Here is a 57,671-nt window from a genome sequence, read left to right on the forward strand (position 1 = left end):
TTCCTCCACTTATACTATAGGGCGGACGGCTATCAATAAACAAGCAAAGTTTTTGTAAAGAAAGGCTGCTATTTTCAATAAAAAGGTCCGCGGGGACGCTTGCGGAAGAAAGCAAGGCCGAGCGGGCTGATGGGGGGCTTTTTGGCCTGGCGGAAGGCAAAAAGAAGTTTGAAAATAAAGCTGACTTTTTCAAAATTTTGTCTGAAAATAGCTGGAAAAATAGAAAAGCAAAAGAAAGGAGAGGAACGCGGGAAAATGCTGCAGACAATTATTGAAGCCATCGTGGCCTACGCCGCAACCAACATCGACGACCTGTTGGTCAGCCTGCTCTTCTTCGCCCAGGCTAAAAGTCGCAAAGAAGACTGGCAGATCGTTTTTGGCAAGTATCTGGGCATTGCCCTGCTGACCGCTATCTCCATCTTGGGGGCTTATGGGCTCTCTTTCTTGCCTGCCAAGGCTTTGGCCTGGCTGGGCTTGCTGCCGGCCTGGCTGGGAATTAAGGAATTGCGGGACAAGGCCGAGGACAAGGAGGCCGCGCCTCTAGGCCAGCGGAACTGGACAGCTGCCGTGGCTTTGGTGACGCTGGCCAATGGCGGGGACAACGTGGGCGTCTACATTCCGCTTTTTGCCGGTCACTCGGTTCAAGAGCTCCTTCTGGTCAGCCTGGTCTTCTTATTGCTGACCGGCCTTTGGGCCTGGCTGGGGCAGAAAATCGCCCGCTGGCCGCGCCTGCAGGCCATAATTCTGGGCCGGCAGAAACTGGTTACGGCCTGGCTGTATTTTTCCCTGAGCGCCTACATCGTCTTGAAGGCCTATTGCTGATCCTGCAAGAATTCGCGCTTTTTTTGCAATCAATCGCTTACATTTACCCAAATTGGCTAAGAAGGCTGGCAAAAAGATATTTTTGCGAATAAAATGATAGTTATCAGCTATATATATGGATAGGGAAATAAACGAAGCTGAAAGTTACAACTAAAAAACTGATCCCAAGCCCTTGGGATCAGTTTTTTGCTTAACGCTGCTTGCTCTTGAATTCTGGCGTCAGCAGGCGGCGGATGTACTTCATTTCAATTGCCGTCACCGGCCGGCCATTGAAGGTGAAGTGGACCTTGTCGTCGTTCAGGTCCACGGTCCGGTGGGCATTGATGTCCCGGGTCAGGTCTTCCACGGCCACGTGGAGGACGCTGGCTACCTTCTGCAGGGAAGTGACCGAGGGGCGGTGGGTCCGCCAGCGGTAGATGCTGTTTTCGCCAATTCCCGCGTCTTTGGCGACTTCTTTGACTGTCCGGCCATGTCGCTTGGCAATTGCCTTGACTTGACTATAAATATCCATGTATTTGCATTCCTCTATAGTTCTTTAACTCATTTTTATAATACCCATATTAGCATAAATCCCGCTTTTGACAAACGGCCGTTTGTGCCTGCCAGCTGACATTTCTTTTAGAAAAAGCTTAAGCTTCTGAACGATCGCCTCAAAAAGCGCTAAAATAGAAAGATACGAATTCACAAGTTTGGAGGCAGTTATGGAGTTTACTTTTGCAAGAAAAAAGGACCGGAGGACCTATCTGCATTATACCGTCTTGTTTCTGGTTCTGGCCGCCTGCATGTTTGGCCCTTACCTGATCAGCGGCCATACCCTGATCTGGAACACGGACGCGCTCAACCAGCACCTGCCGCTTATGATCAAGTACCGGGAGTACCTGCTGCAGTTTCTGCGCCATCCTTTCCAAGGGCCGACTGAATGGTCTTGGACCATGGGGGTGGGGAGCGATCTGTTTTCGGTCTTTTCTTATTATACGATCGGGGACGTCTTTGCCTACCTGGCCCTGCTTTTTCCAACGAGCCATTTGATCTTTGCCTACCAGCTGATTATCGTCTTGCGCATGTACTGCGTGGGCCTGGCCTTTGTCTACTTTGCCAGACACTTTGACTTTTCTGACTGGATCATCCTCAGCGGAGCCGCGGTCTACATGGTCAACGCCTACCTGCTTTACGCGGCGGTTGCCCAGCCGATGTTCACGACGACCTTCATCTTGTTCCCACTTATCGTCGTCAATATTGAACGGGTCCTGCAGGGCGGGAGTGCCTGGCCGCTGACCGGAGTCTTCTTCTGGATGCTGGTCAGCAACTATTACCTGGCCTTTGTGCTGGGACTTGGGGCCATGCTGTACCTGGCCCTGCGCTGGGGTTTGGACTACTGGGGGAAAATTCCCTTCTGGCCAACCATCCGCAAATTTGCCTTCGCGGCTGGCGGGAGCGTGTTGACAGCTGCTGTTTTGCTGATTCCTGAGATTACCGGGGTCATCAATTCAACCCGGGCTGGTTCAGAATTTGCCAACGGGATGGTCGTCTATCCGTTCTACTACTACCTGCTTTTGCCTAAGCAGCTGATCAACGGGGACAATTGGAAGCTGATGTTCTGGTCTGCCCTTGGCTTGGCCAGCGTCATCCTTTTGGCCATCACCTACCTGTACGCCAACTGGAAAAAGCATAAGACGCTGGCGGCCGCGCTCTTTTTGGGCCTGGTCATGCTCTTCATCCCAGCCGTTGGGGCGGCCTTCAACGGGGGGATGTCCGCTTCCAACCGTTGGACCTTGCTTTTGTATCTGCCGCTGGCGATGACGGTCATGATCTTCTTGAATGACTTGACCCTTGAGGGCTTCACTCCTAAAATGATCCGCCTTCTGGCCACGAGCACGGGGATCTACCTGGTCTACCTGGCCGTCGTCTTTTTCATCCAAAACGACGACAAGCTCTTTTTGCCAGTGATCTTCCTGCTCTTGGCCTTGGGGCTGACTTACCTGATTTCCGAAAACAAGGTCAAGCAGGGGCAAAAGTCCTTTGCCATCCTGATCATTCTTAACGTCTGTCTGAACGCGGCCTACGCGGCCTTGCCTTATAACGGGAGCTTCGCCTCAGCCATGCTGAACCGGGGTGAGTATGAGCAGATTGCTGAAAAGCGCTACGGGGGCTTGGAAGAAAAAGCAGCGGCGGGCAATTACCGGATCAACACGGTGTCGAACAACAAGATTGTCAGCCAGAAGAAGGTCTGGAACGACCTGACTTCCAATCTGGCCAATATTTCGTCCTACTACTCGATTCAAAACGCTTACCTGGGCCAGTTCAGCACTGACATGCAGAACATCCAGTATGACAACAACATTCCCTTGCACCAAGTTGACGATCGGACGATCTTGAACAATTTCCTGGGCGTGCGCTACATTTTTGCCCAGACCAACGGCCTTAATGCCCAAAAGATCCCGGCTACCTACAAGGAAGTGGCGGCCAGCAAGGCCAAGCAGGACTACGATGCCGACCCGGACCAAGTGCAGGTGCAGACCAAGATGTATGAGAGCAAGTCGGCCTTTCCGCTGGTCTGGCTGGAAAGCAAGACGATCAGCCCGGCGGCCTACCGGCATTTGCCGGCTTCAGGCAAAGAGCGCGCCCTAGCCAGCGGCGTGGTCGTCAGCCGGCAGGATGCCGGCCAGCTGGCCAAGGCCAAGCTGGGCGGGGTCAAGACCATCCCGGCGGCCTTGGTCTCAAACCGCGGCAACGTCGTCAACCCCAGTCGCCTAAAGTACACGGACAGCAAGGAAAGCTACAGTTTACGCCTGTTTTTGACTAAAAAGCAGAAGGCTCAACTAGGGAAGAGCGAGCTGCACCTTGAATTCAGGTCCATCAAGTACCAGCCCTTTACTTTTGCCCAGCAGCTCAAGTATGAATTGAAGCGGGCAGAACAGAATGCCGATCTGAAGTCGGCTTCCTTCAACCGGGTTCAGAACCGCTATAAGTACCTGCGCTACCACCTTTTGGCGGGCTCGCCGGACATTTCCTACTCTTTGACCGTTACCGGGTCCAAAGCAGCCGAGACCATCTCCCAGCCAAGCGTGGAATCCACCAGCTTCTTCCGCCTGGTCAAAGGAGGAACGATGAATCTTGGCGTCTACTCATCATTGCCGTCAAGTCTGATCCTCAAGCCATCCAAGCTGGGGGTCTACCAGCTTGATTACCGGATCGTCGCCGTGCCAATCAACAAGACCTACAAGCGTCAGGTCAAGCAGATCCGGCAAAACGGCCTCAAGCACCTGAAGCTGGGGCAAGACCAGCTGACGGGGACGATCACGGCCAAAAAGGCGGGCATCCTGACTTCGTCAATTCCTTATTCAAGCGGCTGGAGCGCGGTCGTTGACGGCAAGGCGGTCAAGGTCATCCTGACCAACAATGCCTTTTTGGGCCTGAAGCTGGCCAAGGGCAAGCACAAGGTAGCCTTTTACTACCACACGCCAGGTCTGCTGGCGGGCTTCCTGGTGTCGCTGCTGGGGCTTTTATGGCTCGGCAGCCTGGCAATTCTAGAGAAAAAGCGGAAGAAGCAACGCTAACGATCATTGAACAAGCACAAAAAAGCGTGCGGTCACTGGGACCGCGCGCTTTTTTCTTGGAAAGACAGGCGTTATTGAATCTTTCCTTGTTTCTTGAGCATGTCTTGAATCTTATCTGCCATTTCCCGTGCGACTTCCCTGGTCTTGGCACTGGATTCAGTGTGCAGGGTCAGTCCGTTGTCTGATTGAATCAGACTGCTTGGCAGCTCAGCAAAGTTGTATTCGTCCTTGTCGCTGATGCTTGGCAACAGGTACTCCATGGTCATGGTCCAGCCCAAGCCGCCGGCAGCCAGCTGAACGGCCGCCTCATAGTCGTTGACCTTGATCAGCTTGTTGTTGGGCAGGTTCTGGTCTTCCAGCAGGTGGTCGATGGTTCTCTGGAAGCCTGAGTCGTCGCTCAGAGAAACCATCTTTTCCTCGCTCAGGTCAACCAGCATCTGGTAGTCAAAAGGAACTTCCTTTTTGCCCATTTGGTAAAGCTTGCTGGTCTTGGGAATGATCAAATAGACTTTTGGCTGATAGAAAAAGTAGTTCTTCAGGTTTTCCCCCCGCAAGAGCGGGCCCCAATAAATGTCAACCATGCGGTTGTCAACCAGGCGCTTGGCGGAATTGATGCTGAAGGTCTTGATCAATTCAAAGCGGGTATTGGTGAACTTTTCCTGAAGCTGGGGAATAATGTGGTTGTCGCGGCCAGGAATCCAGACCGGGGAGAAGCCGATCTTAATGTAAGACTGCTCTTCTTCAGTGAAGCGGCGCAGGTCTTGCTCGATCTTCATCTGGTCGCTGTGCAGGCGCTCAAGGCCGTCGCACAAGGTGCGTCCTGCTTCCGTCAACTCGATTGGCAAAGTCCGCCGTTCAATCAGGGTTACCTTATACTTCTTTTCGGCTTTGCTTAGGACCTGACTGACATAGGGTTGACTAAGAAACAATTTTTTCGCGATATCACTGACGGTTTGACAGTCTTCGGCAGTCGTCAGAATTTGATAAAGTACATCTTGTTTCATCTTACACGCTCTCTATAAAACTATCGATTAGCAAAACAAATTTTACAATAAAATTATTATAGCGCTTTTTGGACATTTATCAAAAGAATTATACATAAAAAATACACCTATTGATCAGTCGCTTCGAAAATAGGGCTTTCATTATTTTCTTTAAATACGACATGTACTAGATTGTCCCATTTTGGGGGGTGGATTATTTTTCTTATTTTATATTATATAATTCACGGCTTATAATTACCGACAATTTTATTATTCAAAGGACTGATGAATTTCGTGATCAATTTAATTGCTAAAAGGTTGCGAAAAAGAGGCAATTAGATAAAAATAGTAATAGAAACATTTTGATGATAGAGAGCGTGAGAATTGTGAATTTCCAACATCTTGAATACTTCAACGAACTGGCCAAAACGCAATATATGGCCCAGGCTGCCCAGAACCTGGGGATCTCACAGCCAACTTTGAGCTATGCTGTCAAGAAGCTGGAAGAAGAATTGGGCGTCCCGCTCTTTGAGAAGAGCGGCCGCAACATTCGTCTGACGGTTTACGGCAAGTCTTTTGCCGAGTATACGCAGGTTGGCGTCAAGAAGATCCTGGAAGGGGAAAGACGGGTTATGGAAATGGCGGAAGGGAGCACTGGCAAGGTGGCCATTGGGGTGGCTCATATCGTTTCGCCACGCTTCATGCCGGACGTGATCCGGGAATTCCGCCAGGTCAACCCAAGCAGCAAGGTCGACTTTGAGCTGCAAAGGGGGCTGACCAGCGAGCTGCTGACTAAGGTGCAGGGTGGCGACCTGGACCTGGCCTTGGTAACCAAGACCAGCAAGCGGCGGATCAGCGACTTGGAGCTGCTGCCGTTAATGGAGCGGCATTTAGAACTGGTCGTACCTGCCGGCCATGAATTAGCCAATGCGGGTCCAGTTTCTTTGAGGGTCTTGAGCAAGTACCCATTTATCAGCTTCAGCCGCGGCAATGCCCTGTCCAACTTCCTGCAGCGCATTTTTGATGAGCATCACGTGCAAGTCCACCAAACCAGCGTGAGCGACGATATCGAAACCATGATGGGTCTGGTGGCCATCGGCGAAGGGGTGGCTCTGTTGCCTAAGTCCAAGTATCATGAAGCCCCGGGCGTGGTCAACGTGCCGGTCGAAGAGGACACCAGCTATACCCTCTGCCTGGTTTCAAAGGAAGGGCAGCAGCCGAAGGCCGTGGAAAGCATGGCTGATTTTTTGCAAAAGTTTTGCCGGGATCATGACCTCCTCTCCTGAGGGCAGCCAGGTAAGCATGCAAACAATGAAAAGGGGTCTGGGAAAAAGACCCTAACGAATCAAAAAGGCTTCCAGAAGTGAAAAAATTCTGGAAGCCTTTTTATGTATCTCAAATCCCGACTCCTAGTCTTGGTCCAGCTTGGCCAAGGCAGCTTGCGTCTTTTCGGCGGCTTGCCGGTTCTTGTCAATGTATTTGCGGCAGGTCTGCTTGTTGACGGTGACGGCGCTGTTGTAGTACTTGACGGTCTGGGTCAAGGCCGCGGAGTAGTCCTGGTATGGAACCGTGATTTTCTTGTTCTTGCGCTGCTGGTAAAGCTTGCCCAAGAGCTTGCCGGCTGCTTTCAGCTGTTTTTGGCAGGACTTGATGGACTTGCTCTTGTCCGTCATGGCCTCGCCGACGACCTTGGAAGGGTTGTAGACCAGCTTTTTGCTTCGCTTCTTCTTTTTTTGCTGGGCCTTGACGGCGGCTTGGTAATCAGTCAGCGACTGCTGCCACTTGCCGGCCACGTGCTGCTGAATCCCATCCGTCTGCTTCTTGACCGTCGTCAGCTGCTTTAGCAGCTTGGCGCCCGTTTGGTCATATGCCTTGGCCTGGCGGATAATGGCGGCCTTGCGTTCTTGCGCCAGGCGCAGCTGCTTGGCCCGGCCGCCAAAGCCGATCAGCATCATGAAGAGCGCCGCGACCATCATGACGTCGCAGAAGAAGCGGATCCGCGGCAGGTCCGTGAACAGACCGTAGATCCAGCAAATGCCAAAAACGGCCAAGACGCCCAGGCCAGTCCAGCCTAAGATTAGAAATTGTTGTATAGTCATGTCGCTCCGCTCCTCGCTTTTATTCGTTAATGTTTTCCTTTATCATACCTTATTTTGCAGACCATTGGCAGGGAATCATGCGGTGACTGGTAGAGGGCGCGGGTTCGGTGCTATAATTTGAATGACAAGGTTTACATCCGCGCGGCGGCAAGCATTGGCGGCGCGTGAATAAATTAAGCAAGAGAATCGATTTTAGGATAAAAAGATGGCAGCAATTATTGACAACCAACGAAAACTCATCATCCAGCATGGCTTCTTGGAAGACCTGCAGCAGACGACGGAGAAATTTTCCCGCCTTGCCGCGATCATGCCCGACCTGGACTGGCAATTGGTCGAGCAGGTCTTTTTGCCCAAATTCCAGCAGGTTGACCTGCTGGTGCCGCTGTCCAGCCGGCATCTGCCCGACCTGACCCTGGCCCAGAATCTGGCGCGGGATCTGGCGGCCTTGGATGAGTCCCATGAAGCAAGCAGAAAGCGGCTCTTAGATGGCAGCCTGACCGTTCGCTGGATTCCGGCGGCTGACTTCAGCCTGCTGATGCTGTCCAATGAAGACCATGGCCAATGGCGTCTCTACAGCGGGAGCCGCGACTTGATGCTGGTCAGCTATGGGGAGAAAGAAGAAAGCGACGAGGACTGGGCGGTCTTCCAGCAGGTCTGGCTGACCCAGCAGAAGGCGGCCAAGCCTTATTTAACCCGCGACCTGTTGCAGGAATACGCCAAAGCCGATGACGCTGACCGGGCCAAGGTCCTGTTCAAGGCCTCCGGCTTGGCCGACCTGATTTTGAAAGAGCCGGTCAGCTCATTTAAAGAAGCCGCCAGACAAGCCCAGCTGCGCCATGGGGCGGAAAACCGCCGCTTTCGCTCGGCCGTCAAGCTGCTGAAGATCAAGGAGGCAATTGACCCCAAGCAGCTGGAAAGCGCGGAGCAATTGCTGGCTGATGAGGAACTTGGGACTAAGCTGGCCAAGCTGGCCGTTAAAGGCGACGTGCTTGACGGGGAAGCCATTTCCCTGCCGGATGAGCCGGCCCATTACCCAAAGCCCATGTACCTGCAGGACCAAGCAACGGGGACGATCATTGAAAAGCCGGACGTGGACTCCTACCAGAAGACGCCAGTGGTCGTGCCTAAGCCAAGCCGCCAGGACGTCTCCGCGATTTTCGACATCGTGCGTTTTTACCGCGACCGCAAGCAGGACAACGAATCCCAGGCTGCTTTTTCATTCCTGATGTACGTCCTGGAAAGCGGCAGCATCTGGAAGATCAGACAGGCCATTGACCAACGAAACGGGATCGTGGAAGACGTGCCGATCGTCGTCGGCCTGATTGGGCAAGGGGAGACGGGGAAGTCAACCCTGCTCAAGATTGCTTCAAACCTGACGATTGGCAACACCAAGTCGATCGTACAGGCCAGTTCAGAAGACAAGCTCTTTGGGATGACGGCAGCCGTCAGAAAGAAGCTGCTGGCCGGCAAGAGCCTGACCAAGCAGGACCGGGCCAGCGCCTACAGCTCCAACTCCAAGGTCATCAACAAGAACATTTGGAGCTTTACTGACCGCTACATGGACGTGGATTCGTCAATCACCCCAATCTGCATTGATGACCCAGAGGTTTCCCTGTTCTCCTCAGCTGCTGCCCAGACCTTCTTGAAGAAGCGGTCCAACCGCCATGGCGACAAGCTGGGCGTTGAGCCGGTCGCGATTTTTTCAATGAACTCCAAGGGCAAGGACATCGAGCTCCTGGCCGAAGTTGGCCGGCGCGGCTACGTCATCAGCCAGGGCAACCAGTTCCGCAAGAAGACCGATGCCGACATCCACTTCTTTGAATACCTGGATGGGAACACCGACAACCACGGCCACTGGCTGAACAATGCCCTCTTCCTCTATCTGACCAGACAGATCGATCGCTGGGTGGAGAACATGACCGACAGCGACTACCTGAAGCTCAAGCGCGACTTCTTATACCCGGTCAAGCATGCCTTCTGGCAATTGGTCAAGGAGTATGACCTGGTCAACACTGAGACAAAGTACTACTTCAACATGAAGAACTACAACCTGGCCGATGACTTAGGCAGAAGAAACTGGAGCATCTTGCTGCACGATGAGGCTACCCTGCGGGAGATCACCTTTGCCAGGGATGCCGCGGACTGCACGGTGCCGGCCCGCGTCTTCCCGAATAAGAACGACATCCAGCGCTACTTTGGCTACTTACCATCAGCAGCTGAGATCTGCAAGACTTTCGACAGCCAGGGGCTGACCATCAATTTTGCCAACATGGACATGTGGCAGGGCAACCACCTGTTGACCGAGCGCTATGAGAAGGCGACCGGGATCGCGGCTGAGCGCTTTGAAATGGAAAAGGCCAAGGCCGCGGCCGAAGTGCAGGGCCAGACTATGGGGGCCAACATCGCGCCATATCTGAAGAAGAACGCGGAAATGATGGACAAGATGATGCAGGTCACCCAGGAAAACGCCCAGCTGGTCGCTGAAAAGCAGAAGCGGCAGGAAGAGCAGGAGCGGGAGGCTGACGAGAAGCGCAAGCAGGCCGAGCAGATCCAGCAGCTGCAGGACCAGCTGGCTGAAGCCAAGGCGGCCCAAGCCGCCAAGGAAAAGGAAGACCAGGAAAAGAACAAGGAGAAGCGGGGCTTCTTCCACTTTTTCAAATAGTTGATTACAAGGAGCATAATATGACAGATACCCAGTGCATGATTGCCGTACAGGAAAAGGACAATACCGTCAGCGCGGTCTTGCTTGAACATGGCGGGGAGCTGGCCCAGGCCGGCAAGACCCTGCTGGACAGCTACCAGGACTATGAGCAGGTGCTGGACCTGGTCAACTTGGGCGATTTGAAGACTTTGGGCCAGACTCCGGCCAGCAGCCATTCCTACTGGCGCGACAGCCATGAAGATGACAAGATCATTGAGACTTACGCGGACACGGAAGTTTTCGACCGGGCCACGGAAGACCAGGGCGACTATGTTGAATACTGCTACCTTTACTGCAAGTACGAGGGCAATTTCCAGTGGCTGGTCCGGGACTTCAAGACCGGCGACAAGCGCTTCAAGTCCCTGGCCAATGCCCTGAAGCATTAATTTCGGAGGCAAGGCATGACCAAGGCAGTTGAAGAGATGACGGAAGAAGAATTGACCCGTCTGCTGGATGAGAAGCGGGCTGAGCGCTGGCGGATTATTTTTGCCAGCCTGATCACGGACACTGCTGAGCAGAGCGCCAAAGAAGCCGGACTGGACTACCAGCCCAACATGAAAATCAAGGTCAAGCTGAAGGCCTTTCAGGCTGACTTGATCCGCCAGTATGATGAGGACATCGCGGTGCTTGAAGGGGAGTTCACCGACCGCGGGGAAGAAATTCCCAGACGGGCCTTGGACTGGCGCAAGTCCTACCGCTTTCCGGTCAAGAGCACGCCAATGGCGGACTGCCTTGCCTTGGCGGAACTGAGCGACAAGCTGGCGGTCAGCCAGGCTGCGGCCGCCCACTTGGTGGTCTTCTTAGGGGTCAAAGTCAAGTTCTATGGGGAAGCCTTTCAAGGCCTGTACGATCCATGCGACTTCGCGGCGCTAAAGAAGGTCCAGGCCGGCGACTTGACCAGCCTGGGCATCCGCAAGCGGGCATGGCTCAAGCTGGTCCCCGTTTCACAGAAGCGGCTTGACCACTGGCTGGCCCAGTATCATCCTGAGGGCAGGCAGGATGAGCTTTTGCCATGGGACGAAGCCGTTACCGCCAAGCAGAATCTGACTGGCAATGAATAAGAATAAGGCTGGCAAGCATTAATGAGCTTGCCAGCCTTTTTTACATAGAAAAGGTGGCTGTTAAGAAAATTAAGCAATTTTTTATATAAGCCCCAAATTTTGTCCAAACAGGCTGGCTTTTCTTAAGGCGGATCCCGTAAACTGAGCTTGCGGACCAAGAAAGCAGCATAGAAATGGAGGAAGCAAATGAAGAGCAAGTGGCAAGGCCTCATCCTGGCCATCTTCTTGCTGACCAGCCTGGCAGCCTGCAGCTCAAGCAGCGGAGCAGGCGAAAAGAATCGGCCGGCAAGGGAAGAAGCCAGGCCAGCGGCCAGCAAAGCAGCCAGGCGAAAAAATGCCGCGGAAAGCACAGGAAAAACAGCAGAAACAAAAGACGCAGACAAAACAGGAAAGTGGGCTAGAAGCAAAGAGATACAAGCAGACAAAGCTTCAACAATAGCTTCAGCAAAAAAGGCATCCGGCAAAGCCAGATGCCTGCCGCGTGTCAAGAGCCAGATCGTGCTGGCGGCGGATTACGATGCCGACGCTTACCAGGTTCAAGGGCGCTTGTTAGCGGCGCTGGTGCAGAACCTGGCCCAGGTCAAGCAACAGGCGGTCCGCTTGGAAGTGGCAGCTGATCCTGGCTGCCACCGCTATTTTCAGCCAGAGCTTCCGGGCCGGCAGACCGCTTATCTTTACGTGGAATATGCCGACGGCTTTGAGTACTTGAAGCGGGTGCTTGTCCAGGTCAAGGCCCGGCCAGAGGCCATGGCGGAGCGGTTTGCACCCGATTTTGCCAAGACTTTGCTTTATTCGCCGGCAGAATTGGAGCAAAATTGCACGCCGCCAGCGGCAGAAGCTGACCCAGAATTTGCCTATGGAGCCCTCCTGGCCGCCCATCAGCGCGCCAAGCTGCCTGAAGGGACGGAAATGACCCTGACTGGGATCAGCGCGGGCGATTTCGCGACCCCAGGCCTGCATGAGGGCGTGGCACTAGTCCGCTACCCTGACCGCAGCCTGGACCAGGTGCCGGTGCAAATCAAAATCCCGCTGTGGGGGCAGGCCCGGCAGACCAAGCTGCTCTACCAGAATGCCGCCCAGCCTTTTCCGGCCCGCTGCAACGAGCGGGCTGACTTTCAAGCGCTGCTGGGGCAGGCCGTCCTGGCCAATTATGAAGCGGTCAAGGGCAAGATCCATGATCTCATGGTCATGGACGCGGACGAAAAGACTTATGAAGACTTCCAAGAGGCCGGGAGCAGGCAGGTGTCGGTCAAGGCCATGTTCGCGGATGGCTCGGTTGAAGCCGAAGGGCACCGGCTGAAAATCACCGTGCAAAAATGATCCAAATCCGAATAGTTAGGGCTTGGATCATTATAAAAAATCCTCATGTAAATTAAAAAGACATGATCCAAGTCATGTCTTTTTAATTAGCAAATCTGTTTAAAATGTCTCAGCTTTGGCTAGCCAAGTTCGTGAACTGGAGCCATCTTGCCGGCCTCAAGCCAGCCCTGGAAGTCGATAGCAACGGTCGACATCGTTCTGGCCTGGATCGCGCAGCCGTATTCAGCTGCCTTGCCCGCTCCTTCAAGCGGCAGAACAGTCAGCTCCGGGTCAAGCGGCAGGGCAGTGCTTGGCAGAATGCCGAGCGCCATGCCGGACTGGATGCTCAAAATGGCTGAAGGCATTGAATTGGCGGAAACGATCTGCAGATCACGCACCTTCTGCCACAGGCTCTTTTGCAAGGCAAACAGGCTGGGACTGGCAATGCTGTCTTCCAAGAAGACCACTCGCTGGCCGGCCAAGTCGCTGATTTGCAGCTTGTCTGAGCCCTTAAAGGCGCCCTTCTTGAAAGTGACCGCGTACGTGCCGACAAGCAGGGGCTTAAAGTTGATGTTGGCCTGGTTGGCGATAGCGTCTTTGTGCAGGAAGATCAGGTCCAGCATGCCTTCATTGAGCTTGGTGACCAGTTCATGGTAATTGTGCTGCTCAATCAAGAACTGGACATCGGGATTTTCCGCGCTATAGCTGCTGATGGCCTGGGACAGGCCGGCAACTTCGTACATGGTTCCGCTGATGCCAACGCGGATCTTGCTCTTGGACTCAGCACTCATTTGCTCCAGCTTGCGGATCGTGTCCAAGTAGCCGTGGTGGATGGGCTTGATGTCCTTGTAGAAGGCTTCGCCGACCGGAGTCAGGGAGACCTTCTTGCGGGTGCGGTAGAAGAGGTCAGCTCCGAGAAACTTTTCCATTGAGGAAATGGTCTGGGACACGGCTGACTGAGAAACGCCCATGTTGAGCGCCGTTCTTGAAAAGCTGAGGGTTTCTGCCAAATTGATGAAAATTGCCAGATGTTCTGTGTTCATAACTGCCTCCTAATCCTGTTCAACTGGGTGCATTGCGGGCAGATCATGCTTGACCAGCCAGTCGATGAAATTGGCGGCGGCTTCTGACTTGTGCCCCTCAAGGCTGGCAATGCCCAACTCAGTCGTATATTCCTGGGCTAGCGGCAAGAGCCGCACGTCTTCGTCGCGCGGGTCAACGGCTAAAGGCGAAGCTACGCCGGCGCCAAGCCCGGCCCGGATCATTTCGGAAAAATCCACGATGTTGTTGGCAAGCGTGTAGTCGACTTCAGGAAACTCGCGGGTGAGCTTGGTCTGCAGGGCATTCTGCACCGGCAGGCACCAGCGCGGATCCAGGAAGATCAGGCGCTCATTGGCCAAGTCTTGAAAACATACTGGCTGCTGGCCCTTGAAGTCATAATCCTTGCTGACGGCCACGCAGTAGCGGCTTTTGGCCAGAAACTGGTAGTCAAATCCGACTTCGTTGCTTTCGCTGAAGGTCTCGGGCTTGGTCAAGATGACGTCACAGTAGCCTTGCTTCAAGCGCTCGACCAAGGTGCGGTAGTCGTAGTTCTCAAGGAAGACCTTGACTTGCGGGTAGTCCTCGCGGAAGTCCTTGATCAATTCCGCCAAGGCGTAGACGTCATATGGAGTGCCGCTGAAGCCGATGGTCAACATGGTCTTGACTGACTGGGCAACTTCCCGGGCATGAATGACGGCCTTGCCAAACTGGGTCAAGACCGGGTGCATCCCCGAATAGAAGAGCCGCCCGGCTGGAGTCAAGGAGACCTTCTTGCGGTTGCGGTAGAAGAGCTTGGTGCCCAGATACTTCTCAAGCGAGGAGATCGACTGGGATACGGCGGATTGAGTGATGTTCATGTTTAAGGCGGTCCGGGAGAAATTGAGCGTTTCCGCCAAATCAAGGAAAATTTTAATTTTATCTGTATTCATTGTGCTTATTAGACTTCCTGATTAAAGATGATTACAACTAATCATAGTTCTAAGAATACTCTAGTTACCGTTCATAGTCAAAGCGGCGGTGCTAAATTGCAAAAAGCTCTTGCGCAAAATTAAAATCATGTTAAAATACTCAATAACAAATCAATCAGCGATGGCAATAGTACCTGGGCCCCTGACCTTTTCAGCGAGTTTCGTAGTTGTGAGGAAACAAGGCCAGACTGGGGAACGCGGCCGGGAGCGCGGCTGATGAAATTGAGGCAGCCGCCGCAGCTCTGCGATATAGGGCAAGAGAGTCCGGAACAGACCGCATGGTCTGACCGGGAATTAAGGTGGTACCGCGAATTCAAATCGTCCTTTTGCATTAGGCAAAGGGGCGATTTTTGATTGCCAGGCAATTTTTAGATGAGGTGAGCAAGATGAGGCAAGAATCAAGGAAGAGCAACAGGACAAGCAAGCACTTAAAGAGAACCAGCAGATTCAGATATCAGGAGATTAATTATGACTATTGACAAGAGCAAGATTAAGAAGATCGTATTGGCATACAGCGGCGGCTTGGACACTTCGGTGATCATTCCCTGGCTGAAGGAGAACTATGACAACCCGGAAATCATCGCGGTTTCCGCCAACGTGGGTCAAGGGGATGAACTGGACGGACTGGAGGAGAAGGCCAAGAATTCCGGCGCTTCCAAGCTGGTCGTCCTGGACCTGACTGATGAATATGTCAACGACTACATTATGCCTTGCCTGAAGGCTGATGCGAAATACGAGGGCTACCTGCTGGGCACTTCCAACGCCCGGCCTTTGATTGCCAAGGGGCTGGCTGAAGTCGCCATCAAGGAAGGGGCGGATGCCATTGCCCACGGCGCGACTGGCAAGGGCAATGACCAGGTTCGTTTTGAACTGGGCATCAAGCACTTTTTGCCGGACATGCCAATCATTGCGCCTTGGCGGGAATGGGAGCTAAAGAGCCGGGAAGACGAAATTGAGTACGCCGCCGCCCACCACGTGCCGTTGCGGATCACCAAGGAGACCAACTACTCCAAGGACAAGAACCTTTGGCACTTGAGCCATGAAGGGCTGGACTTGGAAGACCCAAGCCTGGAGCCAAGCTATGAAAAGCCCGGCTTTTTGGAAGAAGGCGTTTCCCCAATTGATGCTCCAGATGAGCCAACCTACATCAGCCTGACTTTTGCCAAGGGCTTGCCCGTTGCCTTGAATGGCCAGCAGCTGACTCCAAAAGAGATCGTCCTGGCCTTAAACAAGCTGGGCGGGGAGAATGGAATCGGCATTCTGGACCTGGTTGAAGACCGGCTGGTCGGCATGAAGTCCCGGGGCGTTTATGAAACTCCTGGCGGGACCATCCTCTACTTTGCCCATGAATACCTGGAAACCCTGACTTTGGACAAGGAAGTCCAGCACGAGAAGGCCAAGCTGGCCATCACCTACGGCGAGCTGGTCTACGATGGCAAATGGTTCACGCCTTTGAAGGATGCCTTGGATGCTTTTGTCGACCAGACCCAGGAAGCCGTCAACGGCACGGTCAAGCTTAAGCTCTACAAGGGCAACATCATCAAGGCCGGCGCAAGTTCAGAGGACAGCCTCTACTCACCAGAACTGGCAACGTTTGATGCTTCTGACTACGACCAGGCGGAAGCCGGCGGCTTCATCGACCTGTTTGGTCTGCCAATCTCCGTTCAAGCCCGTCTTGATGCCAAGAAGGGCAACAAGTAGGCCAGCTGCTTTATATAGTAGAAGCAGAGCGTGACGGAGATTTTTGACGAAGGAGATTGCCATGAAAAAGATGTGGGCTGGCCGGACGGTTGGCAAGACGGACCAAATCGCGGATGACTTCAATTCATCGATTCATTTTGACCAGCGGCTTTACAAGGAAGACATCGCGGGCTCAATCGCCCACGCCAAGATGCTGGCCAAGCAGGAGATCATCCCGGAAGACTCAGCCAAGGACATCATCAAGGGCCTTGAAGGGATTGAAGCTGACCTGGACCAGGGCAAGCTTGACTTTGACCCTACTGCTGAAGACATCCACATGTTCATTGAAGAAGTTCTGACGGAGCGGATCGGGGCGGATGGAAAAATGCTGCATACGGCCCGGTCCAGAAATGACCAAGTGGCCTTGGACATCCGCTTGTACATGCGCAAGGAAAACCAGGCCATCCAGCAGCTCTTGACTGACCTGGTGTCAGCCCTGTGCGACAAGGCGGAAGAATACAAGGCGGCTTTGATGCCCGGCTACACCCACCTGCAGCGGGCCCAGCCAATTACTTTTGGCCACCAGCTGATGGCTTATGCCTACATGTTTATGCGCGACAAGAGCCGCCTGGCTGACATGGAAAAGCGGATGAACTATGACCCAATCGGCTCTTGTGCCTTGGCGGGGACGACCTATGACACGGACCGCTTCTATGAGGCCTCCTTGCTGGGCTTTGCCGGGCCGGTACCCAACAGCCTGGATGGGGTCAGCGACCGCGACCACGTCGTGGAGGACTTAAGCGACCTGGCAATGGTGATGATGCACCTGTCGCGGCTGAGCGAAGAAATCGTCTTATGGTCATCTTGGGAATTCCACTTCGTGACCCTGGATGATGCCTACACGACCGGCTCCTCTATCATGCCGCAGAAGAAGAACCCGGACATGGCGGAATTGGCCCGGGGGAAGACTGGCCGGGTCTATGGACACTTAATGGGCCTTTTGACCACCTTGAAGGGGTTGCCGCTAGCCTATAACAAGGACATGCAGGAAGACAAGGAAGGCTTGTTTGACGCGGTCGACAGCGTCAAAATGTGCCTGGCCACCTTCATCCCCATGATTGAGACCATGCAGGCCAACGAAGACGCCATGCTCAAGGCGGCTCAGCGCGGCTTCATCAATGCCACCGACCTGGCGGACTACCTGACCAAGAAGGGACTGCCTTTCCGGGATGCCTACCATCTTTCCGGCCAGCTGGTGGCTAAGTGCATCAAGGAGGAGACTGTCTTGGAAGACCTGCCTTTGGCTGAGCTGCAGCAGTTCAGTCCCCTGTTTGAAGAAGACGTCTACCAGGCGATCGATCTCCACAACTGCCTAGAAAAGCGGAAGTCATTCGGCGGGCCGAGTCCCGCGTCCGTGCAGGCGCAAGTAGCGGAGGTCCGCCAGCAGCTGCAAGTTAAAGATTAACGAATCTTGCCTGATTTTCTTTAAGCATTAAATATTTTTGACCTTGTTCTTAGACACTGACAGGCATTCTGTCAGTGCCTTTTTATGTTTTTTATTGTTGCTGAAGATTATTCTAAGAATGCGCTTGCATTCACGCCGGAGCTTTGATATCTTATTTTTGAAAAAATTAATAGGTTGTCCTGATTAATGGATAATTGTGCAAAGGAGAGAAAAAATATGTCATCAAAGCCAAGCATGTCCTGTCATCGTTTTTGGGATAAGCCGCCGTGCATCGCGATCAGCCACGACTCAATCTACCGATTTTCAAAGCAAGAATTGGCGCAGAGCGTGACTGACGCCGGCTACCGGATGGGGCCAGGGTTCCTCGCGGCCTATGACCTGCGGGACAAGCCGCTTGATGGCATCTATCGGACCGTGATCTATGACCGCCAGGCCGGCGTGGTCTTGTCGGTCCGCTCGGTCAATTTCCTGCTTGCCCGCGTAGAGCGGCAGTTCACCAATACGGAAATGTATATGCATGACTATACCCTTAGCCTGCTGGGCATCAAGGAGCGGCATATCATTTCCTGCGGCAGCTATGCTTACTTCAGTTTTTATAGTTTTCGCCACCGGCCGCTGGATTTGGTTGGCCTCTGTCCAATGGTGGATTTTGCCTTTGCCGACCAGAAGGCGGCTTTCCGGACGAGCAATATTCCCTGCCGCTTCCTGTTCGACGTTGCTTCAAGGCCAGGCAAGGCCAAGCACGACCTGCAGGCTGGATTGACGCACAACTGGGCCATCAAGTTCTACCTGCAGCAGCTCAATGAGCGGCATGGGGCTGCCAAGCCCAAGTGGCCGGCCGATTCGATCCTGCATCAGCCGGGATATGTTGCCGGTCAGACCTTGAAAGAGCTGGAAGCAACCGACTTTATGCAAGAGGCCAGAAAATGCGAGGAGGACTTGGCCCAGGGCTTTTCCCTGGAGTTTCTGCGCAAGCTGGAGTATCCCCTCTACGGCGGAGCTGACATCGACCGGATGCTGGATGCCTGCCGGGCGGCCTACAAGAACATGCACTAAGCTAGGATATATCTGCGCTGACTGCAACCAAAAAGCCAAGACTTAAATAAGCCTTGGCTTTTCGTCATTTTTAAGGTAAATTTGCTGTATATTAAGCTGCTACTTGCTGAGATCCTGTCCCTTCATCCAGCTGAGCAGGGCATCAACGTCAGGGTTTTCCCGGTCGTCGGCAGTGATTAGGCTCAAAGTTGAGGCGTTGGCGCTGACGTCGAAGTCAAATGGAATCTTCTGCAGGCCGTAGGCCGCCGTTGCTCCGGCCGCGAAAGGCTGAACGGCAATTCCCTGCTGAGTCAGGACCATCATTGACTGGGCCACCACGTTGTTGGCGAAGAAGATGCGGCTGCTTGCGCATTCTTGCTCCAATTTCTCCTGCAGGGCCGACATCACCGGCGGAGCCCAGGAGGAGTCCAGGAAGATCAGGTCGTTGCCATCAAGATCGCTTGGCTTCAAGCTCTGCTTGCCGGCAAAAGCGTGAGACTTTGGAATCACGGCGCACCATTCGATCTGGCAGAGGTCGGTGTGGCTGAAGCCGGAAGCCTTGGGAATGGCTTCCGAGGTAGTCAGGACCATGTCCAGCTCGTGGGCGGCCAGCTTATTCATCAGGTCGGCATGCTTTTCAACATAGTATTCAAAGTTCATCGTTGGGTGCAGGGTCTTGTACTCGCGCAGGATGCGGGGGATGATGACCTGCTCGGCTGGCATGCCCAAAAGGCCGATCCGCAAGATGGTTTGTCCCTCAGCCATGGCAATCCGCTTGGCTTTGGAGAGGGCAATGCGGTAGCCATCCAGCTCGGCCTTCATGCTGTTGTAAAGGCTCTTGCCGGCAGGGGTCAGAATCATCTTCCGGCGGGAACGGCTGAAGAGCTGGTAGCCGAGCTGCTTCTCAATTGAAGAAATGGCCAAGGAAACGGCTGGCTGTGACATGTTCATGTTCTCCGCGGTCTTGGTAAAGCTCTGCGTCTGGGCCGCATTGATGAAAATTTCTAAGTGTTCAATTCTCACGGTAATTCAGTTAGCTCCTAATTCTAATAATGAATGCAAATCGCTCGCAAAAGTGCCCAATTTGCTGCTAGCGATCCAAAAATAATCATATCTCAAGTCTGACATAAAGAAAAAATTATTTTCCAAAAGCCCGATTTTTTTGGAAAACAAGCAAAAGCTGATCAAATAAGTTTTTTATTCCAGCTGAAGAAAAGAATAAAAAGGCTGATGACAAAATGGGAATAATGTTGCCGGTCGGCCACTCCTTTTCAGGTCTGCTGGCAGTCACTTTGGCCTAGGCCAAATGCCTCGATTTTCCAAGCTTTTTAGCCTGCTTGTCCAAAAAGCGCCTTGGCCTGTCCGGAGACAGTACCAGTATTTTATATATTATAGAACCCTCTTCTTAAAAGCAAAGGAAAAAAGGTTAAATTTAATTTCTTTAGGACGAAAAATGATATTGAAAAATTTGCTGGAAGGGATCACAAAGTTCATTCAAATACTAGTGAAATCAGAATCTGTCTTTCAGGAAAGTATGCTAAAATTTAGCAAGATAATATTTAGAAATGGAAATTGTGAAAAATGAAAAATCTCAGCAAATATTTGGCTGATTACAAAAAAGAGAGCATCCTGGCGCCCGCGTTTAAGCTCCTGGAAGCTCTTTTTGATTTGCTAGTGCCGATCGTCGTGGCCCAGATCATCGACTATGGGATCAAGCAGCACAACCAGCCATACATCTTCCAGCAGGCCGGACTCTTGGTCCTGCTGGCGGTTCTGGGGATCGCGTCTTCGGTCACGGCCCAGTGGTTTGCCGCCAAAGCCAGCGTCGGCTTTGCGACCAAGCTGCGCCAGGCGGCTTTTGACAAGGTGGAATCCTTGAGCTTTGCCAACCTGGACCAGACTGCCCCCAGTACCTTGATCACCCGGTTGACTTCCGACATCAATCAGGTGCAGACAGGCTTGAACATGGCCCTGCGGCTCTTGCTCAGAAGTCCCTTCATCGTTTTTGGCTCCATGGTGATGGCCTTTACGATCAACTTTAAGGCTGCCTTGATCTTTCTGGCGGCAATTCCGCTGTTGGCCTTGGTCGTTTTCGGCATCATGCTGGTGTCCATCCCGCTCTACCGGCAGGTCCAGGCCAGACTGGATGAGATCACCCGACTGACCAATGAGAACCTGACCGGGGTCCGGGTCATCCGGGCCTTTGGCAAGGAGGGGGCGGAAGTGGCCAAGTTTGACCAGAAGGTCGCGGCCATGACCAAGCTGAATGAGTTCGTCGGCCGCCTGGCGGCCGCCTTGAATCCGCTGACCTACGCCCTGATCAACATCGCGACCATCATCTTGATCTACGTTGGCGCCATCCAGGTCAACAGCGGCGCCATGCAGCAGGGGCAAGTGGTGGCCTTGTACAACTATTTGGCCCAGATGATCGTCGAATTGATCAAATTGGCCAGCTTGATCATCACCATCAACCGGGCCCTGGCTTGCGCTGACCGGGTTGACCAGGTCCTTAGCATCGAGCCGGTCCAGACTTATCCGGAAAAAAATGCGGCCAGGCCGGCTGATGCCAGCGTTTCCTTCAAAAACGTGACCTTCACTTACCCGGAAGCCAGCGCGCCAGCCCTTTCGGACATCTCTTTTGAAGCGGCTGCCGGCTCAACGGTCGGCATCATTGGCGGGACGGGATCCGGCAAGTCCAGTCTGGCAGCGCTGATTGCCAGATTCTACGACGCGGATGCGGGCGAGGTTGCCATCGGCGGGCAGGCAGTTGCCGACTTGACCCAGGAAGAGCTGCGCCAGCAGGTGGCCGTGGTGCCCCAGAAAGCCCAGCTTTTTGCCGGCAGCATCCGGGACAACCTGCGCCTGGGCAAGGAAGCGGCCAGCGACCAGGAGCTGTGGAACGCAATCAAGCTGGCCCAGGCCAGCGACGTGGTTGAAAACAAGGCGGGGAAGCTGGACTTTAAGATTGAGCAGGAGGGGCGGAACCTGTCAGGCGGGCAAAAGCAGCGTCTGACCATTGCCCGGGCTCTGGTCAAGCAGTCCCCGGTTCTGATCATGGATGACAGTGACAGCGCCCTTGACCTGGCTACGGCAGCCCGACTCCGCCAGAGCGTGGCTGACCTTTTGCCCAAGCCGACGACCTTTATCATCTCCCAGCGCGCCTCGTCCATCATGCAGGCCGATCAGATCCTGGTCTTGGACGATGGCCGCCTGGTGGGGAAGGGGCAGCATCAGACCCTGCTGCAGACCTGCCGAGTCTATCGGGAAATCATCCGCTCCCAGTTCCCGGATTGGGAGTTGCCTGAATTGGAAAGCGAGGTGGACTGACCGATGGGGAAAACTACCCAAAATAATAGGAAAAAAGCCGAAAATAAAGTTGGCGGCCAAGCCGACGGCATGTCTTCATGGCAAGCCATGAAGCGGGTGCTGCGGCTGCTGAGCAGCTACCGGATTCTGCTGTTTTTGAGCATCATTTTGGCTGGAATTTCCGTTTTGCTGCAGCTGTACGTGCCGGTTTTATTCGGTGACGCGATTGACCAGATTATTGCCCAAGGGCGCGTTGACTTTGCTGCCATCACCCGCCTGCTCGCCAGGATCCTGATCCTGGTCCTGTTGTCTTCGGCCGCGACTTGGGTGATGGGGATCATCAACAACAAGCTGGCCTATTGGACCGTTCAGGACATTCGCCAAAAAGCCATCCGCAAGATCCAGCAGCTGCCTTTGGCCTACCTGGACCAGCATTCAAGCGGGGACATCGTCTCCAGAATCATTGCCGACGTGGACCAGATCTCTGATGGCCTGCTTTTGGGCTTCTCCCAGCTGTTCACGGGGATAGTGACCATTGCCGCGACCTTGTTCTTCATGTTCTCCAAGTCCGTGCCGGTCACCTTGCTGGTCCTGCTTTTGACCCCGGTCAGCTTCTTGGTGGCCAAGTTCATTGCCAGCCATTCCTACCAGATGTTCAAAAAAATGACGGACACCCGGGGCCAGCAGACCGCCCTGATTGAAGAAATGGTCGGCGGGGTCAAGGTCGTCAAGGCCTTTGGCTATGAAAAGCGGGCTTCAGGCCGTTTTGCCAAGATCAATGCCGACCTGCAGAAGTACAGCCAGGCCGCGACTTTCTATTCCAGTCTGACCAATCCGGCAACGCGCTTCATCAACTCGTTGATCTACGCGCTGGTGGCCTTGGCAGGAGCCTTCTTGATCATGGCCGGCCAGCTGACGGTTGGGGGCTTGAGCGTCCTGCTTAACTACGCCAACCAGTACATGAAGCCTTTTAACGATATCAGCTCCGTCGTGACCGAGCTGCAGAACGCCATGGCCTGTGCGGCCCGCGTTTTTGCCTTGATCGACCAAGAGCCGGAAGCCATGGCTGCCAGCCTGGAAAAGGGGCAAAAAGAGCTTGGCGAGGACCTGGGCAGCGTCAAAGGGGAGGTGGACCTGCATGGGGTCAACTTCTCTTATGTGCCAGACAAGCCGCTGATTCAAGACTTCAACCTGGAGGCCAAGCCGGGGATGCGGATTGCCCTGGTTGGTCCGACTGGCTGCGGGAAGACGACTACGATCAACCTGCTCATGCGTTTCTATGATGCCGCTTCGGGCTCAATCATGATCGACGGCAAGAGCATCTACGAAGTTTCCCGCCACTCCTTGCGCCGGAACTTTGGGATGGTTTTGCAGGACACTTGGCTGGAAGAGGGGACGGTCAGGGAAAATATCGCTTTTGGCAAGCCGGAAGCCACGGATGAAGAAATTATCGCCGCGGCCAAGGAAGCCCGCTCCTGGGGCTTTATCCGCCGCCTGCCGGAAGGGCTGGACACGTATTTGACCGCTGACAGCCTGAGCGGCGGGCAAAAGCAGCTGCTCTGCATTACCAGGGTAATGCTGCTCAAGCCGCCAATGCTGATTTTGGATGAAGCCACCAGCTCCATCGACACGCGGACGGAAATGCTGATTCAGCAAGCTTTTGACCGGCTGATGGCCGGGCGGACCTCCTTCGTCGTGGCCCACCGCCTGTCGACGATCGTCAATGCCGACTTGATCTTGGTGATGAAGGACGGACGGATCATCGAGCGGGGAAGACACCAGGAGCTGCTGGAAAAGGGGGGCTTTTACAGCCAGCTCTACCACAGCCAGTTCGCGCAAGAAGAAATGCTTTAGTCAAAGAGTCTGGGAAAAACGTGGCAGTTGAGTACTTTTGAGCTTCAGCAGCTCTCTGCTGTGATTTGAGATACATGAAAAGACTTCCAGAAGTTTTACGCTTCTAGAAGCCTTTTTTATTCGTTAGAGTTTTTCCCAGACTCTTTTGCGTGTCCATGAGCTTGAAAAAATAAAGCGGTTTAAACAACAACTATTTCAAGTTATAATCTTACTAAGAGCATGACAAAATCTGGAAACGAATGCTGCTGATTGGCCGGATACCAGGCCAGCATTTCCGGCAATCGTATAAAGAAACAAGATGAGCATTATGACTAAGAAACCAAACCTAAAGCAACTGATCGACCAAACCTTCAGCTATATCCGCGAACCCTTCCTGGTTTTGCAGGTGAATCAAGGACAGCTGCCGCGCCTGGTCTACGCTAATGCCCGCCTGCTGGAGCTATTGGCTTGTGACAATTTGGAAGAACTGAACGAGTATTTGGACAACCAGCCAGAAAAAATGGTGGTCGCCCAAAACCTGGACGCTTTTCGTAAAATTGTCAGTGCCAACAGCGGCAAGGCTGACCACATGACCCTGACCGACCGCCATGGCCAGGAGCACATCGTCAATTTGGAAATCCGCCGCGCGCCCTTAAGCGAAAGCGGCCTTTTGATCTGCTACGTAACCCCGATCGAGCTCAACCGCGACGTCTTGACCGGTCTGCTTGACCTGCGCTCTTTTCAAGAAGTTGGCCAGACGCAGACCGCCCTTTTGCACGGCTTGGGCAAGTCGACCTCGGTCATCTCCTTTGACTTGGTTGGGATGAAGGATTACAACAACCAATACGGCTTCAAAAAGGGCGATGAGCTCCTGCGCTTTGTCGCTAGCCAATTGACCCGGGCTTTTGGCGAGAATGCCTGCACTCGGTCAGGTGAAGACCGCTTCTACGCCTATGCCGTGGACTTTGGCCTCAATGCCAAATTGCAGGAGATCATCGATGAGGTCAGAAGCCGCCGGGAGATCCGGGTTGGGGTCAGCGGCTATGACCCTGACAAGCTGACTTTTGACGAGGCCTGCAACCAGTCCCGAGTTGCCTGTGAGAGCTTGGCTGATCCCTACAAATCAGGCATCGTCTTTTATGATGAGAAATTGGATCACAGGCACCGGCTGCAAGAGCACGTGCTCCACCATATCGACGAAGCCATCGCCAAGGGCTGGATCCAGGTCTACTACCAGCCGGTAGTGCGGACTTTATCGCAAAAAATGTGTAACGTGGAAGCTCTCAGCCGCTGGATTGACCCTAAATACGGAATAATCTCGCCTGGAGACTTCGTGCCGGTTCTTGAAGACGCCGACCTGTCCTACAAACTGGACCTGTTCGTCTTAAAGCAGGTCTGCCAGATGCTGGACGCTCGTCTTTCCCAGGGGCTGCCGGTGGTTCCGGTCTCCATCAATATTTCCCGTTCTGACTTCAATGCCGTTGACCCGGTAGCGGAAACGGCAGCGGTCCTTGACCGCTATCGCCTGCGCCACAGCCTGATTGCCGTGGAAATCACGGAAACCGCGGTCATGCAGAGCCGGGAGGAGATCTCTAAAGCCATCGGCCGCTTCCATGATCTGGGCTTTCAGGTTTGGATGGACGACTTTGGCTCCGGCTACTCATCCTTGAATGCCTTGAAGGACTTTCATTTTGACGAAATCAAGATTGACATGGGCTTCATGCGCAACTTGAATGACCGCTCCAAAAAGATCGTCACCAAAGCCATCTCCATGGCCAAGTCCTTGGGAATTCATACCCTGACTGAAGGGGTGGAGACTGAAGAGCAGTTCCGCTTCTTGAAGGATGCGGGCTGCGAACGGATCCAAGGCTACTACTTCGGCAAGCCGCAGGCACTGGACGACCTGCTGGCGCATTTGGCCTTTAAGGAAATCCCAATTGAACCGCCGGAGGAAGCCCAGATTTTTGCCAAGGTTGGCCTGATCGATCTGATTACCCCTGAGCCATTGGCCATCTACTTCTATGATGGAATAAGCTTTGCTCCAATCTATGGCAATGCCCGCTTTAAGGACTTGCTGGCGTCAGCCGGCTTAAACGACCGCCTGGCTGATTCAAGCATCCTGCACGGCCTGGCGGAAAAAGCCGTCAGAAGCAACGCCAAGCGCGTTTCCATCGTGATTTCAGGCGGACGCTACTTCCAGTTCTCTTTCAAGCCGGTTGCCCAAGCCCGCAAGGGCTGCGTCCTTTTGACCAAGATCGATGGGACCATCAGCCAAAAGGAAAGCCGGCAGCTGGACTTGAACAAGTCCTTGAAAAACGTGCTGCCGATCTTCAGCCGGATCTATGATCTGGACTTTGCCAGCGACCAAGTCCGCGTCGTGGCCAGTGACCTGGTCGGGGAAAGTCAGGGCCAGACCTTGAGCGGCCTGGCCAGTGCCGCGGAATTCTATGGCAGCGAATGCATCCACCGCGATGACCTGCCGCGCTGGCGTGACTTCTTAAGCTACCGGCAGATCGTTGGCAAGCTGAAGGCCCAAAAGCGCAACTGGCTGACGGAAAACTTCCGGACCAAGGTCAGCGGCGAGCTCTACAACTGGGGCGAATATACCTTGGTGCAGATCAGCGATGCAGAATTCATGCTGATGGTCAAGGTGGACAGCCGGGAAGACGAGCGGCTGAAGGTCTCCTTGCTGGAAGAAATGTATATGAGCAGCCGCCGGGGGCTGGATACGTCCATTGACAACGTTGAATATGAGGTCTGGAAGACCTTGCAGCATGAATCCAGTCTCAAATTCTTCTGGAAGGACACGCAGCGCCGCTTTGTCGGCGTCAGCCGGGCCTTCCTCCAGTACTATGGCTTTGCCAGCCAGAATGCCGTTCTGGGCAAGACTGACGACCAGATTGGCTGGCACAAGGACAATGGACCGTTTAGAGACGATGAGCTGCGGGTCCTGCAAGAAGGCCGGCCGGTCATCAATGCCCAGACGACCCAGGTCTTCAACGGGATCACCAGCCATATTATGGCCTGCAAGTTTCCAATTTTTGACCATGGCCAGATCGTTGGCCTGGTTGGCTACTTTGAAGATCTGGACGCGGCGCTTTCCAGCAAGGAGCGGGTCTTCCCTGGCAAGATCTCAGAAGCTGATGCCATGACCAGCTTCCTGGACGGCAACGGCTTAGCCGCGCGTTTAGTCCAGTACGACGACTACTGGAAGCAGAACCAGCGGGAATACTGCGTGGCTTGGATTGAGGTGGCCGACTTTGACCGGATGAAGATCAACAACGGCTCGGTCTTTGCCAACAAGCTGATCATGATCTGTGCCAAGCTTATCAATGAGCACTTGGCCAAGCGCAATCTGGTTGCCCGGATGCGGGGAGCGGCTTTCGTGATTGCCACCAATACCTTGTCTAAAGAGGAGCTGGCGGCAGAAACGGCGGAAATCAAACAAGCCATTGAAGAAGTAAGCGACATCAACGGCGTCCACTGCCAACTGAACGTGCGGACCGGTCTGGCCCAGGCAAGCGAGGCCAGCTACAGTCAAGAGGCGGTCCAATTGGCCGTCGACCGGGCTTGGGCTGACGAGCGGGAAAAAGAAGAGGACCAGAACCCGGTCAGCGAGTTCAATGAGTATTTGGACCTGCCCTTGCCATTCGTGGTCACCAAGCCGGTCTTTAACGCTTATGGCGACAAGGTGGAAGACGCGATCCTGGTCTTTGCCAACGAGCAGTTCTGCGAGCGCCTGGGCGTCAGCCGCCATGCCCTCTTGGGCAAGCGCTATGCCCAGCTCTACGGCGAGCGGGAAGAGTGGCTCAAGCTCTTGGCGCCAGCCCTTTGGGGCAAGCTCGTCACTGGCGGCTGCTACAACCGGGCGCTGCGGGCTTGGACCAACTATTATTCAAAAGCCGCGGTCTTGCCGGGATGCACGGTGACGATTTTTGAGCCAGTGACTCAAAGCGGCAATGAATCAGCCTTGAAGACGGCGGTCACGGATGAGGAATGCTTCCGTGTGACCCACTTGCTTTTCAACGGCCACCAGTTCTACCATAATATCAAGGATGCCTTGGGCGAGATCGGTGAGGTGGCCGGGGCCAGTCATGTAGAAGTCATCAGAACCGACCGGCACAGCTTCTCCGTCGATTATGAGTGGAGCAAGCAGGGCGGCGGACTTTTGGGCGATGATGCTGAAGAGCTGGAGTATGGTTTCATCCAGCCTTTGGAAGACCAAGCCCAAAAACAGGGCTATGTCCTCTTACGCGATGTCCGTAAGCTGGCTGAAGGGAACGGCAGCTTCCAGAAGCAGGCCGAATTCCTGCATAAAAAGGGCGTCAAGCGGCTCTTGGGCGTGCCGATTTATGATGATGATCACAACCTGAGCGGCTACCTGCTGGCCACCGACTGGCAGAAGAGCGGGCACTTGGACCTGATTCGCCTTATGCAGCTCTTGACGAGGCCGTTTCAGCAGAAGCTGAAAGAAATCGACCGGCGGATTGGGCAGAACGAGTTTGGCAACCGGGATGACGACAATTAGCTAAAAATACACTAGTTATTTAATAAAGAAAAGATATAAATCGCAACAGGCTAATCGCATGATTAGCCTGTTTTTATTTGGCACAAAAAGTCATGCCAAAGATGTGAAAAAATCACTATTTCTTATTGAAGCGATGTAGGGCTGTCATATACTGACAATTGAAAAGATAAATTAAGTATCTTAGTCAGGAGAAAAAATAAATGAAAATCACTGCAGCAGTCGTAGAACACAAGGGTGGCAAGTTCCACATGAGAGACGACATTGATCTGTGCAAGCTTGGCGCGACCGACGTCCGGGTCCACGAAAAAGTCGGCGCGGCTGTAAGCAACTTCAAGCCAGGCGACTAGCCAAGAAGCAATCATGAAGAAATTTTCCCTGTTAAAAAATCCCGGCTCCACTTTGCTTGGAGCCGGGATTTTTGTCATGGCGGCAAAGTGCCGCTGATTAAAGCTATTTGCGCGAGAAGAGGCTGGTCTTTTTAGCCTTGTAGCTGAAGCCTTCGCCGATCGCCTCCGTGGCGTCAAAAATGGTCATGAAGGCGTTAGGGTCTTCGTTTTTGACGATCTGCTTGAGCAGCGGGATCTCCTTGGTATTGATGACCAGGTAGATCAGGTGCTGCTCTTCGTTGGAGTAGCCGCCTTCAGAGTTGATGAAGGTAAAGCCGCGGTCGAGCTCCAGGTCGATCATCTTGGTGATCTCCTTGTACTTTGGCGAGATGATGAAGGCCCCCTTGGCCTGGGTCCCGCCGGCTACGACCTTGCTCAAGACGGTGCTGAGCAGGACGCAGGAAACCATGGTGTAGGCCACGTGGTACAGGTCCAGGTAGGACAAAGAGCAGGCCAGAGCTAAGAAGTCAATGAGCAGCAGCCCGTTGCCTGGCTCAACCCCGCGCGCGGTCTGCATGACCCGGGCGACGATGTCGCTGCCCCCGGTCGTCCCGTTGTAGCGAAAGACCAGGCCCAGGCCCAGACCTGAAAGCGACCCTGCCATCACTGCCGCCAGGAAGGGGTCGTGATGGAGGGGAAGTTGTTCTATAATAGTTTGGTAAGACCATGCACTCAAGAAGAAGGAAAGGCAGAAGGTTCCCCAGATAGTGTAGAGCATTGCCAGCTTGCCCAGGAACTTGAAGCCGATGATGAGCAGGGGAATGTTCAAGACGAAGGTGCTGATCCCGGGGTTGATCCCCGTGAAGTGCCGGATAATCAGGGTAAAGCCTGACAGTCCCCCGTCAGCCAGATGATTGGGAATGGAGATCATGTCCAGGCTGAAGGCATAGATTGCGCTCCCAAGCGTGATCATCACCATATCCAAGGTATTTCTGCCAGTCCATTTAAATTTTGACTTGCGCATTGTTGTCGTCTCCTTTCCTTAACCCCATGCGTCTTCAATTTTAACAAAAATCAGCTTGAATGGAGAAGTTAATGAAAATTAATCAATTGCCAGAATTGTTCGTCAAGGCCCTGCCAGTCTTGCAGACCTTGGAGCAGGCCGGTTTTGAGGCCTACTTCGTCGGCGGCTGCGTCAGAGACCTCCTTTTGGGGCGTCACATCCATGACGTCGATATCACGACCAACGCTTATCCAGAAGAAGTCAAGAAATGCTTTGATCGCACGATTGATACCGGGATCCAGCATGGGACCGTGACTGCCCTGTATGGCGGCGAGAGCTACGAGATTACCACCTACCGGACGGAATCGGGCTACCAGGACTTCCGCCGGCCAGACAAGGTGACTTTCGTGCAGAATCTAGACGAGGACTTGAAGCGGAGGGACTTTACCATCAATGCCCTGGCCATGAACACCAAAGGGGAGATCGTTGACCTCTTCCATGGCCTCGACGACTTGGACAAGAAGGTTATCCGGGCCGTGGGCGTGGCTGAGGAGCGCTTCCATGAGGATGCCTTGCGGATGATGCGGGCCGTCCGTTTCATGAGCCAGCTGCAGTTTTCTTTGGAAGGACGGACTCGGCAAGCCATTGTTGACAACCATGAGCTTTTGAGCAAGATCAGCATTGAAAGAGTCCGGGAAGAGTTCGTCAAGATGGGAACTGGCCCTGATGCCCGCCGGGCTTTCGCGGAATTTTTGGACACGGGATTAAGCGAAGAATGTCCCCACCTTGCCGGAAAAAAGGACCAGTTGACCGTCTTTACCAGCTTAAAGGCCAGTCCATCCAGTGAGCGGGTGCTTTGGTCCTTGATCGTCATCCTTTTGAATTTGCCGGAAAAAGCTATCGGCGGGTTCATGAAGGACTGGAAGAACTCTAATGCCATGACCCGCAAGGTGAAGGGGATTGCGGCCGCTTTTGACAAGCTGGCGCAAAGTCCAAGTGACGTCGATTTGTTTGAAATGGGGGCATTGAATTTAAATGACGCCATTGACGCGGCCTTCATTTTGGGCCAGCCGGTTGACTCCAAGACCTTGCTGGACCGCTACCAGAAGCTGCCAATTAAGGACAGCGACGATCTGGCCATTGACGGCCGCTGGCTGATCGCCCAAGGCGTGCGCCCTGGTCCAAAGATGGGGACGCTGCTGAACGACATCAAGACCAAGGTGATCAATGGCGACCTGGTCAACAGCGAGCTGGCCATCGCCAAGTACGTCAGTCAGCAATTGTAGATGAATAGCGATAAAGCCTCGTCACCATTGGTGGCGGGGCTTTTGTTTTGTAGTGGGAACGCTGCAGTTGGGTAACCTTTCGGGAATTAAACTTCTAAAATTCCAAAGCTAAGTCAAAAATTTCGTGCTCCATTCCCGAAAAGTCCCCAACTGAACCGAAAATCAGCTAATTTTCTCACAAGCCAATCAAAAACTGATTTCCTTCAATGGCTACTTGAAACATAAGCATTCAAAAAAGACCTTGATCAAGCGATCAAGGTCTTTTTACAACGCGGGCATCAGACATAGAAAAGCACGGAGAAGTACATCAATACCGAGCCCAGCAGTACAAAAAAGTGCCAGATGACGTGGCTGAAGGGGAGATTTCTCATCGAGAAGAAGAGGCAGCCAAAGGTATAGGCCACCCCGCCCCAGACCAAGAGCCAGAAGCCGGTGGGCCCCAGGCGCGGGTACAGCTGGCTGGCGGCCAGGATGACCATCCAGCCCATGGCAATGTAAAGAATGGTGTCGCCGATCCAGTGCTTGCCCCGGTTGAAGATATAGTAGACGATCCCAAACACGGTCAGGGCCCAGATGATCCCGAACATCCACCAGCCTTCAGCGCCGCCAATGGCGACCAAGGTGTAGGGGGTGTAGGAACCGGCAATGGCAATAAAAATTGACGAGTGGTCGAAGATCTGGAAGACCTTCCGCGCTCTGGTAAAAATCAAGCTGTGATATAAGGTTGAGAAGAGGTAAAGCAGGATCATGCAGGAGCCATAAATGGCAAAAGTCGTGATCCGCAAGGCGCTGCCGGTGTGGGCCGCCTTGACGATCAAGATGACCAGCCCCGCCACGGCCAAGCCAAAACCAATTCCATGAACGACGGCGGAAAGCACGTTGTCAACGACATGGTAGGCTTTAGACCGCTCTTCAGGTTCACTCCAAGGATTAAAAGTCATGCAAACATCCTTTCAAATCGTTATCAGTTTTCACAAAAAGTTTGCTATACTAAATTCGTATAAACTAAATTCTATCATAATGGTTGCCAGTCGGGGCAATTGATAGAATATTATGGAAATTGAGGTCATTTAAATTGGCAAAGATCAAGATCATGACGGACTCTTCCGTACAGCTGAGTCCAGAAGAAATTGAAAAATATCACATTACCGTGGTGCCGCTGTCGATCACGATTGATGGCCACACTTATACGGATGGGGTTGAAATTACCCGTGCCAACTTCATCAAGAAGATGGATGAAGCGGACCAGCTGCCAAAGACCAGCCAGCCGCCGGTTGGGGTCTTTTTGGAAAAAATGAAGGAACTGACGGCTGACGGCAGCGAGGTTCTGGGCATTTTTATGGCCAAGAGCCTGTCCGGGACCGTTGATGCCGCCCGTCAGGCCGCTGAACTGGTCGAAGGCAAGATCACGGTCATTGACTGCGGCTACACCGACCGCTCCCAAGGCTACTACTGCCTGGAAGCAGCCAAATATGCCGAAGCCGGCAAGAGCATGGACGAGATCGTCGAGCACCTGGATGAAGTTGGCGACAACATGTACCTGGAAATGATGGTGCCGAACCTGAAGAACATTCTGGCTGGGGGCCGCTTAGGCAGATTGGCGGGCCGGGTCGTGTCCGCCTTGAACTTCCACGTGGGCCTGGTCATGAAGAACGGGAAGCTGACCGTGCCTTACCGCGGCCGCGGGCACAAGTTCATGAAGAAGTTCGACGACATGATCGTCGACCAGCTCAAGGAACTGGGCGACAAGGTCGACCGGGTCGGCATCTCTTACGTTGATACCCGCGAAGACATGGAGAAGCTGGCCGCCCGCTTCAAGGAAGTCAACCCTAACTTGGACATCCTGATCCAGGAGACCAGCCCGATCATCATTACGCACGCAGGACATGGCGCTTACGCGGTCATGTTCTTCGCTAAGACGGAGCACTAGCATGGCTTACCGGCAAAGTTTCTATCAGTTCCTGATGACCCAGCGCGACTCTGATTCCCGTGAAGAGATTGCCCAATTTGCCAACAATGCCCAGTTCGATTCGTCCTTCCCAAAGCAGGAGCAGGACAAGAACAAGCTCTCTGAGTACCTGGAAGAAAACGCCGGCTACCTGCCGACGATGACGATCTTCGACGATGCTTGGGAGCGATACGTCGAGAAAATGCAGTACTAGCATGATATCGATTACCAAGAGCCTCGCGGCTCTTCTTTATTTGCGGCTGGGGAATGAAGCGGCAAAAATAACAGCAAAATAATTTTTTTAGAATAGTAAACAGATATTTGCTTAAGATTGGTATTAGCTTATTGGAGGAAAAATGACTAAGATTCAATGGTATCCTGGCCACATGAACAAGGCCAGGAATCAGCTCGAAGACAAGATGAACCTGATTGACGTGGTTGTGGAAGTATTGGATGCCCGGATTCCGATCGCGTCCAGAAACCCGATGATCGCCGAACTGGTTGGCGACAAGCCGCACTTGATCGTCTTGAACAAGGCCGACTTGGCGGACCCGGTGATGACCAAGCTTTGGCAAAAGGCCCTGATGGGGCCTAAGACCTCAGTCATGGCTATGGACGGCAAGCACAGCACCAACATGCAGGCTTTGATCCACCTGATCAAGCGGGCGGGGCAAGACAAGGTGCAGAAGCTGCAGGAGAAGGGGGCGGCTACCCCAACCATCCGCATTGCCTTGGTCGGGGTGCCAAACTGCGGCAAGTCCACCATCATCAACCGCCTGGTTGGCCACAACGTGGCGATTACCGGCGACAAGCCCGGCGTTACTAAGGGCCAGTCTTGGCTGAAGACCCAGCACGGGATTCAAATCCTGGACACGCCAGGGATTTTGTGGCCAAAATTTGACGACCAGGCCGTCGGCTACAAGCTGGCTGCCTTTGGGGCCATCAAGGATACCATTTTCCACGCCGATGACGTGGCTTTGTTCGTGATCGCCCAGATGCGCCAGTACTACCCGGCTTACCTGGCCAAGTTCGCCAACACGAGCAAGGAAGCCCTGGAAAACATCTCAGATACCGACCTGCTTTTGGCTATGACCCAAAACAATGGGATGCGGGACGACTACGACCGCTTTGCCAACTTCATGCTCCTGCGCCTGCGCAAGGGCAAGCTGGGGCGGATTACGCTGGACCGGCCGAACCATGACAATTAGCGAAATCAAGGCCCTGCTCAAAAGCGGCCAGGTTGACCCAGCCACTTTGGCTGCCCTGCGCCAGGACCCGCGAAAAGGCGTGGCCGCGGCCCTGAAGGCCTATGACAAGCGGATGGCCAAGGAAAGCGAAAAGAAAGCGGCTTTTTTGGCCCGCTTCAAGTATGAACGGGAATTCTGGGCCAAGGGGCAGCTGGTGGCCGGAGTCGATGAAGTCGGCCGGGGGCCTTTGGCTGGACCGGTCGTCGCGGCCGCGGTCATCCTGCCCGCCGGCTTTGACCTGGTGGAAGTCAATGACTCCAAGCAGCTGAGCCCCCAAAAGCGCCTGGCCCTCTACCCGAAGATCCTGCAAGAGGCCGTCAGCGTCGGCGTCGGCGTGATGGACAATCAGGTGATCGACCGGATCAATATCTATGAGGCTGACCGCCAGGCCATGCGGCAGGCGGTTCAGAGCCTGTCCGTCCAGCCGGATGCCTTGCTGGTCGACGCGATGAACGTGCCGGTCAAGCTGCCGCAGACGGAATTGATCAAGGGGGATGCCAAGTCCAACTCGATCGCGGCTGCTTCGATCGTGGCCAAGGTCTTCCGGGACACTCTGATGGATGACTATGCCCAGCTTTACCCCCAGTACGGCTTCCAGCACAATGCCGGCTACGGGACGGCGGAGCACCTCGCGGCTTTGCAGGAATTCGGCCCCACGCCGATCCACCGCCTGACTTTCGCGCCAGTAGCTGACATGGTCAATGAAAATAATGAATAGTTTATAAGACTGCCGCGGCAGTCTTATTTTTTGGCAAATTTTTTAAAAAATTTCCGGTAAAAAGTGCCCTTTTTTGCGTAATAGTAAGTGGAGGGAAAATTATGAACAAAACCGAATTTCTTCTGCGACTGAAAATGCAAAAGGGGCTCAGCTACCTGAAGATCCTCCAGGTCATGCAGCAGATGCCGCCTGACGAGGACGTGGACCATGAGTGGCTCAGCTGCCTGGAATTGCCGGACGAGCTCATCCTGAAGGTGGAGTCCGCCTTCTTCAATGACCGCTTTGAAAGCGCCATTGAGCGGGTTCAGCGGCAGTTCAAGATCATTACTTTCTTTGACGACCTGTACCCGGTCAAATTGCGGGAAATCTACCGCCCGCCGGTCCTCTTGTTCGCGATGGGCGACTTGGGCCTGCTTGAGCGGGAAATCACCGTCATCGTCGGTTCCAGAACCCCGACCGCCTACTCCCGGCAAGTGATTGAGAACCTGATGCCGGAGCTTTTGCGCCGCAAGCAGGTGATCGCGTCCGGCCTGGCCCAGGGGGTTGACGCGATTGCCCACCAGACCACCCTGAATTATGGCGGCAAGACGATTGCCGTGGTGGGCAACGGGCTGAACTACTTCTACCCCCAGGGCAATATGGACCTGCAGCGAGCGATTGCCAAAAAGGGGCTCTTGCTCAGCGAGTACCTGCCGGATACCCCGCCCAAGCCCTTCAGGTTCCCGGAGCGCAACCGGATCCTGGCCGGCATCTGCAAGAACGTGATCGTGACTGAGGCCAAGGAGCATTCCGGCTCCTTGATTACCGCCAATTTGGCCCTGCAGGAAAACCGCAACGTCTACGCGATTCCCGGCCAGATCAACTCCCCCTTGTCGGTTGGCACCAACCAGCTGATTTCGGCGGGCGCGACTCCGATTATTGGCCCGCATCTGGAAGGAATCGGCTGACTTTTTGTCCGCGCCAGGACTTGTTTTTTCCTTTATTAGCTTTTCTTTTAGTTGACAATTCGCCAAATAATACCTATATTGGAAAAAGATTTGAATTTAGATTACAAGTGAAAGGGGCATTTGATGCCTGCTACGACAAAGAAAGCTACGAAGAAAACGACAGCGACTAAGAGCGCGGCCAAGACCAAGGCCAAGCGCAAGAGAAGCAAGGTCAAGAAGGACCTGGTCATCGTGGAATCGCCAGCCAAGGCGCACACGATTGAGAAGTACCTGGGCCGCAAGTATCACGTGATTGCCTCTAAGGGCCACATCCGCGATCTGCCCAAGTCCCAGATGGGGGTCGACATTGAGAACGACTACAAGCCAAAGTACATCTCCATCCGCGGCAAGGGCGACACGATCAAGGAACTGAAGAGCGAGGCCAAGAAGGCCAACAAGGTCTACCTGGCTTCCGACCCGGACCGGGAAGGGGAAGCCATTGCCTGGCACGTGGCCCACGTTTTAGGGCTGGATGAGAAGGAGCAGAACCGGGTCACCTTCAACGAAGTGACCAAAGACGCGGTCAAGGAGGCCTTCAACCACGCCCGGACCATCGACATGGACACGGTCGACGCCCAGCAGGCCCGCCGGGTCCTGGACCGCTTGGTCGGCTACTCCCTGTCGCCAATTCTCTGGTCCAAGGTCAAGAAGGGCCTCTCAGCCGGCCGGGTGCAGTCCGTGGCCCTGAAGCTGGTCATTGACCGGGAGAAGGAGATCAAGGCCTTCAAGCCTAAGGAATACTGGACCATTGAAGCCGAATTTGAGAAGGACAAGAAGTTCCAAGGCAGCTTCTACGGGGTCAAGGGAAAGAAGACCGAGCTGCCTGACAATGACGCCGTTCAGGACCTGCTCAAGCAGTTTGACAAGAAGCAGCCTTTTGAAGTGGCGAAAGTGGTCAAGCGGGAAGTCCGCCGGCAGGCGGCAGCCCCCTTCACCACTTCAACCTTGCAGCAGGAGGCCAACCGGCGCTTGAACTTCCGGACCTCAAAGACCATGAACATTGCCCAGCACCTCTATGAAGGGGTCAGCCTGGGCAAGGAGGGGACCGTCGGCTTGATCACCTACATGAGAACCGACTCCAAGCGGGTTTCCCCGGTCGCGACCGCTGAAGCTGCCAAGTTCATCAATGAGGAATACGGGGAAGCGTTCGCGGCCAAGAAGCAGCGGCACTTCAAGAACCAGGAAGATGCCCAGGACGCCCACGAAGCCATCCGGCCAACCAGCGTCTACCGCACGCCAAAGTCCCTTGAGTCCGTCTTGACCCGCGATGAGCTCCGCCTCTACAGCCTGATCTGGTCGCGCTTCGTGGCCAGCGAGATGACGCCGGCCGTGTTTGACACGGTCCGCTATGACCTGGTCCAAAACGAGGTCTGCTTCAGAGCCTCCGGCTCAGTTATGAAGTTTGCCGGCTTCACCAAGGTCTACGACAACCGGGCTGAAAAGAACGTTACCCTGCCGGTTTTGGAAGAAGGAGACCAGGTCAAGCTGACCAAGTCCGACAACAAGCAGCACTTCACCCAGCCGCCGGCCCGCTACACGGAAGCCAGCCTGGTCAGAGCCCTGGAAGAAAACGGGGTCGGGCGGCCGTCAACCTACGCGCCAACCATCCAGAACATCCAGACCAGAAACTACGTCAAGCTGGAAGGGCGCGCCATCGTGCCGACTGAGCTGGGCGAGATCGTCGACGGCCTGGTTGAGCAGTTCTTCCCGGACATCACCAGCGTGGACTATACGGCCAAGCTGGAAAGCGACCTGGACGAGGTCGAGGACGGGAAGAAGGACTGGGCGGCCGTGGTCGACCAGTACTACAAGCCTTTCTCCAAGGAACTGGAAAAGGCTGACAGCGAGATCCAGAAGATCCAGATCAAGGACCAGCCAGCTGGCTTTGACTGCGAGATCTGCGGGGCGCCAATGGTGATCAAGATGGGCCGCTACGGCAAGTTCTACGGCTGCTCGCGCTTCCCTGACTGCCACCACACCCAGGCGATCGTCAAGAAGGTCGGCGTGACCTGCCCGAAGTGCGGCCAAGGCGAGATCTTGGAGAAGAAGTCCAAGCGCGGCCGCAAGTTCTATGGCTGCTCGCGCTACCCGGACTGCGACTTCGTCTCCTGGGACAAGCCGATCGCGCGCACTTGCCCTAACGACGGCCACTTCCTGGTCGAAAAGAAGCGCAAGGACGGGATCATCGTCCAGTGTCCAAACGGCGACTACAAAGAAGAGCCACAGGCGGAAAGCGAAGCCGTCAGCGGTCAGGAATGAAAATGATTGCTTAAAAATCAATAAAATTAAGCGTTTACCATCAACCGAAATTCGATTGATGGTATTATTTTTAGAAGAAGAATTTTTACGCGAATTAATAGGATTAAAGGATTGAAAGAAATGACTCAAAAAGTAACTGTTATCGGCGGCGGACTGGCCGGCTCAGAAGCCGCTTGGCAACTGGCCAAGCGGGGCATCGAAGTTGACTTGTACGAAATGCGGCCTAAGAAGCTGACCCCAGCCCATGAAACCGGCGGCTTCGCGGAATTGGTCTGCACCAACTCCATGCGGTCCAACCAGCTTTCCAACGCGGTTGGCCTGCTCAAGGAAGAAATGCGCCGCATGGGCTCCTTGATCATGGAAGCCGCTGACGCGACGCAAGTGCCAGCCGGCGGGGCCTTGGCCGTTGACCGGGCGGACTTCTCCAAGTACGTCACTGACAAGCTCAAGAGCATGGACAAGATCACGGTTCACGATGAGGAAATCACTGACCTGCCAACTAACGGCATTACGGTCGTAGCGACTGGTCCATTGACCTCAGACGGGCTGGCGGAGAAGATTCAGGAATTTGAAGGCCGGGACTCCCTCCACTTCTTTGATGCCGCCGCTCCAATCATCGCGGCCGACTCCATCGACATGGACATCGTCTACAAGAAGAGCCGCTATGACCGGGGCGAGGCAGCCTACCTCAACTGCCCGATGAACAAGGAGCAGTACGAGGCTTTCGCGGATGCGCTGATTCACGCGGAGACCGCTGAGCTGCACGGCTTTGAGAAGTCTGAGGTCTTTGAAGGCTGCATGCCAATTGAGGTCATGGCCGCCCGGGGCCCGAAGACCATGCTGTTTGGCCCCCTCAAGCCAGTCGGCCTGGAAGACCCGCACACGGGCAAGACCCCATACGCGGTCGTGCAGCTTCGCCAAGACAACGCGGCCGCGTCCATGTACAACATCGTGGGCTTCCAGACCCACCTGAAGTACGGGGAGCAAAAGCGGGTCTTCCGCATGATTCCGGGTCTGGAAAACGCCCGCTTCGTTCGCTACGGCAAGATGCACCGGAACACCTACATGGCCAGCCCGGAAGTCTTGAATGCCACTTATGAGGCCAAGCAGCGCCAGGGGCTCTTTTTTGCCGGCCAGATGACCGGCGTTGAAGGCTACGTTGAAAGCGCGGGCTCAGGCTTGGTTGCTGGGATCAATGCTGCCCGAGAGGCCTTGGGGCAAGCGCCGGTTGTCTTCCCGAAGACTACGGCCCTGGGCTCCATGGCCAACTACATCACGACCACTGATGCCAAGCACTTCCAGCCAATGAACGCTTCCTTTGCCCTGATTCCTGGCCTTGAAGGCAAGAAGATCCGCAACAAGCGCGAGCGCCACGAGAAGATTTCCGAAAGAGGCCTGCAGGATCTGGAAGCCTTTAAGGAACAAGAGCTGGCTGACTAATGAAGGACGAGTTCCTGGACCAGTTCCTGAGCTATTTGAAAAATGAGCGGGCCTACAGCCCCAAGACCATCCAGGCCTATCAGCGGGACTTGGAAGCAGCCAGGCAGTTCTGGCAGGACAATGGCGGCTTTCCCGGCTGGGGGCGCTTAGCGGGCCGGGACCTTGAAATCTACCTGCAGGACTTGGCCAGCCGCGGCCTGGCCCGGTCGACGACCAGCCGGAAGATGTCCAGCCTCAAGTCCTTCTACCGTTTTTTGACCAAGCGCCAGCTGGCCGCGGTGGATCCAACCGCCGGGATCGTCATCAGGCGGGGCGAGAAGAAGCTGCCCCAATTCTTCTACCCCCAGGAGATCAAGCGGGTCTTTGACTCCCTGAATGACGACCGTCCCCTGACCATCCGCAACCGGGCCATCTTGTCCTTGTTCTATGCCACGGGGATGCGGGTGAGTGAGCTGGCGGCCTTAAAGTTCCAGCAGCTGGACATAGACCGGCAGCTGATCCTGGTTCACGGCAAGGGCGGGAAGGACCGCTGGGTCTTGTTTTCGGATGAGGCCAAGCAGGACCTGCAGCGCTACTTGGACCAAAGTCGGCCGCTTTTGCTGGGACACAAGGAGGACGGCGGCCAGGTCTTTTTAAGCCAGCGGGGCGATCCCTTGGCGGTAAGGACGATCCAGGAGGTCATCCGGCAGATTTTCGCCAAGGCCGGCGCTGGGACGGGGGCCCACCCCCATGAATTGCGGCATACTTTTGCCACCCAGATGCTGAACAACGGGGCGGACATCAGGAGCGTGCAGGAATTGCTGGGCCACGCCAGCCTGTCGACGACCCAGATCTACACGCACGTGACGATGGCTCACCTTAAAGCTGATTACGCGAAATATTTTCCACGGAAGGGCCCGAAATGAGCTCAAAGTGCTAAGATGAAAATGGCCCTACGGCCAAAAAATGGAGGATAGAGAAAAAATGACGACGATTTGTTCCGTTAAATACCATGGCCAGACCGCGATCGCGGGCGATGGCCAAGTTACCTTGGGAAAGAGCATTATTGCCAAGTCTTCAGCCAGAAAGATCCGCCGGATCTACCACGACCGCGTGGTGATCGGCTTTGCTGGCGGCGTGGCTGATGCCGTCAGCCTGGAAGAAATGCTGGAAGGGAAGCTGGAAAGCTTTAACGGCGACCTGCGCCGGGCAGCCGTTGAAATGGCCCAGTCCTGGCGCAAGGACCCGACCCTGCAGAAGCTGGAAGCGATGCTGATTGCTTTTGACGACAAGGACCTGCTCCTGATCTCCGGCAACGGCGAGGTGCTGGAGCCGGATGAAAGCGTGGTGGCAATTGGCTCAGGCGGCTACTATGCCCAAGCAGCCGCGATTGCCATGACTCGGCACAGCGAAGGCATGAGCGCGGCGGAGATTGCCAAGGAAGCCGTGGACATTGCCGCGGGGATCGATGTCTTCACCGACCACCAGATTATTACTGACGAAATCGAGGCAAAATAATGAAGCAGAAGACTCCAAAGCAGATCGTGGCCTTGCTTGACCAATACATCATTGGTCAAGACGAAGCCAAGAAGTCAGTCGCTATCGCCTTGTACAACCGCTACCGCCGGGCCCAGCTGCCAAAGGACGTGCAAAAGGACATCACGCCCAAGAACATCCTGATGGCTGGCCCGACCGGGGTCGGCAAGACCGAGATTGCCCGCCGCCTGGCTGACATCGTCGAGGCGCCTTTCGTCAAGGTCGAGGCCACCAAGTTCACCGAAGTCGGCTACGTGGGCCGGGACGTGGAATCAATGGTCCGGGACCTGGTGACTGAAGCCGTCCGCATGGTGGAAAAGGAAGAATTCGCCCGCGTGGAGGCCCAGGCCGCCCGCGAGGCCAACAAGATCCTGGTCAGAAAGCTGGTCCCAGGCATCAAGCGCGATGACCGCCAGAACCAGATGCAGCAGATGCAGTCAATGATGCAGAACCTTTTGGCAGGCAATCCTTTGGCAAGCCCAGAGGAAGATGACGGGGAAGTGACTGATGAAATCAGAAATGAGCGTCTGTCAGTTGCTGAGCAGCTGGACAAGGGACTCTTGGAAAACCGGAAAGTCACCATCGAAGTCGAGCAGGCGCCAAAGGTCAACCCAATGGGCGACATGATGGGCCAGATGGGGATGGACATGTCCTCAGTTCTGGGCGACATGATGCCCAAGAAGAAGGTCAAGCGGACCCTGCCGGTCAGCGAAGCCCGCCAGCTGCTGATCCAGGAGAACGAGCGCAAGCTGGTCGACTACGACAAGATCTACCAGAAGGCGATCGAGCGGACCAGCCAGGACGGGATCATCTTCATCGACGAAATCGACAAGATCGTTGCCGGCAACAAGAACAACTCCGGTGAAGTCTCACGTGAAGGGGTACAGCGCGACATTTTGCCAATCGTGGAAGGGTCAACCGTCAACACCAAGTACGGTCCGGTCTCCACTGACCATATTCTGTTCATCGCGGCGGGGGCTTTTGCCGAAAGCAAGCCGAGCGACCTGATCCCTGAATTGCAGGGGCGCTTCCCAATCAGAGTCGAGTTGAACGGCCTGACCAAGGAAGACTTCGTCAAGATCCTGAAAGACCCGCAAAACTCCCTGCTCAAGCAATACATTGCCTTGCTGAAGGCAGACGGGGTCAGCCTGGTCTTTACGGCCGAAGCCGTGGACAAGATCGCTCAAATCGCTTATGAAGTCAACCAGGGAACTGACAACATCGGTGCCCGGCGTCTCGCCACCATTTTGGAAAAACTGTTGGAAGATGTGCTCTACGAAGGGCCGGACATGGAAATGGGGCAGATTACCGTGACCCAGGCCTATGTAGAGCAGAAACTGAGTGATATCGTAAAGAACAAGGACCTGACCAAGTTTATCTTGTAAAGATCCTGAACAAGGAACCGAAGCTATGGAATACACTATTGAGAATGGAATTATCAAAGTAACTGTTTCAACCCATGGAGCTGAAATTCAAAGCATTGTCGGCAAGCATCTGGGCAATGAATACATTTGGCAGGCTGATCCTGCCGTTTGGGGCCGCCATGCTCCCGTCCTTTTCCCAATCGTTGGACGTCTGAAGAACGACTCTTACACCTACAAGGGCAAGAAGTACGAAATGCACCAGCACGGCTTTGCCCGTGACATGGAGTTTGCTCTGGAAGAGCAGACTGAAGACAAGCTGACCTTCCTTTTGACTGACAATGAAGAGACCCGCAAGATTTACCCGTTCAAGTTTGAATTCCGGGTCAGCTACGAGCTGTTGAACAATATGGTCAAGGAAAGCTTCAAGGTCACCAACAAGAGCGAAGGCGAGATGATCTTCGGCGTTGGCGGCCACCCAGGCTTTGCCTTGCCGGTCAATGACCAGGTCAAGAAGGACGACTTCTACCTGCAGGTCACCCCGGCCAAGCCGCGCGTGCAGGTGCCGCTGGAAGGGGCTTACCTCAACTGGAAGAAGCGGTCCCTGGCCCCAACGGGCACCCTGATCACCATTGATGATGAATTGTTCAAGAACGATGCCATGGTGCTGGTGATGCGCCGGCCGAACAACAAGTTCTCAATCCGGACCGACACGAGCCGCTTCCACGTCAACGTGCGGACTGACTCAGCCCCATACGTCGGCGTTTGGTCTCAGTACCCGAACTGTGGCAACTACGTCTGCATCGAGCCATGGTGGGGGATTGCCGACCTCACTGATGCCGATGGGGACCTTGAGCACAAGCAGGGGATGAACAAGTTGGAGGCTGGCGAAGAATTTGAAGCCAGCTTCCGCATGTCCTTCCACAGCCAAGGTGAACCAAACGAGCTCAAGGCTTAAGGTAAAGTTAACTAAAGACGCTTCCAAGCATGGAGGCGTCTTTTTTTGACCTCGGCTTAACTCATTTGCTATCTTTTTTGATCCGAAAGCGTTTACTTTTCAAGGAAAAAGAATTACGATTTGGATGTAGACAAGCAATACATACCGTTATTAATCGTGTTATAGCAAAAATCAATTAAGCAGATTGCTAAGGAGGAAAAATTATGGCAAAGCTGCAGAAGGGGACCTTTACGGGTCAAGCCGGCGGTCATGGCGGCGACATCAAGGTCGCTTTGACGACGGACGGCGAGCACATTACTGACGTTAAGATTGTTGAACAGCACGAAACCCCGCATGTGGGCGACAATGCCTTTAAGTGGATTCCAGAGCGGATCGTCCATTACCAGTCCCTGGCCGTGGACGCGGTCAGCGGGGCCAGCTTCACGTCCAGAGGGATCATCAATGCCAGCAAGCAGGCCTTGCAAGCGGCCGGTGGCGACTTGGCCGACTGGAGCCAGCCGGTGCCTAAGCCGCCAGTCGTGGCCAAGGACCAAACGGTAGACGTCGCCATTGCCGGTGGCGGGCTGACGGGCTTGACGATGGCGGCTTTTGCCATCAAGAACGGCTTGAAGCCCCTGATCGTTGAGAAGAACGACCAAGTCGGCGGCTCCTTCCGCTACGCGGCTGGGGCCTTTGCCACCGTTGGCTCCAAGAAGGTTGCTGACAACCAGATCGACGATCTGATCAACTGGGTCAAGGAGCTCAATGCCCACGGCGCCAAGAAAGAGATGGACTATGACTTTTTGCGCTATCTGGAAGAGCATACGGGCGAGACTTTTGATGAATTGGTCGACATCGCGGGCAGCAAGCCGCAAATTGCCCAAGAAGCGCCTTACAAGTTCGCCGTATTTGGCGGCGGGGCCTTTATCGTCAATGCCCTGGAGAAATACATCAAGGACCATGGCGGCTTGATCCTGCCGGACACGGTGATTACCAAAATCAACGTTGACGAAAGCGGCAAGCACGCGACTGGCTTTGCGGCCCGGAATGCCGCTGGCTGCTTTACCGTAACCGCCAAGGCCGTGGTGATCGCGACTGGCGGTGAGTCATACGGGCACAAGGAAGACTTGGTCAAGACCACCCCAAGCCTGGAAAAGGTGCACGTCTTCAATGAAGCCAACCCGGGCAACACCGGCGATGGCTACGGCCTGCTGAAGGAGGCCGGGGCCAGCTTCTATGAGGGCAATATCTACAAGAACGCCTTCCTGGACTTTGGCTGGCCGCTGCGCATTTCCTACGCGAACGTGCCAGACTACAGCAAGGCGATCGTGGTCAATGACCAAGCCAAGCGCTTTACCAATGAAGCACCATTTTTTGCCTTAAACCTGACCACGGCCCTTTACTATGAAGGCAGTCCGCGCTACTACGTCATCTATGACGCGGCAAAGATGGACCAGACCTTCAGAAAGAAGCTGGATGCCCAGAAAGAAGACCCAAAGGTCGTCGTTCATGCTGGCAGCGTCAAGGAGCTGGCTGAAAAACTGGACCTTGACCCGGCGGCTTTGGAGCAGACGGTGGCCGGCTACAATGAAGCCTGCGCCAAGGGCGAAGACGAGTTTGGCAAGGATGCCGCCCACTTGGAGAGCCTGGACGGGGCGGATGGCTACTATGGCCTTTACACCATGCCTGGCTCATGGGGAACCATCGGCGGGGTCAAGATCAACCGGGACATGCTGGTTGAGCAGACTGACGGCTCCTTCTTTGACAACCTTTACGCACTGGGCGAGATGTCAACGAACGAGCTCTTCAGCGACTTTTACATTGCCGGCTTCAGCTTGGCCAACTACTCAACCGAAGCCCGACTGGTTGCCGAGCGCCTGGCCGCGAATTAAGGCAGGCGAAAACAAAAGGGGGAGATCATTATGAAACGGATAGTTAAAAGCTTGAGTGCGGCTGCCTTGGCCGCCTTGTTCCTGACCGGCGGTCTGGCTGGCCAAGCGAAGGCCGCCAGAGAGGACGCGGAGCGCTATCAGCCAAAAGTGGCCAACAAGCAGGTGGAGGTGGGCGATTTCCGCTTTGCCGACAGCTTCGTCAAGAATAAGGATCAGCTGCCGAAGGAGACGATTTTTTCCTTTACGGAAACGCCGGACTTCTACCGGGCGGGCAGCTACCGGACCCGGATCATCGCCGCGTACCCGGACTGGTCCCAGGACAAGAGCAAGACCTTCACGGTAACGGTCAAGGAAAAGCAGACCGATGCCCAAAAGTACCGTCCAGAGGCCAAAGGCAAGACGGTCAAGATGGGCAAGAGCATTTCGCCTGCCAGCCTGATCAAGAATCGCCATTCCCTGCCAAAGGGCACGAAATACAGCTTTAGTAGCCGGGTCAACTTCAAGAAAGCCGGAAGCTACAAGACCAGGATTGCCTTGGTCTACCCGGATGGGAGCAGCGAAAGCAGCAAGACCATCAGGGTCAAGGTCAAGGACCTGAGAAAGGACAAGGAGAAGTACCGGCCAAAGGTCAAGAAAGTCAAGACCGCTTACGGGAAAGTGCTGTATGCCTACCAGGCCGTGACCAACTGGCGCAAGCTGCCAAAAGGGACGACCTTCTCCTACACCAAGGCCGTCAACTTCTGGAAGTCCGGCAAGTACAAGCGGCGGGTCCTGGTCCAGTATCCGGACAAGTCGTCTGAAAAGACCAGTAGCTTCTATTTGACCGTCAAGCGCCAGCCTGACAGCCAAAAGTATGGCTTAAAGGTCAAGAATGCCAGTCTTTGGCTGGGGCAAAAGACCACGGCCAAGAAGCTGGTGGCCAATGCCGCGGCCTTGCCAAAGAAGACCAAGTACTCCTTTACCAGCAAGGTCAGCTTCAAGAAGACCGGGACCTATTGGACCCGGATCAAGGCCACTTACCCGGACAAGTCCAAAAACACCAGTGCCTGGCTCAAGGTCACGGTTGCCAGAAAGCCGGACCGCTTGAAGTACCAGCCAAAGGTCAAGGGGGCCAGCGTTTGGAGCGGGCAGGCCGTGTCAGCCAAGCAGCTGGTCACCAACCGGTCCAAGCTGCCAAAGAAGACCAAGTACTCCTTTACCAGCAAGGTCAGCTTCAAGAAGGCCGGCACTTACCAGACCCGGATCAAGGCCACTTATCCAGACAAGTCCAAGGATACCAGCGCCAAGATCAAGATCACGGTGAAGAAGAAGCCTGATGCCGCAGTCTACAAGGCCAAGGCCGTCAAGAGCGCGTCCGTGGTCCGCGGCAGCGTGCTGCCGGCGGCCAGCCTGATTGCCAACCGGTCCAAGCTGCCCAAGAAGACGGCTTTTGCCTTCACGGTTGGTCCCAACTTCCAGAAGGTGGGCTCATATGATACCGGCGTAGTCGTCATCTACCCTGACGGCAGCCGGCAGGTAATTAAGAAGCTCACCGTGGTCGTCAAGGAAAAAGCCAACGCAGACTTGTATGCCCCGCAGGTTAAGGGCACGGCGACGACTTTAAAGGGGCACCCGCTCACGGCGGCCAGCCTGATCACCAACGCTGCTGCTCTGCCGAACGGTACCAAGTTTGCCTTTGTCAAGGCGCCTGACTTTAACAAGGCCGGCAGCAGCCAGGTGAAGATCAAGGTCACCTACCCAGACAAGTCCAGCGAGGAGACGGCGGCGGTCCGGATCCAGGTCAACGCCAGCCAGGCTTCTCTGCACCCAGTCTTAGCCGTCAAGGAGGCGGTCTTGCCAGTCGGGCAGGCGGCTGACGCCAATAAGCTGCTGACCAATGCCGCGGCTTTGCCAGCTGGCTTTAGCGTCCGCTTTGTTGAAGCAGGCGGCGCCGCGAGCTACCAACTGCCAAATACCGGCGTGGCCGGCACTTACAAGGCCTGCCTTGAGGTGGCCTACCCAGACGGGTCAACGGTTCAGCGGCCAGTCACGGTCAAGGTTCTGCCAGACAGTGAATACTTCAAGCCGCAAGCTGGGAACAGCGAAGCCGCGCTGGGGACGGTCAAGAGCGCCAAGGATTTGATCCAAAACGCGGGCGAATTGCCGGGCATGACCACGTATGAGTTTGTGAGCGAAGATGGGGCAGTCGTGCCTGACTTTAACCAGGCCGGCACTTACCCAGCCGCCATCAAGCTTGGCTACCCGGACCAGACCAGCACCATCGTCAAGCTGACCATCGTGGTCAAGTAAGCTAATTGCAAGAGTCTGGAAAAAGACGCTAACGAATAATAAAGGCTTCTAGAAGTGGAAAAACTTCTGGAAGCCTTTTTGTGTATCTCAAATCACAGCAGAGAATTGCTGAAGCCCAAAAGGCCCCCAGCAGCCACTTTTTCCCAGACTCTTTTTTCGATCATTTTGTGTGACTTTTGCCGGCAGCTTTTGTTATAATCTTTCTTGTGTAAAGCGGTTACATTTAGAAAAAGAGTTTTAACAAGGGATTTAGTTAATTAAGAAGACAGGAACAAGCAAATGGACAAGATCAAGTGTGCCGTCTGCGGCGGCCAGAAAATCAGAAAGGAAAGCGACCTTTACGTCTGCCAGACTTGCGGGATCGAGTATACTCTGGGCCAGGTGCAGGAGCTCTATTATCAGAAAAATTTAAAGCAAGAGGACCTCTTGGCCAAGGCCAAGGAGTGCTACCGGCGCAAGGAGTACCGCAAATCCTGTCGCCTCTACCAGCAGCTGCTGGCTTCTGGCGCCAAGGAGCCGGAAGCCCAGCTGTACCTGGCCTTAAGCCAGGCGCGTCTGCACTTTCATAGCAAAAGCGCGCGGGAGCAGCTGGTTAGGGGAACGTCAGCGGCAATTGCTGCTAAAAGGCAGGCCGGCATTGGTCGCTCCTACTTTGACTTTTGCAGCCGGGCTCTGGGGGAAGTCCTGGTCTTGGGGCTGGCTTATGAAGAAGCCGCGGAAAAGGTCTTTCATGCTGAAACCAGTCATTTGGACTCATCATCGCCAATTACCATTGCCCAGGCTGAGAAGCGCCTGTCTAAAGAATTGATGGCCAGCTGGGAGACCTGCGACCAGGTGGCCAGGGCCTGCGTCAGTGGGATCGAGGACTTTTCGGAGGCTGGATCAGGCTTTTGGGACTTGATCGCGGCCATGCTCGATGACTTGAACATCAACGTCAAGCGGGGGATCGCCTCGCCAGATCGCCTGCAAGAAGAGCGGACCTTTTTTGCCAAACTACAGAAAGCTCCTTGCCTTTTTGAAGAAATTTCCTGAAAAACAAATTATTTTTAAAAAAGGGCTTGCCAAAGGCTAAGAAAATAAGTATGATAGTAGATGTCGGTTGGGGGATGCAAGTAGTCAACCCTTGATTGAACAAAATGATTTTGCTTGCGTTATAGCCAAGTGGTAAGGCAACGGTTTTTGGTACCGTCATGCGCTGGTTCGAATCCAGCTAACGCAATGAAAAAGAGAAGCCAAGGCAGCAGTACTTGGCTTCTTTTTTATTGCTATTTTGAACGGAGAACACTCATCTAGGCTGGTGAGTGTTTTTTTGCAGTTGGGTACTTTTTGGGAACCTAGCTTGCAAAGCCGCCCCAACCCGCGCGCCACATTGCCGCGGCCAAGGCCCAAGCCGCATTTCCGCGCAAATGTCCGTTGCATGCAGACTATTGGCCCTTGCAGGCGGGCCAGGTTCAGGCTAAACTGAATGGTATAAAAATAATAATCGGATTAAATAAATGAAAGAATTCTGATTTCAACCAGGATAAGAAAGACTTTTGAGGTGAAGAAATGACAGATTTGATCAAGCCGGCCGATATCAACGCGGCTGGCCACTTGCAGATTGGCGGCGTGGATGCCTTGGAACTGGCCCACAAGTACGGAACGCCTTTGGTGGTTTATGACGTGGACAAAATCCGCGCCACTTTCCGGGCCTTCAAGCGGGTTTTTGAGGAAGAAAAGGTGCCTTATGCCGTCAGCTATGCCTCCAAGGCCTTTTGTGCCATTGCCATCTATCAGGTGATCAATGAAGAGGGCGGGCACGTGGACGTGGTCTCAGGCGGCGAGCTGGCCACGGCCAAAGCAGCCGGCTTCCCAATGGATCGGGTCAGCTTCCACGGCAACAATAAGTCCCCGGAAGAGCTGGCCATGGCTGTTGACAGCGGGGTGGGCGTGATCATCCTGGACAACTTCCATGAGATCGACCTTTTGTCAGCCATCCTCAAGGAGAAGGGGAAGCGGGCCAAGGTCATGCTCAGAGTGACCCCGGGGATCAGCGCCCACACCAACGAATACATTCAAACCGGTCAGGTTGACTCCAAGTTTGGCTTTGACCTGGGCAGCGGGCAGGCTGACCGGGCTTTGGAGCAAGTCTTGGCGGATGAGCGCATGGACCTGCTTGGCGCCCACGCCCACATCGGCTCACAGATTTTTGACGTCCGCGGCTTCGTGGGCTGTGCCGACAAGCTGGCCAGCTTGGGCAAGCACTGGCAAGACAAGTACGGCTACGCCATCAAGGTCCTGAACGTCGGCGGGGGCTTTGGGATCCGCTACACGGAAGCAGACCAGCCGCTGCCGCCAGAAGAATTCGTCCGGGCCATTATCAAAGAGGTCAAGGCGGACTGTCAGCAGGCCGGCCTGCCTTTGCCGGAAATCTGGATTGAACCGGGCCGCTCACTGGTGGGCCAAGCCGGCTATAATCTCTATACGATTGGCTCGCGCAAGGACTTGCCAGGTTATGAAAGCTACGTGGCCGTTGACGGCGGGATGGGCGACAATATCCGCCCGGCCCTTTACCAGGCCAAGTATGAAGCCGTGTTGGCCAAGGATCCAGCCGCAAAGGCTGCTGAGCGGGTCAACCTGGTCGGTAAGTACTGCGAGAGCGGGGACATCCTGATCAAAGACTGTCCTTTGCCAAAAACCGAACCTGGCGACGTCGTGGCCATGCTGGCTACTGGGGCCTACGGCTACTCAATGGCCTCCAACTACAACCGCAACCCGCGCCCGGCGGTCGTTTTCGCGGAAAGCGGGCAAGACCGGCTGGTGGTTAAGCGCGAAAGTTATGAAGATCTGATCCATCTGGACTTAAAATATTAATGATTAAACCGGTTGCAAACTAAATAATCTAAATTCCCTCCTGGTCAAACTAAACTATTTTAGGCCAAGGAGGATTTTTTCTGGAGAAAAAAGGGCGTTCTTAGCGAAAAAACTTAACATACTATGGTAAAATAAAAACAAATGTTAAGTTTATTTTGTTTCGAATGAAGAGGTTTATTTCAATGCCACAATTAGCGCAAGATTTGCAAGGGATCGTCAACCACAAGCTTGACGCCTTGCTGCCATCAGATATTCGTCTTTTTGACAAATACGTTTCTCAATATGAGGGGGTCATCAAGCTGACCCTGGGCGAACCTGACTTGAACACCCCGGAACACGTCAAGCAGGCGGCAATTGCCGATATTGAAGCCAACGACTCCCACTACGCGCCGCAATCTGGCAAGCCTGAATTGCGCCAAGCCATCAGCAAGTACGTTAAGGGCCTGAACGGCGTTGAATATGATCCAGAATCCGAAGTTGCCGTTTCCGTTGGGGCTACCGAAGCCTTGAACGCGGTTTTGGATGCCTTGCTCAACGACGGCGACAAGGTTCTCGTGCCAACGCCGGTCTGGTCCATGTACATGCAGCTGGTTTCCCTGACCGGGGCCACCCCAGTTGAAGTTGACACCAGTGCCGACGGCTTTGTCTTGACTCCGGAAAAGCTGGAAGAAGTCCTCAAGAAGGAAGGCAAGGGCGTTAAGGCGGTCATGATCAACGACCCAAGCAACCCAACCGGCGTCGTCTACCCTAAGGAAACCCTGGAAGGAATCGCCAAGGTTCTGAAGAAGTACCATGTCTACGCCATCAGCGATGAAATCTATGCAGAATTGATCTACGGGGAAGCCAAGCACTACTCACTGACCACCTTTGCTCCAGAGCGGACCATCTACGTTTCCGGCCTGTCCAAGTCCCACGCGATGACTGGCTGGCGGCTGGGCTTTATCTGCGGGCCAGCGGAAATCATGAAGAACATCTGCAAGATGAACAACTTCCTGATTACTTCCTTGACCAACAACGTCCAAGCCGCTGGGGTGGAAGCCTTGACCAACGGGTTGGATGACCCAAAGGAATTCAAGGCCATTTACGAACGTCGCCTGACCTTCATGGAAGAAGGCTTGCGGGAATTGGGCTTTGACATGGCGCGGCCACAAGGGGCCTTCTACATCTTTGCCAAGATCCCTGCCAAGTTCAAGGGCGACGACGTTGCCTTTGCCAAGGCCCTGGCCAAGGAGGCGCTGGTCGGCGTGACCCCAGGGAGCTTCTTTGGCGACGGGGGCAAGGGCTACATCCGCATGTCCTATGCTTCAAGCGATGAAGACCTGCACGAGGCCCTGAAGCGGATCGGGAAGTTCGTCAGCGAGCACTGATCCTGAACCGGCATAAATATTGAAATGCTGCTTATCTACTTATTGGCAAGCAGCAATAATTCCAGAAAGAGTCTGACCGCCGGCCAGGCTCTTTTTGGCCTTTATAACAGAATAGCCGCCTCCTGCCCAAAGTCTGGCTGGCTATGTTATCATTGTTTAATAAGAGCTGGTCGAAGAAAAATTAATAAATGGATTTGATAACTAATGGGTAAAAAAGAATCGCTAACAGATTTGGGCTGGCGCACCATCCTGACCAAGGGCTGGTGGTCCTTGCTCTACATTGGGATCTTTGTTTTTGGCAAATACATCCCGCTGCCTTTCGCGAATTTGACCACGAAGGGCGGCAATATCATGCTGGCGGCCACGGGCGGCGACTCAAGCCGGGCGTCGCTTTTCTCACTGGGGATTGGCCCCTGGATGTCATCGATGATCATCGTGGGGATGCTGGGCCAGCTGCACCTGCCAGGCTTGTCCAAGCTGACGGAGAAGAAGCTGGACTGGATTCAGAAGGGGCTGACCTTCTTCTTGGCAGTCATTCAAGCCTTCGTGGTCCTGCACGAGTTCAGCTTTACTTCGACCGCGCCGTTTGCCAGGTTCGTCTCCTTCCTGGTCCTCTTGGCTGGGAGCTTCCTATTGGTCTGGCTGAGCGTGGAAAATGACAAGAACGGTTTGGGCGGGATCACCCTGATCCTGATGGCCAACATGTTCTTTGCCCTGATGCGCTTCTTCATTCAGGGGATTATTCCAGGCCTGCGGCCGCAAGCGGCCAACTGGACCCGGGGCATCACCCTGCTGGCCATGCTGGCCCTGGGGACCGTGACGGTCCTGTTGACTAATGCCGAGCGGCGGATTCCCGTCACCAAGCTCTTGATCAGCTCGGAGTTTGGGTCGGAGTCCTACCTGCCGATCCGGGTGCTGCCGGCTGGGACCATGCCGGCCATGTTTGCCATGACCATCTTTGCCCTGCCGCGCTATCTGCTGCTCTTTTTGCGGAACGTGACCGGGGCCAGGATCTGGCAAATTTTGGCGGACTGCTTCCAGATCAACGTCTTGCCGGGCTTTTTTATCTATAATTTGATCATGGTGGGTTTGACTTACGGCTTTGCCTATATCAGCATTGACCCCCTGGAAATCTCGGAAAAAATGCAAAAGTCCGGCGACTACATCCCCGGCTTTCACCCGGGCAAGGAGACGGAGAAGTACCTGCACCATGTGATCAACGTCTTCTCCTTTGTCAGCTCGGTCTACTTTGTCGTGATCGTCGGCCTGCCGATGGGCCTGAACCTGGTCAGCCCCAACCTGGGGGCTTTGGCCATGATCCCCAACTACGTGATCATCCTGGCTGGCTTTAGTGCCGCCATTGTGGAAGAAATCGACGTTCTGCGGATCAGAAGCCATTACGTGAGCCTGATCTAAAGCGGCCGCGGCTGCTTTTAGGCAAAAGAAGCGAGAAAGGAAGTTGGCATGTATTATTTTGTTCCATCATGGTACCGGAGAAGCCGGACCTGGCTCAGCTATGGCCAGATTTGGTTTCTTAACAACGGCTTGATCCACTTTGCCTTTGACGACAGCATCAACCAGATCAGAATGTTCAAAGATGAGGGCAAGCCGGTCAAGATCCTGACCCTGGGCTACTTCCCCTCGATCGGGAACTTCTTGTTCCGCCACAATATCCTCGACGCGGAAAGCGACAATATTTTTGACCAGATGCAAGGGATTCCTGAAGACCAGGTCATCCGCAACGTCAACTACCTGGACTTCAACTGGCCCAGAGACTGCGCCTTTGTCTACAATGGTTTCAACATCCTGGTCTACCGGGAAGATGAGCTCTATGCCCGGATCAGAATGGGGGTTACGGGCAACTTGATTCAGATTGAGTTCGTCCGCCTGGGCTACAAGTACCGGACCATGTTCTTTGACTGGCGGGGCTTTTTGTCCAGCATCCTGAACTATGACGCGGAAGGTCGCTTTCAAGACCGGGTCTTCTTGAACCCTGAGGGGGAAGAAGTCTTTCGCAGCAACAAGGACGACACGATCACCATCCTGCCGGCGGGCCAGGCCAATTTTAAGCAGACCAGGTACGACAGCATGAACGAGATGATCGGCGAGCACCTGGACCGGTACTTGGCCAAGAACCTGCAGCCCAAGGACACCTTTGTCATCGCGGCCAGCCGCCGGCACGACCAGTTTCTGCTGGACCGGCTGAAGGGCCGGGACTGCCACAAGGTCATCTCTTACTACGGGCACCGGACCAAGTTTGATGACCCCCACGTCTTTGAGACGGCCCGCCAGGCCGACATGGTCATTGCCGACTCCAATTACATCAGCAACCTGATGAAGCAAAACGGGGTCAAGCACGTTTTGCAACTGCCGCCGCTGGACACCAACCTGTCAATGGGGGAAAGCGACCGCGAGCGCCTGCTCAAGGTCATGTTCATGGTAGGCGGATTGCCGAAGGAGATTTTGACCGAAGCCATCCACCAGATGTTCGACGTGATGGAGTCCAACAAGCTGGTGGAGATCAACTTTACCGACTACGCCGGCTTTGACCAGTTCAGCATGGTCAAGGACCTGATCGAGGCCGAGCTGAAAAAGCGGGACCAGACCAGCTACCAGTACTATTTCCTGCGAAGCAGCCAGTCTTTGCCTGAGGGCCTGGAAGCGGCCACGGGCAGTGAAGAGGATGAGGAAGAAGAAAAGAAGCGGGTGCGCCGGATCAACTACGTGACCATCCACTCCGACAATGACCTGATCAAGCTCTTGAAGCCAATCCGCCTGATCGTTGACTTGTCCACGCGTCCGGAGATCTTCCTCCAGGTCGTGGGGATCAGTACCGGGATTCCCCAGATCAACCGGGTGGAATCCGCCTACGTCGACAACGGGAAAAATGGCCTCCAGATCGGCCAGGTCACTGAGCTGGCTGGGGCCATGCGCTATTATCTGGATGGGCTGAACAACTGGAACCGGGCCAAGATGTACTCGGTCAACAAGATCAACAACTACACCGGCGAAAAGATCGTCAAGGAGCTGGAAGAGGCAGTAAGGGGCACGGAATAATGGATTATTTTTTGCTTTATGGAATTGAAGAGTATCTGCCCAGCGTCCCGGAATTCGCGGACGTCAAATGGTTTAAGGCCGGCCGGGGGAAACTGGCGGACCTGGTGGAAGAGCTGAAGGCAGACAAGAAGCTGCGCTTTCGCGGCTTTCAGGGCTGCTGGCTGATCGACCTGCCGCTTGACGAAGACGTGCCCGTCCTGGCCAAGAACGTGGATGCCTACACTTTCATTGCCGATGACGACCTGGAAGACGAGGAAAAAAGCGAGCGGGTCCAGTACCTGTTCAAGACCAAGCAGGTGACCTACAGGCACTTTGAAAGCCACAACCAGGCCTTTGACTGGATCAATACCCGCCTGTTTGGCGGGCAGACCGGGTCCAAGATCGACGTGTCTGCTTTGGAAGTCAATCCCTTGTTCAGGGGGAGAATTGAGTATGACGGCTTCAAAAGCGTCCGCCTGAGCGGGAACTTTGGCGATGAATACTGGCCGGTCATCAACTGGCGCTGGGGCGTTTACTGCGACAAGGACAAGACCATCGAAATGTGGCCCCAGTTCATCAAGGACCCCAGCATCGACATCCGCCTGGCCGTGTTTGAAAACAATCCCGGGATTGCCGACAACGTCCGCAGGCGGATGGTTTTTGACGAGAAAGACATGAAAGACTGGCTCCTGATCGAAGGGACCAATGCCGGCTCCGTCTTGAACGTCAGCCTGGAGGTCAGAGGCGAAGGGAACCTGACGGTCGGCGACATCCACTACCGTTGGTCGCGCCGGGGGATGGGCTCCTTTATCGCTGGCGGGGAAGAGATTTCCGATCGAAACCGCGACCTGCTGATCACCTACTTCAATCCTGGCGATCTTAAGCCGCCTTTGAACGTCTACTTTTCCGGCTACCGGACCGCGGAGGGCTTTGAAGGCTTCTACATGATGCGGGGGATGAAGACCCCCTTCATGCTGATTGGCGACCCCCGCCTGGAGGGCGGGCAGTTCTACCTGGGCAGCAAGGAGCTGGAAGACAAGCTGGTGGCCAAGATCAAGGAGAAACTGGCTTGGCTGGGCTTTGACCATACCCAGCTGGTCATGAGCGGCTTGTCGATGGGAACCTTTGGGGCCATGTACTACGCGGCCAAGCTGGAGCCCAGGGCCATCATTGTCGGCAAGCCCTTGGCGAGCCTGGGCAATATGGCCAAAATGGAGCGGGACTACCGCTTCGGGATCTTCCCGACCGCCTTTGACGTCTTAAACCAGGGCTCACCCATCAAGGACTGGCACGCCAATTTTGATGACCGGGCCAATGCCCTGAACGACAAGTTCTGGTCCGCTTTTTCCAAGGCTGACTTTTCCCAGACGATCCTGGCGGTGGCCTATATGGAAGACGACGACTATGACGCCTACGGCTACCGGGACCTGCTCAGGAACTTCAACGGCAGAAAGCGTGACACGAAGATCATCGCCAAGGGCTTCCCCGGCCACCACAACGACGCGACCGGCCCCCTGGTCAAGTGGTTCCGCACCCAGTACGGGATGATTCTGCGCGATGAGTTTGGAGAGCGATAATATGCAGAGCATTTATTGGAATGAAAATTGCACCGTCTTCTGGCATGGGATCTCCATGGCCGACCAAGCCAAGTACAAGAGCGGCTTTTCCTATGTCGGCAGCACCGTCAAGGCGACGGGGCATGCCTATATGTACGGCTCGCGCATCATGCGCCGGGCCAGGGACGACATCTACTTTTACAATGGCGGCCTGCCAGCCGGATCCACCATCTACAAGTGGGACATGGTCTACTCCTATGCCACCGCCCATGCCATTCCCAGCCTGCCGCTGTTGATCCCCGGCCACCGCTATTATTTCAGAATGCTGGCGGAAGCCGACGCGCCTGACGGCCTCTTTTTGCGCCTGATCGCCTACAACCGCGAGGACGTCATGGTCAAGCTGCAGATCATCCGCGGCAAGAGCGGCATCTTCGACTTCCCCCAGGAAGCCAGCTACTACACCGTGGAACTGGTTGGGGCGGGCTGTCATGAAGTGGTCTTTCACCGGATCGACGTCCAGGAAATTCAGGAGGAAAGCGAGATCGACCAGCTCGACTTTGAGAAGATGCACCAGGAGAATGAGCGCCGGCGCTGGCTGGCGGCCCAAGTGGTCGACAGCTACTTAGGACGAAGGGAATGATGTTTGATGCCTAAGATCGGCAGCCCAATGTCTTCAGACTATTGGGACTTAAGAAAAATCAAGCGGCTCTTGGGCAAGGTCAACGCGCTGGCCAAGACGATGAAAGAAATGACCGACCAGCAGCTCAAGGACAAGACCCAGGAGTTCAAGCAGCGCCTTAAACAAGGCCAGACCCTGAACCAATTGCTGCCGGAGGCCTACGCGGTCGTCCGGGAAGCGGACAAGCGGGTGCTGGGGATGTACCCCCACGACAGCCAGGTCATGGGGGCCATTGGCCTCAACTTCAACAACATCGTGGAAATGAAGACTGGGGAAGGCAAGACCTTGGTCGCCACCATGGCGCTTTACTTAAACGCCTTGAGCGGCAAGGGGACCATCCTGGTCACCACCAACCAGTATCTGGCCGCGCGCGACGGGGAGCAGATGTCCCAGGTCTACAAGTGGCTGGGGCTGACCTATGCCACGGGCTTTTCCCTGGCGGGCGAGAAGCTGGACGTCAAGCAGAAGCAGAAGATCTACAAGTCCGACATCGTCTATACGACCAGCGGGGCCTTGGGCTTTGACTACCTTTTGGACAACATGGCCCAGGAGAAGAAGGACAAGTACATGCGGCCCTTCAACTACTGCATCGTCG

At 54.5% G+C, this 57,671-nt stretch carries 44 protein-coding genes and 1 tRNA gene (1 of these 45 only partly in view); 37 read left to right on the top strand and 8 right to left on the bottom strand.

What is annotated here, in order from left to right:
* The first annotated feature begins 255 nt into the window (after positions 1–255).
* Complete coding sequence (locus OCH80_RS03205) at positions 256–822, top strand: cadmium resistance transporter (protein WP_404537840.1); 567 nt, start codon at positions 256–258, stop codon at positions 820–822.
* A gap of 190 nt (positions 823–1,012) precedes the next feature.
* Here OCH80_RS03205 and OCH80_RS03210 read toward each other — a convergent pair whose 3' ends face one another.
* Positions 1,013–1,333 (bottom strand): helix-turn-helix domain-containing protein, encoded by a 321-nt coding sequence (locus OCH80_RS03210; RefSeq protein WP_154548975.1) that lies wholly within the window; start codon positions 1,331–1,333, stop codon positions 1,013–1,015.
* 190 nt (positions 1,334–1,523) lie between these two features.
* Here OCH80_RS03210 and OCH80_RS03215 point away from each other — a divergent pair, with 190 nt between their 5' ends.
* Positions 1,524–4,379 (top strand): YfhO family protein, encoded by a 2,856-nt coding sequence (locus tag OCH80_RS03215; protein WP_404537841.1) that lies wholly within the window; start codon positions 1,524–1,526, stop codon positions 4,377–4,379.
* A gap of 71 nt (positions 4,380–4,450) precedes the next feature.
* Here the strand turns inward: OCH80_RS03215 and OCH80_RS03220 are convergent, their stop codons facing one another.
* Complete coding sequence (locus OCH80_RS03220; protein WP_404537842.1) at positions 4,451–5,383, bottom strand: LysR substrate-binding domain-containing protein; 933 nt, start codon at positions 5,381–5,383, stop codon at positions 4,451–4,453.
* 365 nt (positions 5,384–5,748) lie between these two features.
* On the opposite strand from OCH80_RS03220, the gene OCH80_RS03225 reads away from it, so the two are divergent.
* On the top strand, positions 5,749–6,648 hold the full coding sequence (locus OCH80_RS03225; protein ID WP_326832010.1) for a LysR family transcriptional regulator: 900 nt from the start codon (positions 5,749–5,751) through the stop codon (positions 6,646–6,648).
* A gap of 123 nt (positions 6,649–6,771) precedes the next feature.
* On the opposite strand, the gene OCH80_RS03230 is transcribed toward OCH80_RS03225, so the two are convergent.
* On the bottom strand, positions 6,772–7,461 hold the full coding sequence (locus OCH80_RS03230; RefSeq protein WP_404537843.1) for a hypothetical protein: 690 nt from the start codon (positions 7,459–7,461) through the stop codon (positions 6,772–6,774).
* Between the two features lie 205 nt (positions 7,462–7,666).
* On the opposite strand from OCH80_RS03230, the gene OCH80_RS03235 reads away from it, so the two are divergent.
* The 4 genes from OCH80_RS03235 (at position 7,667) to OCH80_RS03250 (ending at position 12,543) form a co-directional block, all read left to right on the top strand.
* Positions 7,667–10,123, top strand: a complete 2,457-nt coding sequence (locus OCH80_RS03235) for a hypothetical protein (RefSeq protein ID WP_404537844.1) — start codon at positions 7,667–7,669, stop codon at positions 10,121–10,123.
* 20 nt (positions 10,124–10,143) lie between these two features.
* A complete protein-coding gene (locus OCH80_RS03240; protein ID WP_154548981.1) occupies positions 10,144–10,548 on the top strand; it encodes a hypothetical protein in 405 nt (134 codons plus the stop codon).
* A gap of 15 nt (positions 10,549–10,563) precedes the next feature.
* Complete coding sequence (locus OCH80_RS03245; protein ID WP_206989149.1) at positions 10,564–11,223, top strand: hypothetical protein; 660 nt, start codon at positions 10,564–10,566, stop codon at positions 11,221–11,223.
* Positions 11,224–11,409: 186 nt separating this feature from the next.
* Positions 11,410–12,543, top strand: a complete 1,134-nt coding sequence (locus OCH80_RS03250; RefSeq protein ID WP_404537846.1) for a Rib/alpha-like domain-containing protein — start codon at positions 11,410–11,412, stop codon at positions 12,541–12,543.
* Between the two features lie 119 nt (positions 12,544–12,662).
* On the opposite strand, the gene OCH80_RS03255 is transcribed toward OCH80_RS03250, so the two are convergent.
* Both OCH80_RS03255 and OCH80_RS03260 read right to left on the bottom strand, forming a co-directional pair.
* Complete coding sequence (locus tag OCH80_RS03255; RefSeq protein WP_404537848.1) at positions 12,663–13,565, bottom strand: LysR family transcriptional regulator; 903 nt, start codon at positions 13,563–13,565, stop codon at positions 12,663–12,665.
* 9 nt (positions 13,566–13,574) lie between these two features.
* Positions 13,575–14,492: a LysR family transcriptional regulator gene (locus OCH80_RS03260; protein WP_404537850.1), complete on the bottom strand. Its 918-nt coding sequence runs from the start codon at positions 14,490–14,492 to the stop codon at positions 13,575–13,577.
* Between the two features lie 507 nt (positions 14,493–14,999).
* Here OCH80_RS03260 and OCH80_RS03265 point away from each other — a divergent pair.
* The 3 genes from OCH80_RS03265 (at position 15,000) to OCH80_RS03275 (ending at position 18,732) form a co-directional block, all read left to right on the top strand.
* On the top strand, positions 15,000–16,232 hold the full coding sequence (locus OCH80_RS03265) for an argininosuccinate synthase (protein WP_404537852.1): 1,233 nt from the start codon (positions 15,000–15,002) through the stop codon (positions 16,230–16,232).
* Positions 16,233–16,293: 61 nt separating this feature from the next.
* A complete protein-coding gene (gene argH / locus OCH80_RS03270) occupies positions 16,294–17,676 on the top strand; it encodes an argininosuccinate lyase (RefSeq protein WP_404537853.1) in 1,383 nt (460 codons plus the stop codon).
* Positions 17,677–17,892: 216 nt separating this feature from the next.
* The gene (locus tag OCH80_RS03275) at positions 17,893–18,732 is read left to right on the top strand and encodes a hypothetical protein (RefSeq protein WP_154548987.1); all 840 of its coding nucleotides are present in this window, start codon (positions 17,893–17,895) and stop codon (positions 18,730–18,732) included.
* A 99-nt stretch (positions 18,733–18,831) separates the two neighbouring features.
* On the opposite strand, the gene OCH80_RS03280 is transcribed toward OCH80_RS03275, so the two are convergent.
* Positions 18,832–19,734, bottom strand: a complete 903-nt coding sequence (locus OCH80_RS03280) for a LysR family transcriptional regulator (RefSeq protein WP_326832011.1) — start codon at positions 19,732–19,734, stop codon at positions 18,832–18,834.
* 558 nt (positions 19,735–20,292) lie between these two features.
* Between OCH80_RS03280 and OCH80_RS03285 the strand changes: the two genes are divergently transcribed.
* From OCH80_RS03285 to OCH80_RS03300, 4 genes are all read left to right on the top strand, one after another.
* Entirely contained in the window at positions 20,293–22,038 is a 1,746-nt protein-coding gene (locus OCH80_RS03285) for an ABC transporter ATP-binding protein (RefSeq protein WP_404537855.1), read from the top strand.
* A 69-nt stretch (positions 22,039–22,107) separates the two neighbouring features.
* Complete coding sequence (locus tag OCH80_RS03290; protein WP_404537911.1) at positions 22,108–23,871, top strand: ABC transporter ATP-binding protein; 1,764 nt, start codon at positions 22,108–22,110, stop codon at positions 23,869–23,871.
* A gap of 307 nt (positions 23,872–24,178) precedes the next feature.
* Entirely contained in the window at positions 24,179–28,378 is a 4,200-nt protein-coding gene (locus OCH80_RS03295) for an EAL domain-containing protein (protein ID WP_404537857.1), read from the top strand.
* Between the two features lie 200 nt (positions 28,379–28,578).
* On the top strand, positions 28,579–28,725 hold the full coding sequence (locus tag OCH80_RS03300) for a hypothetical protein (protein WP_404537859.1): 147 nt from the start codon (positions 28,579–28,581) through the stop codon (positions 28,723–28,725).
* A 103-nt stretch (positions 28,726–28,828) separates the two neighbouring features.
* Here OCH80_RS03300 and OCH80_RS03305 read toward each other — a convergent pair whose 3' ends face one another.
* Entirely contained in the window at positions 28,829–29,728 is a 900-nt protein-coding gene (locus tag OCH80_RS03305) for a YitT family protein (protein WP_404537861.1), read from the bottom strand.
* A gap of 71 nt (positions 29,729–29,799) precedes the next feature.
* Here OCH80_RS03305 and OCH80_RS03310 point away from each other — a divergent pair, with 71 nt between their 5' ends.
* A complete protein-coding gene (locus tag OCH80_RS03310) occupies positions 29,800–30,993 on the top strand; it encodes a CCA tRNA nucleotidyltransferase (protein WP_404537863.1) in 1,194 nt (397 codons plus the stop codon).
* A 278-nt stretch (positions 30,994–31,271) separates the two neighbouring features.
* Here OCH80_RS03310 and OCH80_RS03315 read toward each other — a convergent pair whose 3' ends face one another.
* Positions 31,272–31,934: a hemolysin III family protein gene (locus OCH80_RS03315; protein ID WP_154548385.1), complete on the bottom strand. Its 663-nt coding sequence runs from the start codon at positions 31,932–31,934 to the stop codon at positions 31,272–31,274.
* A 134-nt stretch (positions 31,935–32,068) separates the two neighbouring features.
* On the opposite strand from OCH80_RS03315, the gene OCH80_RS03320 reads away from it, so the two are divergent.
* From OCH80_RS03320 to secA2, 22 genes are all read left to right on the top strand, one after another.
* On the top strand, positions 32,069–32,923 hold the full coding sequence (locus tag OCH80_RS03320; protein ID WP_404537865.1) for a DegV family protein: 855 nt from the start codon (positions 32,069–32,071) through the stop codon (positions 32,921–32,923).
* Between the two features lies 1 nt (position 32,924).
* The gene (locus tag OCH80_RS03325) at positions 32,925–33,155 is read left to right on the top strand and encodes a YozE family protein (protein WP_404537867.1); all 231 of its coding nucleotides are present in this window, start codon (positions 32,925–32,927) and stop codon (positions 33,153–33,155) included.
* A gap of 142 nt (positions 33,156–33,297) precedes the next feature.
* Positions 33,298–34,149 (top strand): ribosome biogenesis GTPase YlqF, encoded by an 852-nt coding sequence (gene ylqF / locus OCH80_RS03330; protein WP_404537869.1) that lies wholly within the window; start codon positions 33,298–33,300, stop codon positions 34,147–34,149.
* A complete protein-coding gene (locus tag OCH80_RS03335) occupies positions 34,139–34,906 on the top strand; it encodes a ribonuclease HII (RefSeq protein WP_404537871.1) in 768 nt (255 codons plus the stop codon). Before ylqF ends, OCH80_RS03335 begins: the two co-directional genes overlap by 11 nt.
* 101 nt (positions 34,907–35,007) lie before the next feature.
* Positions 35,008–35,853, top strand: a complete 846-nt coding sequence (dprA, locus tag OCH80_RS03340) for a DNA-processing protein DprA (RefSeq protein WP_302187707.1) — start codon at positions 35,008–35,010, stop codon at positions 35,851–35,853.
* 123 nt (positions 35,854–35,976) lie between these two features.
* Entirely contained in the window at positions 35,977–38,151 is a 2,175-nt protein-coding gene (topA, locus tag OCH80_RS03345; RefSeq protein WP_404537874.1) for a type I DNA topoisomerase, read from the top strand.
* Between the two features lie 120 nt (positions 38,152–38,271).
* Positions 38,272–39,591 carry a methylenetetrahydrofolate--tRNA-(uracil(54)-C(5))-methyltransferase (FADH(2)-oxidizing) TrmFO gene (gene trmFO / locus OCH80_RS03350; RefSeq protein ID WP_404537876.1) on the top strand — a complete coding sequence of 440 codons (1,320 nt, stop codon included), beginning with the start codon at positions 38,272–38,274 and terminating at the stop codon, positions 39,589–39,591.
* Positions 39,591–40,496 (top strand): site-specific tyrosine recombinase/integron integrase, encoded by a 906-nt coding sequence (gene xerA / locus OCH80_RS03355; protein WP_404537878.1) that lies wholly within the window; start codon positions 39,591–39,593, stop codon positions 40,494–40,496. The genes trmFO and xerA overlap by 1 nt, the downstream gene beginning before the upstream one ends.
* A gap of 58 nt (positions 40,497–40,554) precedes the next feature.
* Positions 40,555–41,088 (top strand): ATP-dependent protease subunit HslV, encoded by a 534-nt coding sequence (gene hslV, locus OCH80_RS03360; protein WP_154548403.1) that lies wholly within the window; start codon positions 40,555–40,557, stop codon positions 41,086–41,088.
* Positions 41,088–42,491 carry an ATP-dependent protease ATPase subunit HslU gene (hslU, locus tag OCH80_RS03365; RefSeq protein ID WP_404537881.1) on the top strand — a complete coding sequence of 468 codons (1,404 nt, stop codon included), beginning with the start codon at positions 41,088–41,090 and terminating at the stop codon, positions 42,489–42,491. The genes hslV and hslU overlap by 1 nt, the downstream gene beginning before the upstream one ends.
* A 25-nt stretch (positions 42,492–42,516) precedes the next feature.
* Positions 42,517–43,425, top strand: a complete 909-nt coding sequence (locus OCH80_RS03370) for an aldose 1-epimerase family protein (RefSeq protein WP_154548407.1) — start codon at positions 42,517–42,519, stop codon at positions 43,423–43,425.
* Between the two features lie 203 nt (positions 43,426–43,628).
* Positions 43,629–45,296: an FAD-dependent oxidoreductase gene (locus tag OCH80_RS03375; RefSeq protein WP_404537884.1), complete on the top strand. Its 1,668-nt coding sequence runs from the start codon at positions 43,629–43,631 to the stop codon at positions 45,294–45,296.
* 30 nt (positions 45,297–45,326) lie between these two features.
* A complete protein-coding gene (locus OCH80_RS03380; protein WP_404537886.1) occupies positions 45,327–47,585 on the top strand; it encodes a Rib/alpha-like domain-containing protein in 2,259 nt (752 codons plus the stop codon).
* 279 nt (positions 47,586–47,864) lie between these two features.
* Complete coding sequence (locus OCH80_RS03385) at positions 47,865–48,617, top strand: hypothetical protein (protein WP_404537888.1); 753 nt, start codon at positions 47,865–47,867, stop codon at positions 48,615–48,617.
* Between the two features lie 115 nt (positions 48,618–48,732).
* Positions 48,733–48,804 (top strand) — tRNA-Gln (locus tag OCH80_RS03390).
* Positions 48,805–49,133: 329 nt separating this feature from the next.
* Positions 49,134–50,438 carry a diaminopimelate decarboxylase gene (gene lysA / locus OCH80_RS03395; protein WP_404537890.1) on the top strand — a complete coding sequence of 435 codons (1,305 nt, stop codon included), beginning with the start codon at positions 49,134–49,136 and terminating at the stop codon, positions 50,436–50,438.
* Positions 50,439–50,620: 182 nt separating this feature from the next.
* On the top strand, positions 50,621–51,805 hold the full coding sequence (locus OCH80_RS03400; protein WP_404537892.1) for an aminotransferase class I/II-fold pyridoxal phosphate-dependent enzyme: 1,185 nt from the start codon (positions 50,621–50,623) through the stop codon (positions 51,803–51,805).
* A gap of 204 nt (positions 51,806–52,009) precedes the next feature.
* Positions 52,010–53,221: an accessory Sec system protein translocase subunit SecY2 gene (gene secY2 / locus OCH80_RS03405; protein ID WP_404537894.1), complete on the top strand. Its 1,212-nt coding sequence runs from the start codon at positions 52,010–52,012 to the stop codon at positions 53,219–53,221.
* A 48-nt stretch (positions 53,222–53,269) separates the two neighbouring features.
* Positions 53,270–54,862, top strand: coding sequence for an accessory Sec system protein Asp1 (asp1, locus tag OCH80_RS03410; protein WP_404537896.1), 1,593 nt, complete (start codon positions 53,270–53,272; stop codon positions 54,860–54,862).
* On the top strand, positions 54,862–56,418 hold the full coding sequence (gene asp2 / locus OCH80_RS03415) for an accessory Sec system protein Asp2 (protein ID WP_404537898.1): 1,557 nt from the start codon (positions 54,862–54,864) through the stop codon (positions 56,416–56,418). The genes asp1 and asp2 overlap by 1 nt, the downstream gene beginning before the upstream one ends.
* A gap of 1 nt (position 56,419) precedes the next feature.
* Positions 56,420–57,037, top strand: a complete 618-nt coding sequence (gene asp3, locus OCH80_RS03420; RefSeq protein WP_404537900.1) for an accessory Sec system protein Asp3 — start codon at positions 56,420–56,422, stop codon at positions 57,035–57,037.
* A 27-nt stretch (positions 57,038–57,064) separates the two neighbouring features.
* On the top strand, positions 57,065–57,671 hold the 5' portion of the coding sequence (gene secA2, locus OCH80_RS03425; RefSeq protein ID WP_404537913.1) for an accessory Sec system translocase SecA2. 1,763 nt of this gene lie beyond the right edge of the window; 607 of the gene's 2,370 nt are visible here — the first part of the coding sequence; the start codon lies at positions 57,065–57,067; its stop codon lies off the right edge, out of view.

This window comes from Lactobacillus sp. 23-2, from assembly GCF_044902225.1.
Taxonomy (GTDB): domain Bacteria; phylum Bacillota; class Bacilli; order Lactobacillales; family Lactobacillaceae; genus Lactobacillus; species Lactobacillus absianus.

What these genes read in the sequence shown, in the direction of transcription:
- OCH80_RS03205 (WP_404537840.1), top strand. Translation starts at nt 256, where the DNA reads ATGCTGCAGACAATTATTGAAGCCATCGTGGCCTACGCCGCAACCAAC.
- OCH80_RS03210 (WP_154548975.1), bottom strand. Translation starts at nt 1,333, where the DNA reads ATGGATATTTATAGTCAAGTCAAGGCAATTGCCAAGCGACATGGCCGG.
- OCH80_RS03215 (WP_404537841.1), top strand. Translation starts at nt 1,524, where the DNA reads ATGGAGTTTACTTTTGCAAGAAAAAAGGACCGGAGGACCTATCTGCAT.
- OCH80_RS03220 (WP_404537842.1), bottom strand. Translation starts at nt 5,383, where the DNA reads ATGAAACAAGATGTACTTTATCAAATTCTGACGACTGCCGAAGACTGT.
- OCH80_RS03230 (WP_404537843.1), bottom strand. Translation starts at nt 7,461, where the DNA reads ATGACTATACAACAATTTCTAATCTTAGGCTGGACTGGCCTGGGCGTC.
- OCH80_RS03235 (WP_404537844.1), top strand. Translation starts at nt 7,667, where the DNA reads ATGGCAGCAATTATTGACAACCAACGAAAACTCATCATCCAGCATGGC.
- OCH80_RS03240 (WP_154548981.1), top strand. Translation starts at nt 10,144, where the DNA reads ATGACAGATACCCAGTGCATGATTGCCGTACAGGAAAAGGACAATACC.
- OCH80_RS03245 (WP_206989149.1), top strand. Translation starts at nt 10,564, where the DNA reads ATGACCAAGGCAGTTGAAGAGATGACGGAAGAAGAATTGACCCGTCTG.
- OCH80_RS03250 (WP_404537846.1), top strand. Translation starts at nt 11,410, where the DNA reads ATGAAGAGCAAGTGGCAAGGCCTCATCCTGGCCATCTTCTTGCTGACC.
- OCH80_RS03255 (WP_404537848.1), bottom strand. Translation starts at nt 13,565, where the DNA reads ATGAACACAGAACATCTGGCAATTTTCATCAATTTGGCAGAAACCCTC.
- OCH80_RS03260 (WP_404537850.1), bottom strand. Translation starts at nt 14,492, where the DNA reads ATGAATACAGATAAAATTAAAATTTTCCTTGATTTGGCGGAAACGCTC.
- OCH80_RS03265 (WP_404537852.1), top strand. Translation starts at nt 15,000, where the DNA reads ATGACTATTGACAAGAGCAAGATTAAGAAGATCGTATTGGCATACAGC.
- argH (WP_404537853.1), top strand. Translation starts at nt 16,294, where the DNA reads ATGAAAAAGATGTGGGCTGGCCGGACGGTTGGCAAGACGGACCAAATC.
- OCH80_RS03275 (WP_154548987.1), top strand. Translation starts at nt 17,893, where the DNA reads ATGTCATCAAAGCCAAGCATGTCCTGTCATCGTTTTTGGGATAAGCCG.
- OCH80_RS03285 (WP_404537855.1), top strand. Translation starts at nt 20,293, where the DNA reads ATGAAAAATCTCAGCAAATATTTGGCTGATTACAAAAAAGAGAGCATC.
- OCH80_RS03290 (WP_404537911.1), top strand. Translation starts at nt 22,108, where the DNA reads ATGTCTTCATGGCAAGCCATGAAGCGGGTGCTGCGGCTGCTGAGCAGC.
- OCH80_RS03295 (WP_404537857.1), top strand. Translation starts at nt 24,179, where the DNA reads ATGACTAAGAAACCAAACCTAAAGCAACTGATCGACCAAACCTTCAGC.
- OCH80_RS03300 (WP_404537859.1), top strand. Translation starts at nt 28,579, where the DNA reads ATGAAAATCACTGCAGCAGTCGTAGAACACAAGGGTGGCAAGTTCCAC.
- OCH80_RS03305 (WP_404537861.1), bottom strand. Translation starts at nt 29,728, where the DNA reads ATGCGCAAGTCAAAATTTAAATGGACTGGCAGAAATACCTTGGATATG.
- OCH80_RS03310 (WP_404537863.1), top strand. Translation starts at nt 29,800, where the DNA reads ATGAAAATTAATCAATTGCCAGAATTGTTCGTCAAGGCCCTGCCAGTC.
- OCH80_RS03315 (WP_154548385.1), bottom strand. Translation starts at nt 31,934, where the DNA reads ATGACTTTTAATCCTTGGAGTGAACCTGAAGAGCGGTCTAAAGCCTAC.
- OCH80_RS03325 (WP_404537867.1), top strand. Translation starts at nt 32,925, where the DNA reads ATGGCTTACCGGCAAAGTTTCTATCAGTTCCTGATGACCCAGCGCGAC.
- ylqF (WP_404537869.1), top strand. Translation starts at nt 33,298, where the DNA reads ATGACTAAGATTCAATGGTATCCTGGCCACATGAACAAGGCCAGGAAT.
- OCH80_RS03335 (WP_404537871.1), top strand. Translation starts at nt 34,139, where the DNA reads ATGACAATTAGCGAAATCAAGGCCCTGCTCAAAAGCGGCCAGGTTGAC.
- dprA (WP_302187707.1), top strand. Translation starts at nt 35,008, where the DNA reads ATGAACAAAACCGAATTTCTTCTGCGACTGAAAATGCAAAAGGGGCTC.
- topA (WP_404537874.1), top strand. Translation starts at nt 35,977, where the DNA reads ATGCCTGCTACGACAAAGAAAGCTACGAAGAAAACGACAGCGACTAAG.
- trmFO (WP_404537876.1), top strand. Translation starts at nt 38,272, where the DNA reads ATGACTCAAAAAGTAACTGTTATCGGCGGCGGACTGGCCGGCTCAGAA.
- xerA (WP_404537878.1), top strand. Translation starts at nt 39,591, where the DNA reads ATGAAGGACGAGTTCCTGGACCAGTTCCTGAGCTATTTGAAAAATGAG.
- hslV (WP_154548403.1), top strand. Translation starts at nt 40,555, where the DNA reads ATGACGACGATTTGTTCCGTTAAATACCATGGCCAGACCGCGATCGCG.
- hslU (WP_404537881.1), top strand. Translation starts at nt 41,088, where the DNA reads ATGAAGCAGAAGACTCCAAAGCAGATCGTGGCCTTGCTTGACCAATAC.
- OCH80_RS03370 (WP_154548407.1), top strand. Translation starts at nt 42,517, where the DNA reads ATGGAATACACTATTGAGAATGGAATTATCAAAGTAACTGTTTCAACC.
- OCH80_RS03375 (WP_404537884.1), top strand. Translation starts at nt 43,629, where the DNA reads ATGGCAAAGCTGCAGAAGGGGACCTTTACGGGTCAAGCCGGCGGTCAT.
- OCH80_RS03380 (WP_404537886.1), top strand. Translation starts at nt 45,327, where the DNA reads ATGAAACGGATAGTTAAAAGCTTGAGTGCGGCTGCCTTGGCCGCCTTG.
- OCH80_RS03385 (WP_404537888.1), top strand. Translation starts at nt 47,865, where the DNA reads ATGGACAAGATCAAGTGTGCCGTCTGCGGCGGCCAGAAAATCAGAAAG.
- lysA (WP_404537890.1), top strand. Translation starts at nt 49,134, where the DNA reads ATGACAGATTTGATCAAGCCGGCCGATATCAACGCGGCTGGCCACTTG.
- OCH80_RS03400 (WP_404537892.1), top strand. Translation starts at nt 50,621, where the DNA reads ATGCCACAATTAGCGCAAGATTTGCAAGGGATCGTCAACCACAAGCTT.
- secY2 (WP_404537894.1), top strand. Translation starts at nt 52,010, where the DNA reads ATGGGTAAAAAAGAATCGCTAACAGATTTGGGCTGGCGCACCATCCTG.
- asp1 (WP_404537896.1), top strand. Translation starts at nt 53,270, where the DNA reads ATGTATTATTTTGTTCCATCATGGTACCGGAGAAGCCGGACCTGGCTC.
- asp2 (WP_404537898.1), top strand. Translation starts at nt 54,862, where the DNA reads ATGGATTATTTTTTGCTTTATGGAATTGAAGAGTATCTGCCCAGCGTC.
- asp3 (WP_404537900.1), top strand. Translation starts at nt 56,420, where the DNA reads ATGCAGAGCATTTATTGGAATGAAAATTGCACCGTCTTCTGGCATGGG.